The organism is Pseudoalteromonas luteoviolacea, from assembly GCF_021654285.1.
Classification (GTDB): Bacteria; Pseudomonadota; Gammaproteobacteria; order Enterobacterales; family Alteromonadaceae; genus Pseudoalteromonas; species Pseudoalteromonas luteoviolacea_J.
The window spans coordinates 114,785-172,455 of the sequence record NZ_JAKFZS010000003.1 but is presented as its reverse complement, the minus strand read 5'-3'; the positions used below and the strand labels follow the sequence as shown (position 1 = coordinate 172,455).

The 57,671-nt window shown below is 44.9% G+C and carries 39 protein-coding genes, 6 tRNA genes and 1 riboswitch (2 of these 46 running past the window's edge); of the genes, 38 read left to right on the top strand and 7 right to left on the bottom strand.

Annotated elements, in window-relative coordinates:
• The 6 genes from L1077_RS03595 to speD all read left to right on the top strand — a co-directional run.
• Window positions 1-425, top strand: the final stretch of a protein-coding gene (locus L1077_RS03595) for an aspartate aminotransferase family protein (protein ID WP_237135619.1). The gene continues 787 nt to the left of window position 1, outside the view; the window shows 425 of its 1,212 coding nt (coding positions 788-1,212); its start codon lies off the left edge, out of view; its stop codon occupies window positions 423-425.
• Between the two features lie 85 nt (window positions 426-510).
• Window positions 511-1,539, top strand: coding sequence for an arginine N-succinyltransferase (gene astA / locus L1077_RS03590; RefSeq protein ID WP_237135618.1), 1,029 nt, complete (start codon window positions 511-513; stop codon window positions 1,537-1,539).
• 13 nt (window positions 1,540-1,552) lie between these two features.
• The gene (gene astD / locus L1077_RS03585; protein ID WP_237135617.1) at window positions 1,553-3,025 is read left to right on the top strand and encodes a succinylglutamate-semialdehyde dehydrogenase; all 1,473 of its coding nucleotides are present in this window, start codon (window positions 1,553-1,555) and stop codon (window positions 3,023-3,025) included.
• Between the two features lie 195 nt (window positions 3,026-3,220).
• Complete coding sequence (locus L1077_RS03580; RefSeq protein ID WP_187301397.1) at window positions 3,221-3,559, top strand: DUF3802 family protein; 339 nt, start codon at window positions 3,221-3,223, stop codon at window positions 3,557-3,559.
• Between the two features lie 68 nt (window positions 3,560-3,627).
• The gene (locus L1077_RS03575; RefSeq protein WP_063362859.1) at window positions 3,628-4,041 is read left to right on the top strand and encodes an OsmC family protein; all 414 of its coding nucleotides are present in this window, start codon (window positions 3,628-3,630) and stop codon (window positions 4,039-4,041) included.
• Between the two features lie 86 nt (window positions 4,042-4,127).
• A complete protein-coding gene (gene speD / locus L1077_RS03570; protein WP_039607607.1) occupies window positions 4,128-4,937 on the top strand; it encodes an adenosylmethionine decarboxylase in 810 nt (269 codons plus the stop codon).
• A gap of 45 nt (window positions 4,938-4,982) precedes the next feature.
• Here the strand turns inward: speD and L1077_RS03565 are convergent, their stop codons facing one another.
• Window positions 4,983-7,097 carry a TonB-dependent receptor gene (locus L1077_RS03565; protein WP_237135616.1) on the bottom strand — a complete coding sequence of 705 codons (2,115 nt, stop codon included), beginning with the start codon at window positions 7,095-7,097 and terminating at the stop codon, window positions 4,983-4,985.
• Window positions 7,098-7,204: 107 nt separating this feature from the next.
• Between L1077_RS03565 and L1077_RS03560 the strand changes: the two genes are divergently transcribed.
• The 8 genes from L1077_RS03560 to L1077_RS03525 all read left to right on the top strand — a co-directional run bounded on the left by L1077_RS03560 (window position 7,205) and on the right by L1077_RS03525 (window position 14,709).
• A complete protein-coding gene (locus tag L1077_RS03560; RefSeq protein ID WP_063362876.1) occupies window positions 7,205-7,594 on the top strand; it encodes an acyl-CoA thioesterase in 390 nt (129 codons plus the stop codon).
• Window positions 7,595-7,691: 97 nt separating this feature from the next.
• On the top strand, window positions 7,692-8,099 hold the full coding sequence (locus tag L1077_RS03555; protein WP_237135615.1) for an META domain-containing protein: 408 nt from the start codon (window positions 7,692-7,694) through the stop codon (window positions 8,097-8,099).
• Window positions 8,100-8,131: 32 nt separating this feature from the next.
• Window positions 8,132-8,233: riboswitch (TPP riboswitch) on the top strand.
• Window positions 8,234-8,404: 171 nt separating this feature from the next.
• The gene (thiC, locus tag L1077_RS03550) at window positions 8,405-10,357 is read left to right on the top strand and encodes a phosphomethylpyrimidine synthase ThiC (protein WP_063368104.1); all 1,953 of its coding nucleotides are present in this window, start codon (window positions 8,405-8,407) and stop codon (window positions 10,355-10,357) included.
• 50 nt (window positions 10,358-10,407) lie between these two features.
• Window positions 10,408-11,430: an FAD-dependent oxidoreductase gene (locus tag L1077_RS03545; RefSeq protein WP_237135614.1), complete on the top strand. Its 1,023-nt coding sequence runs from the start codon at window positions 10,408-10,410 to the stop codon at window positions 11,428-11,430.
• On the top strand, window positions 11,427-11,624 hold the full coding sequence (thiS, locus tag L1077_RS03540) for a sulfur carrier protein ThiS (RefSeq protein ID WP_237135613.1): 198 nt from the start codon (window positions 11,427-11,429) through the stop codon (window positions 11,622-11,624). The genes L1077_RS03545 and thiS overlap by 4 nt, the downstream gene beginning before the upstream one ends.
• Entirely contained in the window at window positions 11,625-12,422 is a 798-nt protein-coding gene (locus tag L1077_RS03535) for a thiazole synthase (RefSeq protein ID WP_237135612.1), read from the top strand. It begins immediately after the preceding gene.
• A gap of 17 nt (window positions 12,423-12,439) precedes the next feature.
• Window positions 12,440-13,960: a thiamine phosphate synthase gene (thiE, locus tag L1077_RS03530; protein WP_237135611.1), complete on the top strand. Its 1,521-nt coding sequence runs from the start codon at window positions 12,440-12,442 to the stop codon at window positions 13,958-13,960.
• Window positions 13,957-14,709: a HesA/MoeB/ThiF family protein gene (locus L1077_RS03525; protein WP_237135610.1), complete on the top strand. Its 753-nt coding sequence runs from the start codon at window positions 13,957-13,959 to the stop codon at window positions 14,707-14,709. The genes thiE and L1077_RS03525 overlap by 4 nt, the downstream gene beginning before the upstream one ends.
• A 62-nt stretch (window positions 14,710-14,771) precedes the next feature.
• On the opposite strand, the gene asd is transcribed toward L1077_RS03525, so the two are convergent.
• Together asd and rsgA are read right to left on the bottom strand one after the other, a co-directional pair.
• On the bottom strand, window positions 14,772-15,638 hold the full coding sequence (gene asd, locus L1077_RS03520; protein WP_063368098.1) for an archaetidylserine decarboxylase: 867 nt from the start codon (window positions 15,636-15,638) through the stop codon (window positions 14,772-14,774).
• An 87-nt stretch (window positions 15,639-15,725) separates the two neighbouring features.
• Window positions 15,726-16,778, bottom strand: a complete 1,053-nt coding sequence (gene rsgA, locus L1077_RS03515) for a small ribosomal subunit biogenesis GTPase RsgA (protein WP_237135708.1) — start codon at window positions 16,776-16,778, stop codon at window positions 15,726-15,728.
• Window positions 16,779-16,952: 174 nt separating this feature from the next.
• On the opposite strand from rsgA, the gene orn reads away from it, so the two are divergent.
• The 21 genes from orn (at window position 16,953) to alr (ending at window position 29,037) form a co-directional block, all read left to right on the top strand.
• Complete coding sequence (gene orn / locus L1077_RS03510; RefSeq protein WP_023397748.1) at window positions 16,953-17,498, top strand: oligoribonuclease; 546 nt, start codon at window positions 16,953-16,955, stop codon at window positions 17,496-17,498.
• A 191-nt stretch (window positions 17,499-17,689) separates the two neighbouring features.
• Window positions 17,690-17,765, top strand: a tRNA-Gly gene (locus tag L1077_RS03505).
• A 35-nt stretch (window positions 17,766-17,800) separates the two neighbouring features.
• Window positions 17,801-17,876, top strand: a tRNA-Gly gene (locus L1077_RS03500).
• A 36-nt stretch (window positions 17,877-17,912) separates the two neighbouring features.
• Window positions 17,913-17,988, top strand: a tRNA-Gly gene (locus L1077_RS03495).
• A gap of 112 nt (window positions 17,989-18,100) precedes the next feature.
• Window positions 18,101-18,176, top strand: a tRNA-Gly gene (locus L1077_RS03490).
• 36 nt (window positions 18,177-18,212) lie between these two features.
• Window positions 18,213-18,288 (top strand) — tRNA-Gly (locus L1077_RS03485).
• A 112-nt stretch (window positions 18,289-18,400) separates the two neighbouring features.
• Window positions 18,401-18,476 (top strand) — tRNA-Gly (locus tag L1077_RS03480).
• Between the two features lie 196 nt (window positions 18,477-18,672).
• Window positions 18,673-19,014 carry a 30S ribosomal protein S6 gene (gene rpsF / locus L1077_RS03475; RefSeq protein ID WP_023400735.1) on the top strand — a complete coding sequence of 114 codons (342 nt, stop codon included), beginning with the start codon at window positions 18,673-18,675 and terminating at the stop codon, window positions 19,012-19,014.
• A 38-nt stretch (window positions 19,015-19,052) separates the two neighbouring features.
• Window positions 19,053-19,382 carry a primosomal replication protein N gene (gene priB, locus L1077_RS03470; RefSeq protein ID WP_039607617.1) on the top strand — a complete coding sequence of 110 codons (330 nt, stop codon included), beginning with the start codon at window positions 19,053-19,055 and terminating at the stop codon, window positions 19,380-19,382.
• Between the two features lie 11 nt (window positions 19,383-19,393).
• On the top strand, window positions 19,394-19,621 hold the full coding sequence (gene rpsR, locus L1077_RS03465; protein ID WP_005493466.1) for a 30S ribosomal protein S18: 228 nt from the start codon (window positions 19,394-19,396) through the stop codon (window positions 19,619-19,621).
• A gap of 36 nt (window positions 19,622-19,657) precedes the next feature.
• Complete coding sequence (gene rplI, locus L1077_RS03460) at window positions 19,658-20,110, top strand: 50S ribosomal protein L9 (protein WP_039607618.1); 453 nt, start codon at window positions 19,658-19,660, stop codon at window positions 20,108-20,110.
• 355 nt (window positions 20,111-20,465) lie between these two features.
• The gene (locus L1077_RS03450; protein WP_275424197.1) at window positions 20,466-20,891 is read left to right on the top strand and encodes a type IV pilin protein; all 426 of its coding nucleotides are present in this window, start codon (window positions 20,466-20,468) and stop codon (window positions 20,889-20,891) included.
• Complete coding sequence (locus L1077_RS03445; protein WP_237135609.1) at window positions 20,854-21,339, top strand: GspH/FimT family pseudopilin; 486 nt, start codon at window positions 20,854-20,856, stop codon at window positions 21,337-21,339. Before L1077_RS03450 ends, L1077_RS03445 begins: the two co-directional genes overlap by 38 nt.
• Entirely contained in the window at window positions 21,330-21,797 is a 468-nt protein-coding gene (locus L1077_RS03440; RefSeq protein ID WP_237135608.1) for a type IV pilus modification PilV family protein, read from the top strand. The genes L1077_RS03445 and L1077_RS03440 overlap by 10 nt, the downstream gene beginning before the upstream one ends.
• Complete coding sequence (locus L1077_RS03435) at window positions 21,754-22,329, top strand: PilW family protein (protein ID WP_237135607.1); 576 nt, start codon at window positions 21,754-21,756, stop codon at window positions 22,327-22,329. The genes L1077_RS03440 and L1077_RS03435 overlap by 44 nt, the downstream gene beginning before the upstream one ends.
• A gap of 11 nt (window positions 22,330-22,340) precedes the next feature.
• Complete coding sequence (locus tag L1077_RS03430) at window positions 22,341-24,167, top strand: type II secretion system GspH family protein (protein WP_237135606.1); 1,827 nt, start codon at window positions 22,341-22,343, stop codon at window positions 24,165-24,167.
• A gap of 254 nt (window positions 24,168-24,421) precedes the next feature.
• The gene (locus L1077_RS03425) at window positions 24,422-24,967 is read left to right on the top strand and encodes an RNA polymerase sigma factor (RefSeq protein ID WP_237135605.1); all 546 of its coding nucleotides are present in this window, start codon (window positions 24,422-24,424) and stop codon (window positions 24,965-24,967) included.
• Window positions 24,960-25,463: a hypothetical protein gene (locus L1077_RS03420; protein ID WP_440589534.1), complete on the top strand. Its 504-nt coding sequence runs from the start codon at window positions 24,960-24,962 to the stop codon at window positions 25,461-25,463. Before L1077_RS03425 ends, L1077_RS03420 begins: the two co-directional genes overlap by 8 nt.
• A gap of 10 nt (window positions 25,464-25,473) precedes the next feature.
• Window positions 25,474-26,418 carry a DUF4097 family beta strand repeat-containing protein gene (locus tag L1077_RS03415; RefSeq protein WP_237135603.1) on the top strand — a complete coding sequence of 315 codons (945 nt, stop codon included), beginning with the start codon at window positions 25,474-25,476 and terminating at the stop codon, window positions 26,416-26,418.
• 128 nt (window positions 26,419-26,546) lie between these two features.
• Window positions 26,547-27,926: a replicative DNA helicase gene (dnaB, locus tag L1077_RS03410; protein WP_237135602.1), complete on the top strand. Its 1,380-nt coding sequence runs from the start codon at window positions 26,547-26,549 to the stop codon at window positions 27,924-27,926.
• A 28-nt stretch (window positions 27,927-27,954) separates the two neighbouring features.
• The gene (gene alr, locus L1077_RS03405; protein WP_237135601.1) at window positions 27,955-29,037 is read left to right on the top strand and encodes an alanine racemase; all 1,083 of its coding nucleotides are present in this window, start codon (window positions 27,955-27,957) and stop codon (window positions 29,035-29,037) included.
• A gap of 7 nt (window positions 29,038-29,044) precedes the next feature.
• On the opposite strand, the gene L1077_RS03400 is transcribed toward alr, so the two are convergent.
• From L1077_RS03400 to L1077_RS03385, 4 genes are all read right to left on the bottom strand, one after another.
• Window positions 29,045-29,476 (bottom strand): secondary thiamine-phosphate synthase enzyme YjbQ, encoded by a 432-nt coding sequence (locus L1077_RS03400; protein WP_237135600.1) that lies wholly within the window; start codon window positions 29,474-29,476, stop codon window positions 29,045-29,047.
• Window positions 29,473-29,940 carry a chemotaxis protein CheX gene (locus L1077_RS03395; protein WP_023400721.1) on the bottom strand — a complete coding sequence of 156 codons (468 nt, stop codon included), beginning with the start codon at window positions 29,938-29,940 and terminating at the stop codon, window positions 29,473-29,475. Before L1077_RS03395 ends, L1077_RS03400 begins: the two co-directional genes overlap by 4 nt.
• Window positions 29,941-30,012: 72 nt before the next feature.
• Window positions 30,013-30,447: a zinc uptake transcriptional repressor Zur gene (gene zur / locus L1077_RS03390; RefSeq protein ID WP_046355917.1), complete on the bottom strand. Its 435-nt coding sequence runs from the start codon at window positions 30,445-30,447 to the stop codon at window positions 30,013-30,015.
• 43 nt (window positions 30,448-30,490) lie between these two features.
• Entirely contained in the window at window positions 30,491-32,971 is a 2,481-nt protein-coding gene (locus tag L1077_RS03385) for an EAL domain-containing protein (protein WP_237135599.1), read from the bottom strand.
• Between the two features lie 917 nt (window positions 32,972-33,888).
• Here L1077_RS03385 and L1077_RS03380 point away from each other — a divergent pair.
• The 3 genes in view from L1077_RS03380 to L1077_RS03370 are tightly spaced (at most 2 nt apart) and all read left to right on the top strand, a layout consistent with a single transcriptional unit that may run on beyond the window.
• On the top strand, window positions 33,889-43,908 hold the full coding sequence (locus tag L1077_RS03380) for a non-ribosomal peptide synthetase/type I polyketide synthase (RefSeq protein WP_237135598.1): 10,020 nt from the start codon (window positions 33,889-33,891) through the stop codon (window positions 43,906-43,908).
• Window positions 43,909-43,910: 2 nt separating this feature from the next.
• Complete coding sequence (locus L1077_RS03375; protein ID WP_237135597.1) at window positions 43,911-53,783, top strand: non-ribosomal peptide synthetase; 9,873 nt, start codon at window positions 43,911-43,913, stop codon at window positions 53,781-53,783.
• Window positions 53,780-57,671, top strand: the 5' end (the start) of a protein-coding gene (locus L1077_RS03370; protein ID WP_237135596.1) for a non-ribosomal peptide synthetase. Its footprint extends 8,153 nt past the window's final position; the window shows 3,892 of its 12,045 coding nt (coding positions 1-3,892); it begins with the start codon at window positions 53,780-53,782; its stop codon lies beyond the right edge, outside the window. Before L1077_RS03375 ends, L1077_RS03370 begins: the two co-directional genes overlap by 4 nt.

The following is a 57,671-nucleotide window of genomic DNA, read 5'->3' as shown; positions in this document are numbered from 1 at the left end:
CGACAACTGAAATTGCACAGCACCTTAAAATTGGTACTCATGGTTCAACATACGGTGGTAACCCACTGGCTTGTGCGGTTGCTGAAGCGGCATTCGATACAGTTAATACACCTGAAGTATTAAATGGCGTAAAAGAAAAAGAAGCACTTTTCCGTGAGTTACTGACTGCAATCAATGACAAGTACAACGTATTCTCTGAAATTCGTGGTAAAGGCTTATTGATTGGTGGCGTTGTCACTGAGCAATATGCTGGTAAAGCAAAAGAGTTCTTAACTGAAGGTGTTAAAGAAGGCGTTATGTCACTGGTTGCTGGTGCTAACGTAGTGCGCTTTACACCATCGCTTGTTATTTCTGATGCGGACATCCGCGAAGGTATGGCACGCTTTGAAAAAGCAGTTGCTCGCGTTGTAGAAAATAACGCATAAGTTGTCGCACAAACCAAGCGATAACCAACGTGGCGCTCGATAGAGCGTCACCTGTCTAAAGGTTTACTGAGGAGTAAGCGGGCTCATGATGATCCTTCGCCCAATCCAAAAAAGCGATTATCCAGCGCTTTTGAACATTGCCCAAGAGTCGGGGCATGGTTTTACTTCATTACCTCTAAATGAAGAGTTGCTACAAAACAAAATTGAACGTTCAATGACGTCTTTTGCTAAAGAAACTGATGTGCCTTTTGATGAAGGCTACCTGTTTGTGCTTGAAGACTCAGAGACGGGCGAAGTTGTCGGAACCAGTGCGATTGAAGCAGCAGTGGGATTAGATGACGCGTTTTATCACTATCATTTAAGTAAAGTTATCCATTCTTCTCGCACTTTAAATGTTTACAAAGCAGTGGATATTCTGACGCTGTGTAATGACTATACCGGTGCGACTGAACTATGTACGTTATTCTTAAAAGATAAGTACCGTAAAGGCTTCAATGGCAAGCTTTTATCTAAATCTCGTTTTATGTTTATTAATCAACATAAATCTCGCTTTGCAGAAACGGTCATTGCTGAAATGCGTGGTGTATCTGATGAAAATGGCAGTAGCCCATTTTGGAAGTGGTTGGAAGAGCACTTCTTCTCAATGGATTTCCCAACAGCAGATTACTTAACGGGTATTGGCCAGAAAGTATTCATTGCAGAGCTAATGCCAAAATATCCAATTTACGTTAACTTGCTAAGTGAAGACGCACAGGCCGTGGTTGGTGAAGTACACGACAATACACGCCCAGCTATCGAATTGCTGAAAAGCGAAGGCTTCACGTTTAACGGGTATGTCGATATTTTTGATGCGGGTCCAACGGTAGAAGCGAAAGTCGATAATATTCGTACTATTCGCGCAACGCAGTTCTTTAAGGTGCGTATTGCTGAAAATGTACCAGCACAGACAAATGGTTCCCCAGTGCTTATTGCTAATGATAAACTAGCAGGCTATCGTGCTACGGCAGTTGAGCTTGATGTGCCGCAAAGTGGTGAAGAAGTCACCATTTCGGCTGAATTGGCAAATGCGCTTCAGGTGACTGAAGGCGACACTGTAAGCATCGCAAATCTTTAATTGGGAAAGAATTATGACAACACATGCAGCACAATTTATCAATGGTAAATGGTCAGCGGGTGAAGGTGCAGAGTTTGTATCTGTAAACCCAGCAAACAATGAACAGATCTGGTCAGCAAATGCAGCAACCGCTGAACAGGTTGATAGCGCAGTAAAATCAGCACGCGAAGCTTATTATCTGTGGAGCGATTTGAGCTTTGAAGCACGTTTAGACGTAGTAAAACGTTTTGCTGAGGTTTTGAAAGAGCATAGCGAAGAGCTTGCAATCGCAATTGCCAAAGAAACAGGTAAGCCACTTTGGGAAACGCGCACTGAAGCAGGCGCAATGGTAGGTAAGATTGCCATTTCAGAAAAAGCATATAATGAGCGTACCGGTGTAGTAGAAAATGCAATGCCTGTAGGTCGTGCTGTTATTCGCCATAAAGCACATGGTGTTGTTGCGGTATTTGGCCCTTATAACTTCCCTGGCCACTTGCCTAATGGTCACATTGTACCTGCGCTTATTGCTGGTAACACTGTGGTATTTAAGCCGTCTGAATTAACGCCATATGTCGCTGAGCTGACATTAAAGCTTTGGGAAAAAGCGGGTCTACCAGCTGGTGTTATTAACCTAGTACAAGGTGAAGTAGACACAGGTAAAGCACTTGCATCGCACAAAGGCATCGATGGTTTATTCTTTACGGGTTCATCTCGCACAGGTCACTTCCTGCATGAGCAATTTGCCGGTCAACCTGGCAAAATCTTAGCGCTTGAGATGGGTGGTAATAACCCGTTAATCGTTAAAGATGTGACAGATACTAAAGCGGTTGTACACGACATTATCCAGTCTGCATTTATTTCAAGCGGTCAGCGTTGTACGTGCGCGCGTAAACTATTTTTACCTCACGGTGAGCAGGGCGATGCAATCCTAGCGCAATTATTGCGTGCAACAAAAGCGATTAAGATTGGTAACTTTGACGATGCTGATCAGCCTTTCATGGGCTCTATGATTTCTGAAACGGCGGCGGCAGGTATGGTTGCAGCACAGCAGCAACTTATCGACCTTGGCGCAGAGAGCTTACTTGAGCTGACGCACACTGCGGGTACTGGCTTTGTTACCCCTGGCATCATTGAATGTACAAAGGTTGCTGATTTCCCTGATGATGAGCACTTCGGTCCGCTACTGAAAGTATTCCGTTACACGGACTTTGACGCGGCTATTGAGCTTGCGAATGATACCAGCTTTGGTTTATCAGCAGGTCTATTAAGTGACAATGAAGCAGATTATGACCATTTCTTACGTCGTATTCGTGCGGGTATTGTTAACTGGAACCGTCCAATCACGGGTGCATCAAGTGCCGCACCATTTGGTGGTATTGGCGCATCTGGTAACCACAGAGCAAGTGCATATTATGCAGCAGATTACTGTGCATACCCAGTTGCTTCTGTTGAACTTGAAAAAGTTACATTACCAGGAAGCTTGAGTCCAGGCCTATCATTAGATTAAAATTACCTGCATTAGGTAATTCACAACATGGCTAAATGCTATGTTGTGATGCGGAGACGAAGTCTCACGCTTTATTCTTAAAAAGCAGCATTTGCTGCTTTTTTTATTTTTCAGGGTCGCTCAAAAGTAGCAATCAGATCGAGTTTCTGCTTAAATCAATAGGAGATGTCATTGGTAAACTCAGGTGGGCAATATATGGTTTTAGATAAACAAGGATATGATGAGTTAGTCATGTATCTGACACAAAATTTAGCCTTGTTTGAAAAGCCGGGTGTGGTAAAGCCGAATGCACCTAAGGTCGTTGAATTAATTGAAGACGTTATCGCTGAACATGTGATCCGTTTGTGTGAACAGCACACTGGCTTATCAACCGAGCAGCGCGGCTTGATCGTACGTGAAGTTGATGGCATTGTGTACGACCTACAGGAAGTGTTATCAAGTGTTGTTGATCAACGTGTAACAGAAGAACAACAAGAGTTTATCGAAGAGTTTGCTGGTTTGGTTAAAAACTTATTTGATTCTGCCATTCAGTAAGCTGGAATAGATTTATATTTTTAATAACACCGCCTGATGGCGGTGTTATTGGTTTTAGAAGGTGTACTATGCAAGCAAGTGTAAAATGGGTTGGTGGCGATACATTTTTAGGCCGCTCTCACTCTGGTCATAATGTGGTATTTGATGCAGGTGCTGACAGTGCAGCGCCTAGTCCGATGGAAATGGTATTAATGTCGGCGGGCAGTTGTGCATCTGTGGATGTTGTCAGCATTCTTAAGAAAGCAAAACAATCTGTTGAGAGTGTGGAAGTCGAACTTTCTGCAGAGCGTGCAGAGTCTGCGCCTAGAGTATTCACCAAAATCAATCTACACTTTGTAGTTACGGGTGACAATGTGTCTGAAAAGCACCTTGCTCGCGCCGTTAATTTGTCTGCCGAAAAGTACTGCTCAGTTGCCTTAATGCTTGAAAAAGCAGTGGAAATTACGCATACCCACGAGGTTGTACAAAGCGAAGAAAAATAACGCTTTTTAAGCTGTTACTTTTCGTATAAAATCCGCGAACTTTTAGTTCTGCAGCGCAGATTTTCTTGTTTTAAGGTGGGTCTATCGTGAACAAGCCCTTTAATAAAATTAAACTCCACGGCTTTAACAACTTAACAAAGAGTTTAAGCTTTAGTATCTACGATATTTGCTACGCCAAAACTGAGCAACAGCGAAAAGAATATATCGAATATATTGACGAACAGTATAGTGCTGAGCGTTTAACGGATATTCTTAAGGAAGTTGTCGATATTATTGGTGCGAATGTCTTGAACATCGCTCGTCAAGATTATGACCCACAGGGCGCCAGTGTGACTATCTTGGTATCTGAGGAGCCGGTAGAGGGGACGATGCCGCATTCTCAGGAAACACCTGGACCTTTACCTGATTCAGTTGTGGCCCATTTGGATAAAAGCCATATTTGTGTTCATACTTATCCAGAAGCGCATCCGCACGATGGGATCTGTACGTTTAGAGCGGACATTGAAGTGTCTACCTGTGGCATTATTTCTCCGCTTAAAGCGCTGAATTTCTTAATTCACTCGCTTGAGTCAGACGTGGTGACAATCGATTACCGAGTACGTGGCTTTACCCGTGATGTGAACGGTGTAAAACACTATATTGATCACCCAATTCACTCAATTCAGAACTTTATGACTGAAGATACAAAAGACGCTTACCAAATGGTCGATGTGAACGTGTATCAAGAGAACTTGTTCCATACTAAGATGATGCTTAAAGAAACCGATTTGAATACCTATCTATTCGGTATTACAACGGATGAGCTCACTGATGAGGAAGAAGAAGAGATCCGTAATAAATTAAATCGTGAAATTCAAGAAGTCTTTTACGGTAGAAATTTACCAGATCCAGAGTAGAGTCAAAGATAACAGTAAAAACGGCGCTTAAAGCGCCGTTTTTTATTACAGTGTATAGTTAAACGTTAAGCCATATACACGAGGCTCTGCATATTGTACATACGTATCCGTTGCCCAGCCATTTCTTGGATCATTACCAAATTGGAAGCCACGTACAGGCACGTCTCTATCTGCTAAGTTACGCCCCCATGCTGTTAAGCTCCAGCTTTCACTGAAGTATGAAACACTGGCATTGATCAGGTTCTGGTTTGGTGCTTGAGCATCATGACTATCAGAGAAGAAGTAGTCATCTTTACCTTCAAATCCTAATTGCGCACTGATGTTGTTGGTAACGTCATAGACAAAGCTAAAGGCATATTGATACTTTGGTGACTGAGCTTGTTCGCGGCCATCAAAGTCGTCGCCATTCACAGTAATGAAGTCCTCAATCTTGGTATCTAAATAACCCACACTATATTGCAGTGACAGTGCGTCAAGCAGTTGGCTACTCCCCTCGATTTCAAGGCCATAATTTGTGCCTTTGCCAGCATTGCTAATAAATCCGGCAAATTGCACGCCTTCTAATTGCCATTGCTTTAACTGCATGTCTTCTCTGTGCATATAAAATGCGCTGAGGTTTAAAGTATGGCGCTTGTCTTCAGATTGGCCTTTAACACCAAACTCAAGATTCCAGAGGTACTCAGGGTCGAATGTGAAGCCTGATTGTGGAATTGTAATGCCATCATCTTTGGCTTTAGCAAGTGCTTCACCGTTCACACCACCCACTTTGTAACCGCGATTTAAGCTGGTATAGATCATTGTTTGTGGCACAACTTGGTACTCAAGCGCAACCTTGCCACCGACCATAGTATCATCTGTGTCTAAGTCGAATGCATTGCTGTCCATGTAATCACTTGAATATGACTCAACGCGGATACCTGTAATGAGTCTGACATCATCTTGTAGCTGTGTGACCTTGTGTGCAAATAAGGCATGGTTTTGTGTTTCGAAGTTAGATTTAAACTGTGCTGGGAAGTCACCATGTTTGCCTCTATTACGGTCCAAATCGACATCATGTCTGCGACTCACTATTCCAACGACCCAAGACTTATCTTTGCTTTTAACTCTTACTTCGGCCGAGCCTCTCTCATGGTCTCTCGCATACTTGTCAAAGTATTGGCCATAGTAAGCGATATGATCTGGGTGAAGGCCAGCTTCACACAGTGACGGTTGCGCTAAATCTGCACAAACCCAGTCTTCATCATAGCTGTATACGGTATCAGCTTGCAGACCACTGGTAAGTATTTCAATGTCGACAGAAGATAAACCTGTGTAGTCAGCGGTTAAAGAGAATGCATCACTTTGTTGTGTATCCTGACCAGGCTGGCTTGCAACACTTTGGCGTGTATTGTCTAAAGTAAAGCCATCATAGCCATTCTCAATATCAATGTGGTGATAGGCAAAGTCTAGGTTTAAATCGTCGCTCGCAGCATAGTTGAGTTTAAATCTTGCGATACTTTCATCTAAATCCTGAGTGTCCTCATTTAAATACACATTTTCAACAAAGCCATCAGATTGCTTTTGATAAATACTGGCACGTGCGGCAATCGTGTCAGTCAGACCTGCACCGACCGCAACGCCTGCTTCGTGTGTGCCATAATTTGCAGCGCCTAATTTAAGGTTGAGGCTGGGCGCTTGGGTGGGTGAATTTGAGTGAATATCAATGATCCCGCCCATGGCGTCTGCACCAAATTTAGTGCCTTGAGGACCTCGATAAATGGCGACTTGATCCGCATCGAATAGCAATGCGCTGCCACCAAGGCCAGAATAATTAATATTGTCGATTAAAACGCCCACACTGGGTGTGATTGGATCAACAAATTGTGATCGCAGGCCAACCCCACGGATTTGCACAAAGCGGCCACGAGAAGCGCCAGCAGTAAAGTTGACATTGGCTGCGCTGTTGAGGATTTCATCTAAGTAGCTAGCGCCACGTGTAGTAATTTGCGTTTCACCAAAGACAGAAGCACTTGCACTTAATGTTTGTAGTGATTCTTGCTGAAAGTCTCCACTAACTTCAATGGTTTCAATACTATTTGTTGCTGTAGAGTTTGTCTCATTCGCTGAGCTAGAAAATGCCACCATCAGACCCATGGTGAGTAAAGAGAGTTTTAATTTCATTCGTTTATATATGTCCCGTGTTAGTTGCGCACTAGTTTAGCAAAAGCCCGACCAGATGACTGAAAAATTGTGTTATAAACTTTTGCAATCTAATTTGAGGACGAATGATGACGTTTAAAGTTGACTTTAAAGTAAGAGATTATGAATGTGACCTGCAGGGGATCGTGAACAACAGTGTGTATTTTAACTATTTAGAGCATGCGCGACATGAATTTTTAGCGCATAAAAATATCGATTTCGCAGCGTTAGCTGAACAAAAAGTAAACTTGGTTGTGATCCGCTCTGAGATGAATTACAAAGACTCCCTTCGCCCAGGTGATGCGTTTTATGTTGAAGTTGAAGTGGAGAAAGTCAGTAAACTGAAGTTTGCATTTCATCAAAAAGTACTAAGAAGCCGAGATGATAAACTGATGTTGGATGCGATCGTAACAGGTACATCGGTCAATGAGCGCGGCCGTCCGTTCCTACCTCAGGAAATTGAGCAACTATTTTCGTAATTTTTAACAGGATAGGCAATTTATTACATATTTTTACTGCCTATTCTGTGCTGCCAAGCGTTATAATTAGCACTGATTATCAAACGATTGGTTTACCATGAAATATTCCTTTTTATTATGCTTGTTGAGTGTGGTTTTGATGGGATGCTCAAGTACAGGGACGGTAAACGCAGACACACTCAAATATTCAAGCTGGCAGTTTATATCTGATGATATGAACGTTAAAAATGACCCCATCCGTATCGAATTTTTAGATGCTTTTCGTGTTAATGGTTTTGCTGGTTGCAATCGCTTTTTTGGCCAAGCTGAAATCAAAGACGGACAATTATTTGTATCTAATATTGGTATGACCAGAAAGCTATGTGATGCAGCGACCAACGAGCGAGAGGATGCATTTTTAAATATGCTCCAAATTGGGGCGCCTATGCAATATAAACAAAGTGAGTTGGTTTTAAGTTCGGACCTTGAATGGCGTTTTAAATTGGTTGAAGGTCGCTTTGACTAATGGGGTGACATTCAGTAGACTTTGTCTCAATTCGTTACTTGTCGGAGTGCCCTTTTGGGCTGAGATCGCTGTATTGCGGGATCCGTGGACCTGATCAGGTTAATGCCTGCGTAGGGAACAAGCTGCCTTGATGGTGTACCAAAGTGTATGGATGTTAAGGCTGCCAAGTTTGCTAGTGTCGTGCTAATAAACTTTTCCACCAACATCACTGTCTAGCTATGCTTTTTATATGGTATAGATAAGTGAACCCTATCTCTTCCTTTCGGAATTCTGACAAGACACCTTAACTAACAATGAGGCATGTCATGTCAAATAACAGTAGCAAGTTGTCACGTCGCGAGTCACGCGAAGCGGCTTCAGAATTTATCTATAACCTTAAAGGCCAACCCTTTCCTAATTCAAAGAAAATCTATGTAGATGGAGAGCAAGATGGTGTTCGTGTTGGAATGAGAGAGATCTCATTGAATGACTCTTTTGTTGGGGGCACAGAAGAAGAACCTGTCTACGAAAAAAATGAGCCAGTTCGAGTGTACGATACATCAGGCCCTTATACAGATCCTGAGTTTACGTTAAACGTCCGTGAAGGTTTGCCAAAGTATAGAGAGAATTGGATCGTTAACCGTGACGACACAGAGCTGTTAGACTCAGTAACTTCAAAGTTTTCTCAGCAACGTATGGCGGATGAAGGCTTAGATCATATTCGTTTTGAAAACCTACCTAAGATACGTCGGGCAAAGCCGGGCAAAAATGTAACACAAATGCACTATGCACGTCAGGGGATTATTACACCTGAAATGGAATTTGTTGCTATCCGTGAAAACATGGGCCGTGCAAAAATTCGTGAAGAGCTATTGGCAGAGCAGCATGAAGGTCAGTCTTTTGGAGCAGAGATCCCAGATTTTATTACACCTGAATTTGTTCGTTCAGAAGTAGCGCGTGGTCGAGCGATTATTCCAAATAATATCAACCACCCAGAATCTGAGCCTATGATTGTGGGTCGTAACTTTTTGGTTAAGGTGAATGCCAATATTGGTAATTCGTCGGTCACCTCATCAATTGAAGAAGAAGTAGAAAAGCTAGTATGGTCAACGCGTTGGGGCGCTGACACTGTGATGGACCTTTCTACAGGTCGTTATATCCATGAAACCCGTGAGTGGGTAGTGCGTAACTCGCCAGTCCCAATTGGTACCGTGCCTATCTACCAAGCGCTTGAAAAGGTAAATGGGGTTGCAGAAGATCTTACATGGGAAATTTTCCGCGACACCTTAATTGAGCAAGCGGAGCAGGGTGTTGATTATTTCACCATCCATGCTGGCGTGCTTCTACGTTATGTGCCTATGACGGCAAAACGTGTCACCGGTATTGTGTCGCGTGGTGGTTCAATTATGGCGAAGTGGTGTCTTGCACATCATAAAGAGAACTTCCTCTACACGCACTTCGAAGACATCTGTGAAATCATGAAGCAGTATGACGTCTGTTTCTCATTAGGTGATGGTCTGCGTCCTGGTTCTATTGCAGATGCCAATGATGACGCGCAGTTATCTGAATTACGCACATTGGGTGAGCTGACAAAAATCGCATGGGAGCATGACGTACAGGTCTTTATTGAAGGCCCAGGTCACGTGCCAATGCACATGATCAAAGAGAATATGGATGAGCAATTAAAGCACTGTCATGAAGCGCCTTTCTATACGCTTGGCCCACTGACAACGGATATTGCCCCGGGCTATGATCATTTCACCTCGGGTATCGGCGCGGCGCAGATCGCTTGGTACGGTACAGCGATGCTGTGTTACGTAACACCAAAAGAGCACTTGGGCTTACCGAATAAAGAGGATGTGAAAGAAGGCTTAATTACTTATAAGATTGCTGCACATGCTGCTGATTTAGCAAAAGGCCACCGTGGTGCACAGATCCGTGATAATGCGTTATCTAAAGCGCGCTTTGAATTCCGCTGGCACGATCAATTCAACTTGAGTCTTGACCCGGAAAGAGCCTTGTCTTACCACGATGAAACACTGCCACAAGAGTCAGGCAAGGTCGCACATTTCTGTTCAATGTGTGGACCTAAGTTCTGTTCAATGAAAATTACCCAAGATGTCCGTGACTATGCAAAAGAGCTAGAAGCGCGTGGTATTGACCCGAATAATGTGGGTGATGCGATTGAAATCAAAATGGTTGATGTTGAAGCTGAAATGAAGGCAAAGTCTGAAGAGTTCAAGAGCACTGGCTCTGAGATCTATCACAAAGCTATTTAACTTTATAGCGCTGCAGTCTAGTGCTGTAGCGCACAACAACTGGAATTCTCATGACAGAGTACGGAGCAAAACCATCCGTTGCTATCGTTGGGTTTGGCTTAGTTGGCAGGGTCGCAGCATTGGAGTTGATGGATCGTTATCAACTCACTATTTTTGAAAAAGATCCGCAAGATGCGCAAACGGGTGCCGGCACTCTAGCCGCCGCTATGTTAGCGCCTTTGGCGGAATCGGTGATTTGTGACCGAACACTTGCTGAGCAAGGCTTGAAAAGCATTGCTTTGTGGCCCAGTTTACTTAAAAAGCTAGACACACCGGTATTTTTTCAGCAGCAAGGTAGTTTAATCGTCGCGCACCAACAAGATAGAGGCGATCTACAGAGCTTCGAACAGCGTTTAAAACCTTTGGGTGAACATCAATCAACACGGGTGAGCCAACGTGATATTGCTACCTTAGAGCCTGAACTTGGCAGCAAATTTAACCAAGGGCTGTATTTACCCTGTGAAGGGCAATTAGATAACCTCGCTTTCTTTACAAGCAGCTATAAGACGTTGTGCCGTCGCGGCGTCGATTTTCAATTTACTCAAGCTGCCGTTATTAAAGAGGGTAAAGTTAATGGTCAAGTATTCGATTGGATCATTGATTGCCGAGGGGTGGGGGCTAAGCAAGATAAGCCAGGGCTTCGCGGTGTGCGTGGCGAGGTGGCGCGTATATTTGCACCAGAGGTCAATTTACAGCGTCCAGTGCGCTTAATGCATCCACGTTACCCGATTTACATTGCGCCTAAGCCAAACCATCAATATGTGATTGGTGCAACTGAGATAGAGTCTCAAGATGCCAATGACATTACCGTGCGCTCTACATTGGAGTTGTTATCAGCGGCCTATACGGTACACAGTGGTTTTGCTGAGGGGAGAGTCATGTCCTTAAATGCGGGCTTACGGCCTGCGTTTGTCGATAATCACCCGCATATCGAAGTTCAGAATAATGTCATCTCAATTAATGGTTTATATCGGCATGGGTATTTACTTGCGCCAGTTGTTGTACAACAAGCACTTTCAAAGGGGCTACTATGAATCTAACTTATAATGGCGAGGCTATCCGTATTGAAAGCGCACAGTCTTTGCAGCAAATCATCGTCAGCAAAGGGGCAAAGCCGCCCTTTGCAGTGGCGCTCAATGGGCAGTTTGTACCCTCAGCGAAGCTTGGCGAGACCATGCCTAATCAAGGTGACAGCATTGAAGTGCTCTCACCTATCCAAGGGGGTTAGATGATTAACCCTCATTCTGAACAGCTTAATATTTATGGTGAGTATTTTAATAGTCGATTATTGATTGGCTCTGCGCTTTACCCTTCGCCGCAAATTATGCAGCAAGCGATACAAAGCTCGGGGGCAGAAATCGTGACTGTATCATTGCGCAGACAAAACTCGGTTTCAGCAGGTGAAGACTTTTGGCAGCTGATAAAAGAGACTGGGCTTAAAGTGCTACCAAATACCGCAGGTTGCCACAGTGTGCAAGAAGTCGTGACTCTGGCGCAGATGTGCCGAGAAGTCTTTGATACCGATTGGATAAAGCTGGAGCTGATTGGTGATGAATATAATTTACAACCAGACCCTTTTGGTTTGTTAGAAGCGACGGATATCTTGTTGAAAGACGGCTTTAAAGTATTACCCTATTGCACTGATGATTTAGTGTTATGTCAGCGATTAGCGGATCTTGGCTGTGAAGTGCTTATGCCATGGGGTGCGCCGATAGGGACAGGTAAAGGGCTCATTAATACCTATAACTTAAAGACCATTCGTGAACGCCTACCAGAGCAAACCTTGATGGTGGACGCCGGTCTTGGGTTACCCTCCCATGCTTGCCAAGCACTCGAATTAGGTTACGATGCCGTGCTATTAAACAGTGCTGTTGCAGGTGCCGGCGATCCGGTCAAGATGGCGGCGGCATTTTCTCATGCTGTGGAAGCGGGTCGTATGGGCTATGTTGCACAAGCAATGCCAGAAAAAGAGGTCGCAGCGCCTTCAACGCCTACTATGGGCATGCCTTTTTGGCATCAAAATTAAGAAAATTAGGAGTCCAAGTGTCAAAAGTTGTATGGAGTATTGCAGGTTCTGATTCCGGTGGTGGTGCAGGTGTGCAAGCAGATTTAAAAGCGATGCACAGCTTTGGCGTACATGGTTGCACAGCTATTACGGCATTGACCGCACAAAATAGCCTTGGTGTAGAGTCTTTAAATGCGGTATCAACCGAGGTTATAGAAGCGCAATTATTGGCGCTTGAGTCGGATATGCCGGCTGCGGTTATAAAAATTGGTATGTTGGCCAATGTGCAGCAAATTCAATTGATTGCTGAGCATTTGACACGCTACAAGGCGCGTTGGGAAACGCCGCCTGTGATTGTATACGACCCTGTGGCAATTGCGACCAGTGGTGATTCATTGACAGAAGAAGACACTGTTGATGCTCTCAAAACTCACTTACTGCCTTTAGTGGATGTGATCACACCAAATACCCATGAAACGCAGTTATTGACGGGCGTCTATTTAATTGGACCTGATGCGGTGCGAGAGGCGGCACAAAAGCTGCTGTCATTTGGGGTAAAGTCTGTGGTGATTAAAGGTGGCCATTGGGATTACCCGAAAGGGTATTGCATTGATTACTGCTGGCATCAAGAGGAAGAATACTGGCTGGGCAATGAGTCTGTTAATACACCGCATACACATGGTACGGGGTGCAGCTTGTCCTCGGTTATTGCGGCTTGTTTGGCAACAGGTTATCCACTCAAAGATGCCTTTATTTTGGGTAAAGCCTATATCAATGCAGGGCTGAAAGCGGCTAAACGCTATGGTGAGGGGATTGGGCCTGTTGCACATACTCACTTCCCAGAGTCTATTGCGGATTACCCTCAAGTGATTGAGCCTGGCAGCTGGTTGGGTGATGAGCTTGAATTTTTAGTACCTGATGAGTACAACTACGCCGCTGGGTTTGCACCCATTGAAGGCGAGCTAGGCTTATATGCTGTGGTGGATACCGTTGATTGGATTGAACTGTGCTTAAAGAATGATGTTAAAACAGTTCAGTTACGCATAAAAGATGCTGACTCTCCAACCCTTGAGCAGGATATTGCCAAAGCAATTGAGCTTGGCAACACCTATGGCGGCCGTGTGTTTATTAATGATCACTGGGAACTGGCGATAAAACATGGTGCATACGGTGTGCATTTGGGTCAAGAAGACTTAAATGTTGCGGATTTAAATGCTATCAAACAAGCTGGGCTACGATTAGGCCTATCGACGCATGGTTTTTATGAAATGCTACGTGCGCATAATTATCGACCTAGCTACCTAGCCTTTGGCGCAATTTATCCAACAACCACAAAAGATATGACAGGGCAGATCCAAGGCTTAGAAAAACTGCGTCACTTTGTGCCTCTCATGCGCTCCGAATATCCGACAGTTGCCATTGGTGGTATTGATTTGGCCCGCTCCAGTGAAGTTGCCGCGACGGGCGTTGGTAGTGTCGCTGTGGTTCGCGCGATTACCGAGGCGCAGTCACCTGAGCAAGCGATTATCGACCTTAAGCAGACCATAGGCGAGCAATGAGCGGAGAATTAACCGATAGGGAGCGGCTGAGATACAGTCGCCATATCTTGTTAGACAAAGTGTCAGAAACGGGTCAAAAACAGCTCAAATCGGCGCATGTAGCAGTCATTGGCTGCGGAGGGCTCGGTAGCCCAGTGTTATTTTATTTGGCGGCCAGTGGCGTTGGCACCTTGTCATTCTATGATGATGATAAGGTTGAGCTGTCGAATCTTCAGCGTCAGATACTATATAAGGTTAATCACTTGGGGCAGGATAAAAGCCTTGCTGCTAAAAAAGTGTTGGCCAGTTTGAACAATGATATTCAACTTAACCCGCATAATCTTCGCCTCTCTAAAGACAACATTGAAGCGCAATTAAAAGGTGTTGATTTGGTGGTGGATTGTAGTGATAACTTCACCACACGCTATTTACTTAATCAATATTGCTTTGATAATGGAAAAGTGTTGATCTCGGGCGCAGCGCAAGCCACCAGTGGGCAATTTGGCTTTTTTGATTACCGCGAGTACAGTGCCTGTTATGCATGTTTATTTCCTGAAGCTGAGCAGGGTAGCGAAGGACTTAACTGTCAAAACGCAGGGGTAATGAGCCCGTTACTGGGCATGGTTGGCTCAATGCAAGCGCAAGCCGTGTGTAATGCGATATTGGGCTTGCAACAAGGAGAGAGCTTTTTTGTGAGTATTGATGCGTTAACGCTGATGCAAAGACGGTTTGCGTTAGCGAAAGACCCTGCATGTAAGGTATGTAATTAAACTCATTTGTGCAAAGTGCAGGTGAAGATAATAAAAAGGCCCTGAGCGGGCCTTTTTAGTTGTTATTGATTGATGGTCGCAAATGGCGTGCCCATTCTTGTTACTGTTTCTGGCTGTTGATCCGCCAGGAATTCAGCAGTGTCTGCACCCCACGATAGAATCACAGTTGAACCCAGCTTAAAGCGGCCCATTTCATCGCCTTTTTTCAATTTAATGGCTTGCGGCCCTGTCGTTGGGTAATCCCAACTAAATACATCTTTGCCTGCTGGTGGCGTGACAGTGCCTGCCCATACAGTTTCAATGCTTGCTACGATGGTTGCACCCACTAACACCATTGACAATGGACCAATGTCGGTATCAAAAATGGCGACTACTCGCTCGTTGCGAGCAAATAAGTTGGGGACATTTTGTGCCGTTAGAGGATTAACAGAAAATAGGTCACCGGGCACATAGATCATCTTTTTTAATACGCCATCTACTGGCATATGAATGCGGTGATAATCTTTTGGTGCCAAATAAATAGTCGCGAACTTACCACCTAGGAAAGGCGCAACATCTTGCTCGTTACCACCTAATAGCGTTTGTAGGCTGTAATCATGGCCTTTTGCTTGAATGATCTGACCATCGACGACATCGCCAAGTTGACTGATTGCACCGTCAACAGGGTGGGCAATGATATGCTCTTCAGTGGCTAACGGACGAATACCGGGCTTCAGCGGGCGAGTAAAAAATTCATTAAACGTCTTATAATGCGCAGGATCTTCGTGCAATGCCTCGGTCATATCAATTTTATATTGCTTAATGAATAGCTTGATCAACTGAGTTGTCAGCGCGCCAGCTTGGGCTGCAGCGAGTTTACCCACTAAACGTGATACTGCATGTTTAGGAAGCGCATATTGCAGAGCAATTTTAATTTTATCCAAATTCACATTATTTTCCTGAAGTCTCTGCCAAGTGCACCGTCGCTGCCATTGGCGTTATTTACATAAATTATCTAAAACCGGTAACGGATAGTATCAAACTCTTGGCGCGCGCGCACCTGCACGGCCATCGGCCATTGACTCTAAAATACGGTGATAGCTATCAAAGCGCAGTTCACTGATTTTACCTTGTTCAACAGCTTCGGTGATCAAACAACCAGGGTCGTTAAGGTGCTTGCAGTCTCTAAATCGACAACCACCGATGAACTCTCTGAACTCTTTAAAGCACCAAGTAACGCGCTCTACTTCCAAGTGCCATAGGCCAAACTCACGGATCCCCGGGCTATCTATGAGGTTGCCCCCGCTTGGTAAGTGATGAAGTTTCGATACCGTGGTTGTATGCTGCCCTAAGCCACTGTTTTCTGATACTTCTTGAGTTAAGATATCTGCATCAGGCAAAACCGTGTTGACCAGCGTAGATTTGCCGACACCTGATTGACCAACAAATATGTTGTTCTTATCTTTTAATAACTCTTTAAGCTCGTCGATACCTTCTCCTGATTTATTACTGACCAGCAAGACGCGGTAACCCAATTCACGGTAGATATCGAGCACCTCATCGACATATTCGAGACCTTCAGGGTCAAGTAGGTCAATTTTATTAAGCAGTAAAATAGGCTCAATACCCATATCTTCACAGGCCACTAAATATCTGTCTATGATCTGTGGCGTGAACTCTGGGACTACCGCAGAGACCATTAATATTTGGTCAATATTGGCGGCCACGACTTTGACACCGTCATAAAAATCTGGACGCGTGAGCTGTGTGCGCCGTTCTTCAACGGCTTCAATTACACCAGCTAAATCGCCCTCACTGACTTTCGCGCGGCGGAAAATGACGTTGTCACCGCAGACTAAACTGTTCACGGTGCGGCGGATATTACAGCGCAGCACTTCGCCATCTTCGACTTCAATATCTGCATGCTGACCAAAACGGCTTACAACGATAGCCGGCTCGGTGGGGCCGAGGTTGTCTGATTGCCACTGTAATTCAGCGGTTTCATTATGTTTGGCTTTAGCCAAACGCTTCTGTTGGTTGGCCTTAATCCGTCTGGATTGGCCATGACTGAGTTTTTTTCGTTTTGCCATATCTGTAAACTCACGAGACGAATTATTGCGAATGATTGGTGTATAAGCCATTCATAGGCTATAACTCAATAAAAATGCCCCGCTTTGTAAAAAAAAGCTTTTGGTCGAGTGATGAAGCTAATATGATATATCTAATTGCATTGGATCTAAAGGAAAGTACCGTTAAGGTAGTGTATGTCTTTTCATGAATCAAACTTGGTCTGGCTCGACCTAGAGATGACAGGGCTAGAACCTAAAACAGATAAAATTCTCGAAATTGCAACTGTGATAACAGATTGCGATTTAAATGTGCTTGCTGAAGGTCCAGTGATAGCTATTCATCAAAGTGATGAGTTGCTTGATAATATGGATGAGTGGTGTACGAACCAACATGGCCGCTCAGGGCTAACTGCGCGCTGTAAAGCAAGTACGTTTAGCGAAGCAGACGCGATAGCGCAAACACTCGACTTTTTGAAGCAGTGGGTGCCACCAGGTAAATCACCTATGTGTGGTAATTCCATCGGGCAGGATCGTCGTTTTCTTCACAAGTATATGCCAGAACTTGAAGCATACTTCCATTATCGCAACCTTGACGTGAGCACGATTAAAGAGCTTGCAAGGCGTTGGCGACCTGAACTTTTAAATGATATCAAGAAGAAAAGCTCGCATTTAGCATTGGACGATATCAAAGACTCCATTATGGAGTTGAAGGTTTATCAAGAAAAATTCTTCAATTTATAAAAAAAGCTTGCAAAGCATTTTGTATCTTGTAGAATCCTGCCCCGCTTGAAACGACAAGCTCTTAAGGCTAAGAGTCAGTTTTTTTGAGCGGGTTTTGTTAAGACAAAATTATGAAGCAGCATTAGCTCAGCTGCTAAAACGTTAGACGCGACCTGTCGTGCTCCAGCGGACAATTTAGAGCAACCTATGAAGCGGCACTAGCTCAGCTGGTAGAGCGCGACCTTGCCAAGGTCGAGGTCACGAGTTCGAACCTCGTGTGCCGCTCCAAAAAAAAGTCTTATTAAATAATAAGCAAATGTGATGCGGCACTAGCTCAGCTGGTAGAGCGCGACCTTGCCAAGGTCGAGGTCACGAGTTCGAACCTCGTGTGCCGCTCCAACAAAAAAGCCTTATTGAATAATAAGCAAATGTGATGCGGCACTAGCTCAGCTGGTAGAGCGCGACCTTGCCAAGGTCGAGGTCACGAGTTCGAACCTCGTGTGCCGCTCCAACAAAAAAGTCTTATTAGATAATAAGCAAATGTGATGCGGCACTAGCTCAGCTGCTAAAACGTTAGACGCGACCCGTCGCGCTCCAGCGGGCAATTTAGAGCAAACTATGAAGCGGCACTAGCTCAGCTGGTAGAGCGCGACCTTGCCAAGGTCGAGGTCACGAGTTCGAACCTCGTGTGCCGCTCCAACAAAAAAGTCTTATTGAATAATAAGCAAATGTGATGCGGCACTAGCTCAGCTGGTAGAGCGCGACCTTGCCAAGGTCGAGGTCACGAGTTCGAACCTCGTGTGCCGCTCCAACAAAAAAGTCTTATTAAATAATAAGCAAATGTGATGCGGCACTAGCTCAGCTGCTAAAACGTTAGACGCGACCCGTCGCGCTCCAGCGGACAATTTAGAGCAAACTATGAAGCGGCACTAGCTCAGCTGGTAGAGCGCGACCTTGCCAAGGTCGAGGTCACGAGTTCGAACCTCGTGTGCCGCTCCAACTCTCTCCCTACTATTTTCTATTTTTCAAATTCTTATAACTTTTTTCTCTATTAATCCTGATTTCTTGCATAAAAAGATTGCTTATTTTTAGCACTATGCGTAAAATACGCGCTCTTTCGGCCATATTAGTCGTTCCTTGCCTTAACCCGGCCGGCCGAAACGGGACGAGGCTATACTAACCGTAAGGAATATCCATGCGTCATTACGAAATCGTATTCATGGTTCACCCAGACCAAAGTGAGCAAGTTCCAGGTATGATCGAGCGTTATACTGGTTCTATCACTGAAGCTGGCGGTACTATCCACCGTTTAGAAGACTGGGGTCGTCGTCAACTGGCTTACCCAATCGAAAAGCTTCACAAAGCACACTATGTTCTTTTGAACGTTGAAGCGCCAACTGAAGTAATCAACGAACTTGAAACTTCTTTCCGCTACAACGATGCAGTGCTACGTAACCTAGTTATGCGTACTAAGAACGCTGTAACAGAAGCTTCTCCTCTTGCTAAAGAAGAGAAAAAAGAAGCAGCATCTGCTTAATCGTTATTGATTCGGATTTGACTCACCACTAGAGGTAATTGGTGCAAACTCAAGCAGACCCTTATACAAACCAGTTCGTTTTATCTGGGATTGTTTGCAAAACACCAAAATATAGTCAAAGTCCTGCTGGCATTGCGCATTGTATTTTTGTTTTAGAACATAAGTCGATGCAAATTGAAGCCGACCTTAACCGTAATAGTTATGTGCGAATTCAAGTTGTTGCTAGCGGTGATAAATTCCGAAATCAACTAGAGCATTTATACGTTGGGCAAGGGTTGCAAGTGAGGGGGTTTTTAAACCGCCACGAGAGCCGAAACGGCTTGAGTCAGCTTGTACTTCATGCACAACATATTGAAAGAATTAATTGAGGAAATTACTCATGGCACGTTATTTCAGACGTCGTAAGTTCTGCCGTTTCAAAGCAGAAGGCGTACAACAAATCGATTACAAAGATCTAGCTACTCTTAAAAACTATGTAACTGAAAGTGGCAAAATCGTACCTAGCCGTATCACAGGTACAAGCGCTAAGTACCAGCGTCAGCTAGCAGCAGCTATCAAGCGTGCTCGCTACCTAGCCCTTCTTCCGTACACTGACTTACACAAGTAAGCCGGCTGATTAATAGTTTTTAAAAGGTGTAGAGACATGCAAGTTATTCTACTAGACAAGATCGCTAACCTAGGTAACCTAGGTGACCAGGTTTCTGTTAAATCTGGCTTCGCACGTAACTTCTTATTCCCTAAGGGTAAAGCAGTTCCTGCAAACAAAGCTAACATCGAAACTTTCGAAGCTCGCCGCGCTGAGCTAGAAGCAAAAATCGCAGAAGAACTAACAGCTTCTCAAGCTCGTGCTGAAAAACTTGAAGCACTAGCTGAAGTTACTCTAGTTTCTAAAGCGGGTGACGAAGGTAAGCTATTTGGCTCTATCGGTACTCGTGACATCGCTGACGCGATTTCTGCAGTTGGTGTTGAAGTAGCTAAAGCTGAAGTTCGCCTACCTCTAGGTACTATCCGTGAGACTGGTGAATTCGACGTAGCTATCCAAGTACACTCTGACGTAACGGCAACTATCAAAGTTATCGTTATCGCAGAAGCTTAATTTATTAAGCGTAAACCGCACACCCAGTGTGCGGTTTTATCCCTCCCCTGAAAAAATTACAACGACATAAATTTTCAGTATAAAAAAGCGATGAATATCGCGATTGATTACGGAAGATTCATACATACAAGTTGAAAAATTAATCTAAATCACAAATACGGCAAAATGGCGCCTATATATTAAAATGATAGGTACACATTAGTAATGTCATGTAATATCGTACCCATTTTATATAAAGTTGATTTGTGATAATTTAGTTAACTCTTTTTTATTAGATACTTTTTTTTGCTGTCCAAATATCATACAGTGGTATTTTGAAAAATATGACAGCGTTATCATTTGAATTTGGAGAATAATGTTTAATCGTCGTAGTGTACGTGGCTTTACGTTAATTGAATTACTGATGGTGGTTGCGCTGGTTGCTGTCCTTGCGAGTATTGCGTTACCCAGCTATTTAGATTACTTACGAAAGGGCAACCGAGCTGATGTACAGCAGTTAATGTATCAAGAAGCTGTAAAGTTGGAGCGTATTTATTCGAGAAATGGTGGCTATCCTGATAGGAGTGAATACACCATCACTAAAGTGCATCCACACTACGATTTACGTTATACACCGTTAGGTAAACCCACTGGTGCAGTAGGCACATATAGAAACCTACGATTTAGTATCAGTGCAACGCCTAAGGCAAACACTACTCAGGTCTCTGATATATGTGGTACGTTAAGGTTGGATGAGCAAGGCGATGGGGTCTCAGATGGGCCAGCTGATGAGTGTTGGTAAGTCAAAACATCGAGGCGTTACTTTAATTGAGTTACTTGTTTGTGTTGCGCTGGTTGCTGTGCTTGCAAGTTTGGCGATGCCCTCTGTTGTCACCTACATTAAGCAAGACCGTGTTGATTCAAATATTCATCAATTAAACAGCGTATATCAATATGCGCGCAGTGAAGCGGTAAAAAGAGAGCAGTCAGTAAGGTTGGTCAAACAAAATTCGCAGTGGTTGGTGAATACTTTGGTGGATGGGGAAGAAAAAACATTACGCACGTTTACAATTGGACACGAATCTATTCAGGTAGAGTTAGTCGATCGTGAGATAAGATCGACGGGTGAGATAAACCAAATGAGTAATATTTTAGTGAGTGATAATGACAATAGCACGCTTGATTACCGTTTATGTATATTAAGAAGCGGTCAGAGTTGGATTGGTGAGGCTGCTGAAAATTGCGTTTAGAAAAAGGTTTTTCATTAATTGAAGTGATGGTATCCATTGTGATCGCTGGTGTGGCTCTATTGGGCTTGGCTGGGGCGCAGTTGAAGTCACTACAATTTGCGAATAATAGTTTTAACTATACACTGGCACTGGTGCATGGCCAAAATGCAATTGAACGAATGTGGACAGATCTCTGTCATTTTCAGCATGTTGACCAAGATTTAGTGACGATGAGTAAAGCAGAGGTTTCCAGATTACACCCAATAGATACTCGCTTTAAACTCAATATATCCCCAGATAGATATAATGATCCGGCTTTAATTCGTAACTCACCAGATCAACGAGACGTTACATTTACGGTGAGTTGGGATGATAGTCGAGTACAAAATGACAACCAAAATAACCTTTTGAATCAAATTACATTAGTAGCCAGTTATGTATATGTACCAGCGCCAACGCCAGCAAGCCCATGTAACTAAATTCAACGGGCGTGGTTATACGTTAATTGAACTCCTTGTTGCGATGGCCGCAGGGTTATTTTTGCTCTCGGGGGTGGCTATGTCATACACGGCGATTAAAAGTACCGTAGTGGCGAGTAAAGAGTTATCACATGCGCAAGAGGTGATCCGTTATACCAGCCAAGTGATGACGCGAAGCATTAAGCAGACGCACCAAAAGCCCGAGCTAGAGAATAACAAAGCTGCTTTACGAGTATATCAAAAAGCATTGCAACTTGCGTGTGATGGCAGCGTGCCAATAGCAGATTATTCAGAGTTATACACATTGTCTAATGGTTATTTAACTTGTGATATAGGGTCTGGTCCGATACAGCTTTTACGAGGCTTAGAAGCACTGAGTTTTGACGAAGATGGGATATTAATCAGTATTATAGTGAAGCCAACAAATATGCCAAAGCAATTAGAGAATGGCGCTCTTAATGATAATGGCATTCAAATTGATATTGCGGCAAATCGCCTCGTGCTTGATAAAGCCGTATTTACAAACCCATAAGGCTAGGGCTAATGAAACGTTTTTCGCGACAATCGGGATTTACACTCATTAAGGTCATGTTATTGAGCACCATGGCCAGTGTGGTGGTATTTACGTCTATGAAAGACACCATAGTACAAGAACGATTGAGCGGTAACTTTCAAAAAGATTTAAATGCGCGCTTGCAAGCTGAAAAAGGCGTGTTTGCCACTGCTGATGATTTGAACGATTATGCAACCACGATTAACTCCTCAGCGACATTGGCTGATGTATTAGAGAATGTTTCAGGTATTAATAATCAAGCTACTGGAGATGGTCAATTTTCAACAACAATCACCTCACCGGAAGCTGGCATCATTGAAGTAGGTAGTCTGGGTAATAAATATGGGGACGACGCCGCTAATAATATGGTGGCGGTTTTTGAATTCACAGATGCCGTTGTTGAACCGGTTTTTAATAATCCAGTAACAGGGTGTAAAGGGGTTAACTTATCGGGCAGTGGCTTGGTGGATAGTTACAATTCTAAAATTGGCGACTACGAAAACTCTCGCGGTGACAATGGCGATGTGAATACCGTGATTGGTGACTCGGATGTGGTGCTCTCTGGGCACTCGCCTATTCGAGGTGATGTTAAAGCTTCAGGCGTCTTGTACCTCAAGGGCTCATCGCCTGTCATTGGTAATGTGCAATCCAATACGGGCATTGATATCTCACATGGTAGCGGTGTTCGAGTCCAAGGGGATGCATTGACGCAAGGTTTTATCATTCACCGAGGCGGTGATATTACGGGTGTTGTGCGTGCTAATGGGAATGTAGAAATGCTCTGGGGGGCGGATATTCTCAACGAGTTCAATGATCCTTTAGATATTCAATATGGTGGCACAGGTAAGTTTGAGTTAGCCACAGAGCACTCTCAAGATGGCGTATATTACACCGCAGAAAAATTTAATGTTAATCCCAATGTAGAAGCCGTGCGCGTTTATGATCCGGACTCACCGAATCATGACCAGACAACGGTTGATGAATGCGACCCGCTTGCGCTACCTAGCAATATGCCAGATATCATGACATACAATAACAGTGAAGAAAATTTGGTTGTGAAATCCAATCAAATTTTCACATTTCGTCCGCAGCGCGCCAGCCTAGAAGAGAAAGTCCAAGGGCAATGGCAAGAGACGAGATCTTGGATATCCAGCGAGGCTGATATTTATTTATTTGGTGTGAATAAGCAGGTTCACGGCAGACTGAATGAAGACAGTGAATACGTATACAACATGAAAAGTTTTACCTTAGGTGGTGATGGCTTGGTCAATGTTAAAACGGTTTCTTCTAATGGCACAGGCGGTGGCGACGTAATTTGGTTAATAGACGGTGATTTTATTATGACTGGTAATAGTCAACTAAAGATTGCCAAAGGTACCAGCTTAACCGTGTTTGTGACAGGTAAAGTGAGGTTAGGAGGGAGTGCTCAAGTTATCACCGAAGACCCAGGTATAACAGAAAGCGGACTTGGCACATTCAATATTTTTTCATCTTATAAGCCTGAACCGAATGACAATAGTGCAGATAACAAAAATGGTATTATCGTCAGTGGCACATCATCGTTATATGCGGTGATCTATGCCCCACTGACCTCAATTTCTATGAATGGCAGTGGACAGTTTTTTGGTACTGTGCGCGGCGCGACGATTGAGGCGAATGGCGGTAGCGGTATTCATTTTGATGAAGCGTTGAAAGATCTTAAGCTTGGCAATGGCGGTACGGTGAAAGAGCCTGCCACATTAAAATTTGTAGGTTGGCGCTATAAGCACCCTGAAGAGTTTAGCGATGACACCGAACAGACCACTAAGAGTGAATAAATCATTAGTTAGAGGTTTATTCACGTCCAAATAGTATGCGCAGTGCCAGCTGTGCTTATCTTATTAAAAACATTTCAATTTAATTTAAACCTTTTCTCATTGCGCTGCGTCTTACAAATTATGAAAGGCACTGCGGGGGCCTGATGTGACATTAGACGATAGGCCAGATAAGTGCATGTTAAAATAGGCTTTAAGCACTTCTTTTTTTGCTTTGATATGTCATTATCATTGCCTCGTGGTAAAGGAATTAAAATATGTTAGTTGACGCTATACACCCTTGTGATGAGCTTGAACAGTTGGTTAAGCGCACTCAGCAGGGCGACCAAGCGGCATTTGCGGCTTTATATGAGCAATGTCACCGGCGCGTTTATGCCTTGTGCTTAAGATTACTTGCTGATCAGGCTCACGCTGAAGATGCCAGCCAAGAAGTGTTCGTTCAGCTATGGCATAAGATTTCGCAGTTTGATGGCAAGTCTAAATTTACGACGTGGTTGCACAGTGTCACATCAAACATCGCGATTAGCTATTTGCGTAAGCATAAAAACTGGTTACAAAAAGTCGTTAGCTTTGAAAACAGCGGTATGGATGAAGCAGGGATTGATTTGTGCGGTGATTTAAATGGCTTGGATAAGCTAGTGCTTAGGCTTCCAGAAAGGGCAAGACTGGTATTCGTACTACATGGCGTGGAAGGTTATCGACATGAAGAAATCGCCGAGATGCTAGGTATGGCTGTGGGGTCGAGTAAATCTCAGTACCACAGGGCAAAAAAGTTGTTACAGGAGTGGTATGAAAATGACTAAGCCAACATTTGATGAGTTTTTGTCTCAAGAAGTGAGCAAAGCACAGCAGCAACAAGATTTGCCTGAACCTCAGCGACCACTTTGGCAAGGTATTGATAAAGCGATCAATGCGCAATCAGATACAGTACTTACTAGCGAAGCGGCTAAGGGTAATAGCGTTTGGCGTCAAATGTCAGCGCTTGCTGCTGCAACCTGTATTGGTATGTGTGTGATGTACTTTAGTTTAAGTACGCCTGAACAGAACAATATGGTGCAGATGAGCCAGTATTTTGAGCAACAAAAACAAATCTTACTGGTTCAATATGGCAACCAACCTGCACTGACCAATGATTGGCAAGTGCAGTTACAAGAATTAGAAGAAGCTGAGCAAGCGATTAAGCTTGCGCTTGAGAATGATACGCAAAATGCCGCTTTACTGCAGATGTTAGCTCAGGTTTATCAGCAACAATTAGATTTAATAGAGCGAGTTCATCAACCTCGTTGGCAAAAAATTTAGGAGAAGTAGGATGAAAGCATTGATGTTGAGTTTAGCCATGTTCCCTTTGGCGACGTTGGCGGGTGACAAGATTGATAAAGAGATTGAAATCCCATTAGATGGCAAGGTTTACATTGAAAATCAACGTGGCCATGTAGAAATAAAGACATGGGATAAGCCCGCATTTAAAGTGGTGGGTGAGCTAGATGAAGATGCCAAAGGCTATAAACTTGAGAGTAAAGGCAGCAAGACAAAGTTTATTGTGAAGATGCCCTCGAGCTCAAGAAATTGGGGACGTCAACATGATGGCTCTGACCTTAAAGTTTTCATGCCAAAGCAAAGTGAATTGGTGTTTGAAGGTGTACAAGTGGATGTTGAAGCCGCTCAGTTATCGGCGGGTGCTTACATAAAAACGGTTAATGGTGACATTAAAGCTGCCCAGATCAGTGGTAAAGTGCGTCTTGAAACAGTTAATGGTGATATCGAGAGCAAAGATTTAGACGGCCGTATTCGTTATGAAACGGTCAATGGCGACATCGAAGACATCGGCTCAAAGGGTAAGGTGCGCTTCAATGCGGTAAATGGCTCCGTTGAAAGCAAAACGCAGGCAACAGAAATTAGACTGGAAAATGTCAATGGAGAGGTTGATTTTGAGATTGCGCAATTACAAGAGCTAAGACTGAATACTGTTAACGGCGAAATTGAAGTTAAAGTTGCTAAATTACTACCTAATGCCAGAGTGAACCTCGAGTCAGTCAGTGGAGATGCTGAATTGTATTTCCCCGCAGATATTTCAGCCAAGTTTGATATTGATGCGCATGCGGGTGGTAAAATCTCAAATGAGCTGAGTAATGATACAGTACACAAAGCAAAGTATGGCCCATCCAGAGAGCTCGAATTCACAATCGGCTCGGGTGATGCTGATATTGAAATAGACACAGTCAGTGGTCGCATTGAACTGAAAAAACACCGCTAATGACTTCGGCCCAACTCTGTTGGGCCAGTACTTTTTGACGATAAGCCCCATCACATAGCTCATCAGCATTCAGTTTTATCAGATTTAAGGTTACAATAACAAATCCACTCATTTGTTTTTGTCGTACTATGGCCAAACCTGATCAACAAGTCGATACACTAAAAGTTCCACCGCACTCCATCGAAGCAGAGCAGTCTGTTTTAGGGGGCTTAATGCTTGATAACCAAGCATTTGACCGCGTTGCGGAACTGGTTGTTGCACAAGACTTTTACACACGCACGCATAAACTGATCTTCGAAGCCATGACTAAACTCGTTGAGCTTGGTCAGCCGATAGATCTGATTACCATTTCTGAGAACTTGGAAAAGAACAACCAATTAGACTCGATTGGTGGATTCGCTTATTTGGCTGAAATTGCCAAAAACACGCCAAGTGCCGCCAATATTGATGCTTATGCCAGTATTGTGCGTGAACGTGCCGTTGTTCGAGAGATGATCTCAGTTGCCAATGAAATTGCAGAAGCGGGCTTTAATCCTGAAGGGCGAACCAGTCATGATTTACTGGATTTAGCTGAAAGTAAAGTCTTTAAAATTGCAGAGCAGCGCACTAAGAGTACTGAAGGTCCGCAAAATATTCACAGTATTTTGGAAAAGACCATAGACAAAATCGAAGAGCTTTATCAGTCTCCACAAGATGGTGTAACTGGGGTGAGCTCTGGCTACTCAGACTTAGATCAGATGACCGCGGGTTTACAGCCGTCAGATCTGATTATTGTTGCAGCGCGTCCATCTATGGGTAAAACCACATTTGCGATGAACTTAGCTGAGCACGCCGCAATGACGCAGGATAAACCTGTACTTATCTATTCACTAGAGATGCCCTCGGAACAGATCATGATGAGGATGTTGGCATCACTTGGCCGTATTAACCAAACTAAGGTGAGAACAGGTCAATTAGATGATGATGATTGGGCGCGTTTATCGTCTACCATGGGCCTTTTAATGGAAAAAGGGCAGATGTATATTGATGACGCATCGGGTTTGACGCCTACTGATGTGCGTTCTAGAGCTCGTCGTATCGCACGAGATCACGGTGGGATCAGTATGATCATGGTGGACTATTTACAGCTTATGCGCGTACCTAGCTTGTCTGATAACCGTACTTTGGAAATCGCAGAGATATCTCGTTCATTAAAAGCATTAGCAAAAGAGCTTGAGTGTCCTGTTATTGCTCTTTCTCAGCTTAACCGTACCCTAGAGCAACGTGCAGACAAACGCCCAGTTAACTCAGATTTGAGGGAATCAGGGTCTATCGAGCAGGATGCCGACTTAATCATGTTTATTTATCGTGATGAAGTATATAACGATGACAGTCCAGACAAAGGCACTGCTGAAATTATCATAGGTAAACAGCGTAACGGTCCAATTGGTAAGGTTAGGTTAACCTTCCAAGGTCAATACTCTCGTTTTGACAATTATGCTGGGCCAGCCATGGATGATGAGTATTAAGCCCAGAAGTAAATAAGGGTTACTGGCAATGCGTTTAGCCACAGCTGAAATAAATATACCTGCACTGCGTTATAATTTGGCGCGCGTAAAAGAAATCGCGCCCCATTCAAAAGTGATGGCGGTGCTAAAGGCCAATGCCTATGGACATGGTTTAGTTAAAATTGCTCAGTGCTTGTCTGATGCTGACGCTTTCGCCGTGGCGCGGATCGATGAAGCATTGGCACTGCGTGCTGGGGGCTTAACCAAGCCGATTATTTTACTTGAAGGTTTTTTCGATCCGAGTGACTTACCCATTCTCCTTGCCAATAACTTTGAGACAGTTGTGCACGATGAGAGCCAGCTAGCAGCGATTGAGCAAAGTGATCTGGATATGCCATTGTCAGTTTGGTTGAAAATTGATACTGGCATGCACCGCTTGGGTGTGGAGCCTGAGCAATTTGACAATTTTTATCGACGTTTAAAGCAGTGCGATAATGTCAAACCAGCGGTTAATTTAATGACGCATTTTCCGTGTGCGGATGATGTGGGCAATGACTTTACTCAAACGCAGATAAATTTGTTTTCCTCAATTGTATCTGGGACGAACGAAGCGCTATGTTTAGCAAATTCTGCTGGGGTGATTGGTTGGCCTGATGCGCATTTTGATTGGGTGAGATCTGGACTCATGCTATATGGCGTTTCACCCATGCTAGATAAAACAGGTACAGATCATGAGTTAAAACCCGTCATGCGTCTGAAAACCCGTGTCATTGCGATAAAGCAGGTTGTTCAGGGTGATCGTGTTGGTTATGGTGGACGCTGGCAGTGTGCGCAATCGACAACGCTTGCGGTTGTTGCTATGGGTTATGGTGATGGTTATCCTCGTCACGCAAAGCAAGGAACACCAGTGGTGATAAAAGGTCAACGTTATGGCATCGTTGGCAGCGTATCTATGGACATGATAAGTGTCGATATCGGCAGTAATGAAGCGCAGATAGCAGTGGGTGACGAAGTAGAAATGTGGGGGCCAACACTCCCCGTTGAAGAGGTTGCCGTATGTGCGGATACAATCCCATACGAGCTGCTTTGTAACGTTACACCCCGTGTGAGCTATGAATACTGTGATGAGTGAGCAGAGCTCACTCTAGCAATTGACCTTGTAGCGTTGCAACAACGCGTCTCGGCCCGCCATGATCTCTGTGCTCACCTAAATACACCCCTTGCCAAGTGCCTAAATTAAGCTGCCCTTGATAAATAGGGATAGTCACTTCACACCCGAGTGTGCTGGACTTTATATGGGCTGGCATATCATCATCACCTTCATAGTCATGACGGTAATAGTGTTGGTTTTGTGGGACAAAATGATTGAAATGACTTTCCATATCCATGCGTACAGTTGGGTCCGCATTTTCATTCACGGTAAGACTAGCTGATGTATGCTGAATAAATAAGTGAAGTAACCCAACTTTGTAATAACTCAGTTGGGGAATTTGGGTAAGTAATTCATCATCAATAAGATGAAAGCCTCGTGCTCGAGGCTTCAGTGTGATCACAGATTGGTGCCAACTCATAGCTTGTCGAAGCTGACCTCTATATTTGCGTTACCATCTTCTGAGGTGAATGGCATGATAATTTTTGCCCCTTCACATTTATGCGTAATCGTATGTCCAGGTCCAGATACGACAAGCGGTGTTGCCATATCAAAGTCATAACCTTTTTCGCCGAGTAAATTTTTAGCGCCACCGGTAACCATGTTGGTTATTTCACCAACCATATCTGTGACTTCTTCATTGATTTTTTCCGGTCGTTCACCAAGCATTCTTTCCATGATGGCAAGCGCAAGACTTTCATCAAATGTAATTGAAAAAGAGCCTTTGGTTTGTGGGCCAACCATACCAATTAATCCAGATACGTCCCCACGGGCGACTTCATCTTTTTTTATCTTTGGCTTACCAGGCGTCAACTCTGTTTGCGCCATGGTCGCTAATACATTTATTAGTGAAGATAAAAAAGGGTTGATGAACTCAACATTCATATTTTAGGTCCCTTGTTTTATTCGTTATAACAGACATTAGTTTTAAGTGTAGTGGCTTTTTTGTTAGCTGCACTACTCTTGGCACTTTTCACATAGCCCATGGGCTTCGATTGTCTGTGCTTTTACTTTAAAGCCTTTTTCAGCTGATAAATTATTTAACTCATGAGAGATGGCACCAGAATGTAACTCTTGAACATGCCCACAACTATCACAAATCAGGAGTTGGACAGGGTGGATATGGTCAAAATGGTGGCACAACATAAATGAGTTTGTGCTCTCGATTTTATGGATGAAACCTAGCTCAGACAAAAAGTCTAATGCGCGATACACTGTAGCAGGTTTGGCGCTGCTTTCTGTTATTTTTAACTCTTCGAGCAAATCATATGCACCAACACCACCTTGTTTTGTCGCGAGCAAGCGAAATACTTTCTCTCTGATAGGTGTGAAGCGTGCACCGCGATTGTCGCAAACTTGCTTAGCTTTTGTAACGAGTAGTTCTATATTCATATTCTAAATCCTTACACTACTTCTCAATACTAACATATTCAATTTAATAGTCTTGTATCGACAAGGATTTATTCTCAATATTCAAAGGTTGTTGTGCATATTGCGCTAACCACGCTTCAAAATCAATTTTTGACATAGGTTTACCTAAAAAGTAACCTTGGCCTAAGTCACAACCAAGTGCGGCTAAAGTATCTAATTGTAGCTGGGTTTCTATGCCTTCGGCGATTACTTTTATACCTAAATTATGGGCCATGGTGATGATGGTTTTGACGAGTTGCTCCACCTGCTCGCTGGTGTGCATGTCAAAGATAAAGCTCTGATCTATTTTCACTACGTCAAATGGGTATAAACGCAAATAGTTTAAAGACGAGTACCCTGTGCCAAAGTCATCCATAGAGACAATAACGCCTAACTGATGAAACTCAAATAGGGCATCTTTAACCAGTGCATCACCGGTAAGCAGCACGCCTTCAGTGATCTCTAACTCAAGATACTGGGTGTCAATTTTATGCCTGTGGATCAGGGTACTAATGGTATTGACTAGGTTAGGATCTTTGAATTGTCGTGGAGATAAATTGACGGCAATACGATATGGATGAGGGTATACTGTTTGTAAATGCGCAATTTGCAGAATTGCTTGCTCTAGCACAAATTCACCAAGCTCGATGATGTAACCGGTTTGCTCTGCAAGCGGAATAAACTCTGCTGGAGAGATCCAGCCTAGTTCTTCATTATGCCAGCGTAGTAGCGCTTCGGCGCCAACGACAAAGCCATTAGATAAATCATATTGTGGTTGAAAATAGACTGAAAACTCTCCTTTCTCTAGCGCGCCACGCATTTGATCTTCTAATTTTAATCGACGATTGAGATCTTGGCTCATACTTTCTGTGAAAAATGAAAAGGTATTTCTGCCCATTTGTTTTGCACTATACATGGCTGAATCAGCCTTTCTTAATAGCTCATTCGGAGAATCGGCATCGTCAGGAAATACTGCAATACCAAGACTTAAAGAGATAGTGAATGCGCGCTCATCTATTTCGAAAGGGGAACGAAATAGTTGTACCAGCTTCGTTGCGATTGCGGTGATATCATGGTGAGTGTGAATATCCCCAAGTAATAATATAAATTCGTCGCCGCCAAGGCGCGCAACGGTATCGTGTTTTCGCAACGCACTTTTTAACACGCTCGCTGAATGGATAAGCACCTTGTCCCCCACCTCATGGCCCATCGAGTCGTTTACTTTTTTAAAATCATCTAAATCAATAAACCCGACCGCTATGAGTTGGTGGTTACGTTTAGCTTCGTGGATCATTTGTTGAAGGCGGTCGAGTGCTAAAAAGCGATTGGGTAGGTTGGTGAGCGTATCGTAAAAAGCATGCTTGAGAATGACTTCTTCTTGGCGCTTCTGATCTGTGATATCTCTGACTGCAATAACTAATTTATGTGAATTGGGGATCGCATTTAAGCGCGCTTCAAAATGTTTACTGTTTTTTGTGCTTTCTAGTTTGTAATCAATTTGCGTTAGCTGACCGCTTTGCTCAATGGTTGATATGGCTTTGATAAAGTGTTTGGCCGCATGCGAAGGGAATATATCTACCAGTTTTTGACCGACAAATTGCACTTCGGGCATGGGTAGATTTTCATTATTACTGTAATGGCACTCCAAAATTTTGCCCTGTTTATCAATGATAAAAAAGATATCTGGCAGTGCAGAAAAAATGCCCTCTAGCATGCTATGTTGTTCAATGGCTGCTTGCTCTGCGTATTTTTGCTGCTTAAAGCCGAGTTCAAGCGCATATGAAGCGCGTGCAATATTGTTTGCTAATAGTTTTAGTTCTCCTTGTCCATCAATACTGTGCTCTCGGATAAATTTAAAATCCCCCAATTGATTACTGTATTTTACTAAGGCTGAAATAGGGCGGTGAATAAAGCAATAGGTCACCAGTAATGCTAACAGTGAGACAAATACAATCGCCGAAATGATAAACCAAGCATTGTGATTGTAGTGTTGTAATAGCTGTGCAAACGTATCTGAGAGATCATATTGGCTATAGACTAATAGGGATGAATTGGCATCATGATTTTGGGTGTTCGTGAGAGAGACTATTTGCGAGGTCGCTAAAATGTTGGTGCCTTCATCAAAATGAGATGACAGCGGTGTGTTTTCTTGAGCGACTTTCACCTTGTCGATAAGTGGAAATAGGGCCTGAGCGTTTAAACCAACATGCTTTTTCTCTGAGCTATATAAAATATTAAGCGCTTTATCTGTTACCAGCGTAACAGGCGCTGGGATGATAAAAGTAGGTGCGCTTATTTTTGCACGAACAGCATCAGGGCTACCATCTTGCACAGCTGATACCATATTCATTGAAAATTGCGTCGCAGTGAAAATTGTCTGCTCAACAATAAAGTCTTTTTTAACGCCAAAACTAAAAATGATAAGCACCAACGCAAATATAGCTGCTGAGAGCGTGGAAAGGAGCGTTAACCAAACCTTGAGGTTGATTGAATATACTTTATCCATTTTCATTCCTTTACTGCCGTTTGCCTATCTCGGCAGCAAAAACGTCGCTATACATTGTTTAATCCGTTAATGACGATGAGTTGCAATCTGTTAAGGTCATTAAAGTACTCACTGTTAAATTAAGCAGTTACCCTTTCAGACTGCGGCTATCCTAGCTTCAGTATAGTTTAATTAAACAGATAGCAATGGCTGATTTAAGTAATAAATATTTGACAGCGCTGGTATCTGTTCATTACGAAGATGAACTTTTGTGTTGTGTCTCTTTATGTCAAATAGCCTTCATGTAGCATTGCTAGGCTAATCATTGATGAGATTTAAAATTAAAAATGACTGCTGTTTGATATAACGTAATGTGTTTAATAATAATCTCTGGAACAACATGCAAAAAGTGCTAGCTTGGGCAGCACTGTTCCACAAAGTTTAAACTTTACCAAAGGTTGCATTCTATCCATTTGTTAATTTTTGGTAATTTTGATTTATTTTTTCATTTTGTGTGATAGCATCTTAATGGCAGTAATGAATTAATAAAGAATATTCTGATTTTTAGGTAATGGGTATTGTTGTCTAGTTGTCTTGCCTGCATGAGTAGCATTTTCTTTTATTTATAATCCTTTTTAATCAATAATTTATTGGTTTTTGGGTGGTGGTAAAAGGTGTAGTCTATTAACTTAACTTGCAGTGTTTAGAAGTTAATTAACCTTCTTTTTTTGCGCGTCTACAAGCGTATGCATAGCAGTGATAAGCTATATGTCACGCGGTTGTTGGTTCGTTGTAAATTTTAAATTGATTAATTTTTTTCAATTTTGTGGTTAGAGCTAGGATTGCGGTAACAGCCTTCATTGCATAGAACACAAAGCCTGTCGAGCGGCCAGATCCTAGCACAGAGATCACTTAATCACTCTTTTTGTGGGCATGGCATGAAAACAGACTTAGTGACTGCGTTAGTTACATTAGCGAATACTCGTGGTGGTGACACTGCGTATCAATACTTTTTCTCCGACGACCTTCCCAGTCAATTATTGACTTATCAGCAGCTAGATCAACGGGCAAGACAAATAGCACAGCACCTAAGTGCGCATTTTGAACAAGGTGATCGCGCGCTTTTGCTATATAACTCAGGCTTTGCGTTTATCGAAGCGTTTTTTGCGTGTCTATATGCAGGGATTATTGCTGTCCCTGTGTACCCGCCAAAAAAGAATCAAAATATTACACGGTTACGAAGCATTATTGAGGACGCTGGCGCAAAAGGTGTGTTGACCTCGGAGAAAGTGAATGAAATCGCACGCCCATTGTTTGAGTCAGAAGCCAGTCTCAATGACTTGGCATTGTTTACAACGGATACCATAACGTGTGACGTTAAGCGTGATTGGCAAGCCATCTCAGTAAATGGCCAAGATTTAGCATTTTTACAATATACATCTGGCTCTACTGGGGTGCCCAAGGGGGTTATGGTCACCCACGATAATATTATCGATAACGAAGAAATGATGAAGGTGGCCTTTGGTCACAGTAGCCAAACGGCCATTGTTAGCTGGTTGCCTCACTTTCATGATATGGGATTAATTTTTGGCATATTGCAGCCAATTTATATTGGTGCGCCAGCGTGCCTAATGAATCCTACCTACTTTTTACAAAAACCACTACGTTGGCTCAAATTACTGACTGAGTTTAAAGGGGTGACATCCAGTGCGCCTAATTTTGCCTACGACTTGTGTGTTGATACTATCAAAGAAGAAGAATTGGCAGAGCTTGATTTGTCCCATTGGCAATCAGCTCTAAATGGTGCTGAGCCTGTTCGCGCCAGCACTCTTAAGCGTTTTTACGAAAAATTTAAGCAGTGTGGATTACGTAAAGAGAGTTTGTCTCCATGCTACGGCATGGCTGAAACAACACTGTTTGCAACGGGTGGCTCCTTGCTGAGCGAGCCGATAATTTTGACTCTGGATAATGACAAAATGCTAAATGGTGTGGCTAAAATACAGGAACACATCATCAAAAATGGGAACAATGCTGAATCGTCAGCTTATCAAGCTGTGTCTAGTGGCCATACATGGTGTGAGCATGAAGTTGCTATCGTCTCGCCAAGCACACTAAAGCGCTGTAAAGAAGGGGAAGTTGGCGAGATCTGGGTGAAAGGGGCGAGTGTCGCTAAAGGTTACTGGAATAAACCAGAGCAAACAAAAGCCATTTTCCAAGCGACTATCGCAGGTGAAGAAAGCGGGCCTTACTTACGTACGGGGGATTTGGGCTTTTTACAGCAGCATGAACTCTTTGTTACTGGGCGTTCTAAAGATGTGTTGATTTTCCGTGGTAAAAATTATTATCCGCAAGATATTGAGCTCACGGTCAGTGAAAGTGATAGTGCACTTGAGAGCAATGGCGGCGCAGCTTTTTATGTTCATGCAGATAATGAAGACAAATTGGTTGTTGTACAGCAAGTTAAACGCACCGCGATTCGCAAGTTAGATCACAAGCAAGTGATAGAAAAAATAATCAGTGCCATTGTCGAGCAACATGGCATAGCGCCTTATGATGTGGTTTTGATCAAGCCGGGCCGTTTGTGCAAAACCTCCAGCGGCAAGGTGCAACGGCAAGAAAATAAAGCGCATTATGAACAAGGGCGTTTTGAGGTTTTAGCAGCGTATAAATCAGGACAACCAGATAAGCAAGCTGCACCCTTAGCTGCTAAAAATACACAGCCTAAATCAGAACAAGCCTTATATCGCAGTGCATGTCAGCTACTGCAAACTATCATCGCCATAGAAGTCGGTGTTGAACACACAGAGCTAGATGTGGATGCCTCCTTTTTATCCTTGGGTGTGGACTCAATGAAGGCTGTGCGCATTTCTGGGGAGTTGATTGAACTACATGGCATCGAGCTTGAGTCGACCATTTTGTATGAGTATCCAAGCATCAGTGAGCTTGCTCAATATCTTTGTCAATTTGATGAAGTGAAGGCCGCGCTGACTCAATCTAGTAAAGACAATCCACATATAGAATCAAAAAGTAAGCAAGAACAATTGCGTGACGAGTCACAAAATAAAGCTACCTCCAGTGCTGAGGATCAAGAAACAGATATTGCTGTCATTGGCATGGCTTGCCGATATCCAGGAGCCAATAACCTAGATGAACTATGGCAGTTATTAAGCACTGAACAGGAGGCTATTAGCACCCCAAGTGAGCACCGCCAACAATTGTGTGCTGAGGTGAATGCTCAGCGTTTAGGCGGGTATCTAGATGACATTGCTGAATTTGACCACACGGTTTTTGGTATTTCACCAAGTGAGGCAAAACACATTGATCCTCAGCAGCGCATACTGTTGGAAAATACGTTTCATGCAATTCAATCCGCAGGGTATATGCCAGCGCAATTGGCTGGCTTAAAGATAGGTGTGTATGTTGGTATTTCACAAAGTGACTACTTTTCCCTGTCACAACAAGTGCAAAAGAGTACCGCCTATCTCGGTACGGGTAACGCGCTGAGTATCGCAGCAAATCGACTATCGTATTTTTACAACTTTACCGGCCCTAGCCTTGCGATTGATACGGCATGTTCCTCGTCGCTGGTGGCACTCCATCATGCTGTACAGGCAATGAGAAGCGGCGATATACCTCAGGCATTGGTGGCGGGTGTTAACCTGATTTTGAGTGATGATGTATCGCAAGCATGTGATAACGCGCAGATGCTGGCTGCAGATGGGCGATGCAAGACGTTTTCTGACAGTGCCAATGGGTATGTGCGCAGCGAAGGCGTTGGCTCTATTTTACTAAAGCCTTTATCGCAAGCCATCGAAGACAATGACCCGATTTATGGCGTGATCAAAGGGAGTGCAGTTAATCAAGACGGGCGCAGTAATGGGATCACCGCGCCCAATGGCCGTGCACAGCAGCAAGTGATCCAATCTGCACTTGAGCATGCTGGTGTTACTGCACAAGATATTGATTATGTAGAAGCGCATGGTACTGGGACAAAACTAGGCGACCCAATTGAGGTGTCAGCTCTACAACAGGTATATGCTCAGCAGCGCAGCAACACATTGTTGGTGGGGTCAATCAAGGCCAATATTGGTCATTTAGAGTCGGCAGCAGGTTTGGCAGGGCTTATCAAAACCTTGCTGTGCTTTAAACATCAGCAGATCCCTGCGCAGCGCTATAGCGAGACGCTTAATAGCCATATCCCGTGGGAAAAATATGCCATAGCGATCCCAACCGCAGATACGTCTTGGCCAAGCAATGAGGGCACACAGGGCTTAGCAGCGGTGAGCTCATTTGGTTTTGGCGGGACCAATGCGCATGTCATTATGGCGCCGCCTCCAAAGGAAAAAATAGCGCAGAATCAAGCAGTGAAACAACCTAGTTGCTGCGTATTACCGCTGGCTGCAAAATCGTCACTGGCACTATCAAGTTGGGCCAAACAGTTTGCATGCCAGTTGGAAAACCTTGGTGATAAAGCAAGTGCTGATTTAATTGCGCAAGTATCGGTTTCACCTGCCTTAAAAGGGGTTAAAAAAGCGTTTTATGGCATAGACAAGCAAGCGCTCGTGCAGCAACTGAATGATGCTGATATGTCTATGATGCCAGCGGATCAAAGCGTCAGCCCACCAAAAGTAGTGTTTTTATTCACAGGGCAGGGCGCGCAATATCCAGATATGGGCAAAGCACTGTATCAATCTGATGCAGTGTTTAAAGCGGCAATAGATGAATGTGAGTCTCTGTTGCTTGCGCATTATGATGAGCGTTTAACTAACGTGCTCTATGCAGAGGCACATCATGAAAAATTAAATCACATTCGCTGGACCCAAGTCGCCATTTTTGCCGTTGAATATGCGATGGCAAAACGGCTTAATTCATTGGGTATTTTCCCCGATTTATTGATCAGTCATAGTGTTGGTGAATATGCAGCAGCCTGCATTGCCGGTGTGATGTCTTTGGCTGATGCACTTAAGTTGGTGAGTGCGCGGGCGACCTTAATGCATGAGTTAGATGCCGGGGGCCAAATGATTGCCGCTAGGTGCACCCTTGAGCAAGCGCAGTCTGTTATTGCTGAGTATACACATACTGCTGCTATTTCTGCCTATCATGGGGAAGCGGGCGTGGTATTTTCTGGCAGCATGGATGCGATCACACACATTAGTCAACAGTTAACGACTATGGAAGTTCGTTACAAAGCCCTGAATACCGGAGCAGCATTCCACTCGCCACTTATGGCGCCCATGTTAGAGGCATTTGCCAAGGTCGTCGGCTCGGTCACTTTGCATAAGCCGACACTGGAGTTTGTTTCTTCGGTGACAGGCAAAGTAGAGCAAGACAGAGTCACTGACGCCAATTATTGGTGCGAGCAAATTACGCAACCAGTGCGATTTGATGCCTGCTTGCACTCGTTGCATGAGCTGACATCGATGTGTTTGATTGAGCTTGGCCCCAAACCGGTTTTAAGTGGCTTGATCCAAGAGAATTTGCCACGTATCGAGGCGACTTATCTATCCGTGTTGCGTGATAAGGGTGATGATCGCGAGCGCTTAGGGGAGTGTATTGCCAACCTATATGAGCTCGGTTTTGACATCAAATGGCAGGATTTTTACACATCTTTATCTGAGTCTAATCCCCAGCGCTTGCCGTTACCTCAGTATCCATTTGATAAGCATACGCACTGGATGAGTGCAATAGAGCCATCATCAACAATTGCCTCTAGCACCATACAGCCTCAACCTGTGACAGATGAGCTTCACAGGGCGCAAGCCATAGAAGAATTTATTTTATCTACTTTGGCAAAAGAGCTGGGGATGGATGCTGTGCAAATCGATCCGCACTTAGCGCTACTAGAAATGGGCGTGGATTCTTTGATGATAATGCGGGCTGTACGCATTTTTGAAAAACAGTTCGATTTAGAGTTCAGTGTGCGGCAGTTTTATGAAGAGTTGAGCACAGTAGCCAACTTAGTCGCCTATGTAGCGCAACATAGTGATTATTTGACGCCAGAAATTAATGCTGTTGAGGAAAATACGCCGCCACAGGCTACAAGTCCACGATTAAAAAGCTTCCCTATTAATGAATCAGATAATAACCACCTGATTGAGCGTATTTGTAGCGCACAGCTGCAAGCTGCCGCCAGCGTCAACAGTGAAGCTGCACAGCTCAGTGTATCCGATGTCACCGCACAGCAGTTGGCTTGGCTTGGACAGCAACCAATGGGAGAAGTTGGAGATAAATCAACGCTTTCAACGGCCGCTCAAGCACGTTTTGCAGACTCAAAAGTCACGCCTTCAACAAGTGAGTCGACTCATCAATCGGTGGCATCTGTACTGCCTGGTTTTCAAGCCAAGCAGCTGCAGCGGCAAGCAGGTACTGAGGAAATGCGTCAGCACAGTGAGGCGCTCAGCACGCAGTACTGCCAAAAGACAGCAGCCTCTAAGCGGCTGGTCTCTCAGCACAGATCGCATCTTGCCGATTGCCGCGCATCAGCTGGGTTTAGGTTATCGAGCAAAGAAATGCTTTACCCCATTTTTGCCAAGCGCTGCGCGGGTGCTCGAATTTGGGATATTGATGACAATGAATACATCGATATTACCATGGACTTTGGGGTGAATTTGTTTGGTCATAAGCCCTCATTTATCAACGCGGCAATTGCTCAGCAATTAGAATGTGGCATTCAGTTAGGGCTTGCAAGCCCGCAGGCCTGTGAGGCGGCTTCACTTATCAGTGAGTTGACAGGGTTGGCGCGAGTCTCATTTTGTAATTCGGGCACTGAAGCGGTGATGACGGCACTGAGGCTTGCCAGAAATAAAACCAAACGACCGCGCATTGTTCAATTTGAAGGCGCTTATCATGGCCACTTTGATGGCACATTGGCGGCTGTCGCTCCGGGTGGTGAGCGTGTGGAGCCAATGTGTTCGGGGGTACGCCACGAAACTGTTGCCGATAACTTAGTGCTTAAATACGGTGACTTTTCTGCGCTTGAACAGATAAAACAACATGGCCATGAGATAGCAGCCGTGTTAGTTGAACCTGTGCAAAGTCGTCACCCTGAGCTTCAACCATTCGAGTTTTTAAAGCAGCTTAGAGCGTTAACGAAGCGCTTGGGCATCGCTTTAATTTTTGATGAAATGATCACAGGGTTTCGCGCTCACTCAGGTGGCGTACAAGGGTTACTCGACATTCAAGCAGATATGGCCACTTACGGGAAAGTTGTCGGTGGAGGCTTGCCCATTGGTGTGGTTGCAGGTAGTAAAGAATATCTTGATGGCATTGATGGCGGTGTGTGGCAATACGGCGATCAGTCGTTTCCGCAAGCTGACACCACCTTTTTTGCAGGCACCTTTTGTAAGCACCCTTTGAGCATGGCAAGTGCGGTTGCGGTACTCAAGGAGATCAAACGTCAAGGCCCTGAGTTGCAAATTGAACTTGCGCGCAAAACCACTTACTTAAAAGAGCAGCTGAATGCGTTTTTTCAAGCGCATGCTATCCCGATTGCAATTAATACATTCTCATCACTGTTTCGCTTTCAATTTAGCCAAAACCTAGACGTATTCTTTTATGAGTTATTGAATCGCGGGGTATTCATTTGGGAAGGGCGCAACTGCTTTATCAGTGCCGCACACAGTAATGAGGATATTGAGTTTGTCATTCGCGCTGTCAAAGACAGTGCACTCACGTTGCAGCAAGCGGGTTATTTTGGTGATGTTGCAAAGCAAGTTCATTCTGTACACACCGACAGTCGTGTGGGTCAGCTTACTCAAGGACAAAGTCAATTGCTGGCACTGGCGCTACGCAGTTCAAGTGGAGCACTTGCATATCATTTGCAGGCCAGTATTGGTTTAGCGGGTGCACTAGATGTGGACAAGCTCAAGCGCGCTGTAGCGCATGTGGTGAGCAGCTTTCCTTTACTAAGTTGTGGCGTCGATGTGGCTGAACTTAAACATATCACTCGTGCAGCCCCCGAACTCATGTGTCTCTCTATTGCGCCTGAGGAGTCCCTTTGTGAAGTTGAGCAGCGTTTGTCTGAGCTGCGTTATCAGTCATTTGATTTTGAGCAAGCGGGTCTGTGCCGCTTCTATTTACTGACTGACAATATGCATAACCATTACTTGAGTGTGGTCGCCCATCACATTGTATGTGATGGTATTTCTCTACAGTTGGTATTGGCAAAAATAGCTCAAAACTACAGTTCAGATGAGCAAGCGGTTTGCCCAAGTGCGCCAAGCTTTGGTGAATATGCCCAAGCGTTGTCAAATTACACCCAGACAAATATTTATGGGGAAGATATGCAATATTGGCAAGCTCAGCTAGCAGGTAGTGAGCAGTTAGCTTTGCCACTAAAGCGAGATGCGAAAGCTCAGCCTAACTATCAAGTGCAACAACTGAGGTATCGAGTGAGCACGCAAGCGGTGCAAAATCTACAATCTGTTGCAAAAGCGCAAGGTTGCGGATTGTTTGCAACACTATTGGCCTGTTATGTGGCTTGGTTACATAAATTGTCTGAGCAAACGCGCATTGCTGTCAATGTACCAGTCTCAGATCGCCAATTGCTCTCACCTGATGTAGACGCCGACGTATTAGACGCGCATTTACTTGGCTATTGCACCAATATGTTACCGTTGCAACTGGATGTCTCAGCGACGATGAAGTTTGGTGAATTGGTCGCACAGGTGCAAGACAGATTGCTCACTGGGTTTGAACATCAGCATCTTCCCTATGCCCATTTGTGTGAGCAAGATTGGATCATGCCAAGTACGGTATTTAATTTTGACCGTGTACAAAGGTTACCAGAATTCAGTGGTTTGCAATCGAACTCGGTCGCAAATAACAACTGTTTTGGTCAGTTTGAAGTGTCTTGCAATATTTTGAATATTGGTGAGCAGTGGTGGTTTGAACTCGATTATCAACGTGATAGATATGATGATGACATGTTCGCGCGTTTTGCACAGTCTTGGCTAGTCATGGCGGCTAATATCTGTGCTGATCAGGCTATGCACAGCGATTTGTTTGAGTTGCAAAAAGATGATGACTATAACCAGATGTTATCTGCACAACTGGCCAATCCTTCTCTGGGGTTTGAGTGTGATTCATTGATTGACATGGTGTCGCAACAGGCATTCAACACACCGCAAAAAATAGCGGTGAAAGATGATATTACTGAGCTCAGTTACCAAGCGTTGGAAGCGCAATCGAATCAGTTAGCGCACCACCTCATGGCGCAAGGTGTAGGGGCGGGTAGTTTAGTGGCGGTTGCTTTATCACGCACCAGTAAACTGTTGGTCGCTTTGCTCGCCGTGTTAAAAGCGGGATCGGCTTATTTGCCCATTGATGTTACTTACCCGCAAGCGCGGATACGGGAAGTGCTGTCAGATGCGCAAGCTGATTTACTGCTGTGCGATGCGCCATGCGCTGAAATTAAAACCATGGTCGATACGGGCATGGTGTGTGTCGATATTGACCTCGAAGCCAGTGAAATTGCAGCGTATCAAACTGCATTACCAAAAAGCGCAGTTGCCAGTGAGCAGTGCGCTTATGTGATTTATACCTCGGGCTCAAGTGGTCGCCCTAAAGGGGTTGAAATTAACCATGGTGCTTTGGCCAACTTTTTACTTTCTATGCAAGAGAAGCCAGGTATTTCCCAGCAAGACCATGTGTTAGCCATTACAACGATGGCATTTGATATTGCGGCATTGGAGTTATTCTTACCCATTATTTCTGGGGCGACCTTAGTGATTGCCAGTGAAGCAGCGTGTAGCGATCCGCTGGCGGTTTCAGAATTGATTGAGCGACAGCAGATCTCCTTTATGCAAGCGACTCCGACGCTTTGGCAACTTATTATTCAGGCTGCTCCCAATAGTATTTCAGGATTAACAGTACTGTGTGGCGGTGAGCCATTGACTGCTAATCTGGCAGAAAAGCTGTTGAACCAAAATGTTCAGCTTTGGAATATGTATGGGCCCACAGAAACCACCATTTGGTCAAGCGTTGCGCACATTACCGATGCACATGACATTACCATAGGTCATGGCATTGCGAATACGGGGTTGTTTGTCATGTCTGAGCAAGCCAACGAGCAAAGCGAGCCGTTGCCCATTGGTGTTTGGGGTGAGCTTTGGATAAGTGGTGCGGGCTTGGCAAACGGTTATCTTAATCGCGCAGAGTTGACTGCTCAGTGTTTCGTGACGCACACCGTTAATCATCAGCCTTTACGGCTATATAAAACAGGTGATAAAGCAAGGTGTTTACCCGATGGCCGATTTGAGTTGCAAGGGCGCTTAGACAACCAAGTGAAGTTGCATGGGCATCGCATCGAGTTGGCCGAAGTTGAATATCAATTGCGCAAGTTACTCGGTCATGATGATGTGCGTGTCTTAGTCAAAACAGCTCAGTCAGGCACAGCCCATTTATGCGCGTTTTGCCTCTCTTGTCCACAGCAAGGTGTGCAGTGGGAGTACAGTGCCATTCGTCAGCATTTAATGATGAAGCTACCCAGCTATATGGTACCAGAATTTGTCAGTTGGCTTGAACAATGGCCCCGCACACCGAATGGCAAAATTGATACCAAGTCGCTTGCATTGCCAGTGCTTGAAACTGGCCATGTAGCGCGTCATCGCGCTCCAGATGACCAGATAGAGCAGACTTTACTTGGATATTTTATCGACTTATTACCCATAGAGCAGATGAGCACAGACAGTAGCTTTTTTGACTGTGGTGGTAACTCGGTAATGGCAATGCAGTTGATATCCCGGATTAACCGACATTTTGCAGTGCGTTGCACCGTGGCTGACGTGTTTGATTTTAGCAGTGTCGTTTTACTTGCTCAGCGCATTGGTGTGCTGATGGCAGAACCTGATCAGGCAATGCACGGCGCGACCCAAGTAGAAGTTATCAGTGACATAGTTAGCGGGCGCGATATCAGCGCAGCTTTTGATGATAAATCCATGACAGAGATGGACTTGTAAGAATGGAAAATTCAGCGATTGAAACTTTATTGGCCGAGTTAGATGGCCAAGGGATCTATATCTATGTTCAAGATGGGCGTTTAAAGCTCAGAAGCCGGCAAAGTGAAATACCGCCGCAAAAGTTAGCGCTGATAAGGGAGCATAAGCAAGCACTCATTGCATATATGCAGCGACATCATCAAAAGGTGGGTAAGCTGTCGCGCGCGCAGCAGCGTATTTGGTTTATCGAGCAATACGAAACACAGCTCAATGCGTACAACATGGCGGGATTGTTACGCCTATCTAAAGCATATAACGCGGCACAAATAGAAAGCGCATTAAATGCGGTGTTACAGCGTTATGATGTACTGCGCAGTCAATTCAAGCAGCAAGATGGCGAGGTTGTCCAGAGTGTTAATCGTGATGTAAAACTGACCTTACAAGTGCAATCTGTGGCAGGCGATATTGACAGTGAAGCTGCCGCGAAGAAGGTACAGGATGAGTTATCTTATCAATTTGATTTAGAGTCAGAGCTATTAGTAAGAGCGCGCTTGTTGGTGGCGCAGGAGCAAGGTCAATGGCTATATGTGTGTATGCACCATATTGTCGCCGACGGCTGGTCAATTCGACTGTTTACGCAGTCACTGATTGATGAACTAGCGGGACAAGCTGAAGCACAAAAAACGCTTCAATATTTGGACTTTGTGCACTGGGAAAACAAATACCAGCAAAGCAGTGCGTATCAACAGCAGTTGAGTTACTGGCAGCAACAACTGGCAGACCTATCAGTTTTTGAGTTGCCGACCAGTGTGCCACGTGAAGCACACAAGCAATATCAAGGTGCCAAACTAGAGGCGTCTATTTCACAGTCTCTGGCGCAGCGCTTTTCTGCATTGTGCCAACAGTTAGGTGTTACCCCATTTGCAGGCTATTTAGGGGTATTTTATGCCCTTTTACATCGCTATGGGCAAGCTGAAGATATTACCCTAGGTGTGCCGGTTTTAAATCGCACTCAAGCTGAATTTGAACAGGTAGTCGGCTGCTTTATTAATACGCTGCCGATGCGAGCACGATTGCATGGTCAGCAGTCGTTAGAGCAAATTTTGACCCAAACTCACCAATTAGTAAAAGCCGGTCTTGAACACCAAAGTGTTGCAGTGGAAGAGATCATAGATGCATTAGATTTGGCAAAATCCACCGCGCATTCGGCGCTGTTCCAAATATTGTTTAACTACAATGGCATAGCACAGAGAGTCGTGTGTAATGATGAGCTCAGTGCTGAGCTTTTTGATTTGGACAATCACACTGCCAAGTACGATCTGACCTTGAGTATCACAGATGATCATGATGGCATACAGCTGAGCCTAGATTATGCAAAGCAGCTGTTTGATGCCCGATTTGTGCAGCAATTTACAGACGATTATACAGCCTTGATTGATATGGCCTGTCGCTCTACAGAGCAAGTTATCGGTCAAATTTCACTGCCTTCTTCGCTACCGATATTGGGAGCTGCACAGCCGAGTGCTGCACCAGTGAGTGTCATTGAGGGGCTTTATCACAGCGCTCAGCGCCATCCAGAGCGTACAGCGTTGATCCAGGAAAACGCAGAGAGTGGGCAAGCCGCTTCGGTGATGAGCTATGATGCGTTAATCACGCAATTAGAAGGCGTGGCTCTGCGCCTATATGCACTGCATCAGCCTGCATCATCACCGATCACGTTATTAGTTCGGCGTGATATTCAAAGCTTAATTTGGATGCTTGGCGCGATGCGCGCGGGCATCGCGTATTTGCCTATCGATGCAGCGACGCCAGTGGAGCGTATCTCGGAAATCATGTCACAAGCAGGTAGTCAGCGTGTGTTATGTGCGAGTGAGCACTTGGCACAGATAGAAAAGCTGCAAGAGGGTGGTATAGATGTGCTCGATATAAGCCGTCTATATGCGCAAAGTGTACAGCAAAGCTTGCCCAATATGCCATTAGGTGAAGACATTGCTTATGTAATGTTTACCTCTGGCAGTACAGGTAAACCAAAAGGTGCGGTGGTATCGCACCATGCCCTGGCAAGGTATGTCGCGGGCGTATCTGAGCGTGTGACATTCACTCCAGAGACATGTTCAGCGGTCGTCACAGGGCTTGCGACTGATTTAGGGCTTACAGGGATATTTCCAGTGCTAATGGGGGCTGGCTCTGTACTGCTATGCGATAGCACGGAACCTGAATTGCTTGTGAAAGCATGTCATCAGCACGACGTAAACCTGATAAAGCTCACCCCTTCTTTTGCACACGTGTTATTGCCTTGGTTGCAGCAATCCACTTTACATGTGGAGCAGTGGATACTCGGTGGTGAGGCGCTTAGTTTGACCTTAGTGCAGCAGCTTCGAGACTTAAACTCTGATGCACGATTGTTTAATCACTATGGGCCAACTGAGGCGTGTATCGGAGTGTGTACCTTTGAGATCCCAACTGAGCATGATTTGGAGTCAATCCCTATCGGTGCGCCATTTAATCATATTAGATTCGCGATATTAGATGCGCAGCAACAACCCGTGTGTGCGGGTGTACCCGGAGAGCTTTACATTGGCGGTGAGAGTCTTGCAAATGGCTATATTAATGCCGCAAAAGTGACTGAAGACGCTTTTGTATCGCTTAAAGTCGGTGATGGCGATTCAGCCCGTTATTATCGTACTGGCGACCAAGTTAAATGTAATTTTGACGGCCAAGTCGAGTTTTTAGGCAGGCTGGATAAGCAACTTAAAATCAATGGCTTTAGAGTTGATATTGCTGAAGTTGAAAGCAAGCTACAAACGCTGGAGAAAGTGCAAGAAGTCGCGGTGATCTGCCGCCAAGTTGCACAACAAAACATGCTGGTGGGCTACTTTGTGCCAGATGATAAACGCATTGAACTGACGCAGTGTGAATCTGCAATTCGACAGCAGTTAAAACAGCAATTACCTGCGCATATGATCCCCGCATATTTGATCAAACAAGCCTCCCTGCCCAAGCTGAATAATGGAAAAATAGACCGCAGGGTCCTTGCATCGCTGAGCATAGAAATATCAGATGCAACGCGTGCACCGCAAACGGCACTTCATCATCAGCTCTTGGATATGTTTGCGACTTTAACAGGCTGTTCGGGCATTGGCATTGATCACAGCTTTTTTGCTATTGGCGGACACTCATTATTAGCCATGCGTCTACTCAATGAGGTTAAGGTGCAATGTGGCGTTTCTCTGAGTTTAAAGCATATTTTTGCGAACCCCAGCATAGCGGAATTGGCATTGTGTATAGAGTCTCAGGATGCGCAGATTGAACAGCTTCCTGTGAGGTCAATTGCAAAGCAGGATAGCTACCCGCTGTCTTTTGCTCAGCAGCGAATTTGGTTTATAGACCAGATGCAAGGGCACAGTGAGCAATATCATTTGCAAGGTGCGTATCACATAACGGGCGAGTTGAATTGCGAGCGCTTAGAGCGAGCATTTTGTTCTGTGCTCCAAGCTCACCCCATGCTGCGTTTTACCTTCCATCAAGATACGCAGGGCACGGCTTATCAAAAAGACAATGCGGACAAGGTTTTTGCATTGAATTACGATGATTTATCAGCGTATGAAGGCAGTCATCAACAGCGTCTTATTGATGATATTGTGACGGCGGATACCAAGCGTGGTTTTGATTTAAGTACAGATCTGATGCTCAGAGCCACACTTGTAAAATGCACTCAAACCAGTCATATGCTGCTTATCACCATGCATCACATTATTTCAGATGGGTGGTCAATTGCAGTCTTAGCCGATGCATTAAGTCGTGCGTATCAAGCGAGTGAGCAGCAAAATTATGCCATTGAAACACCGCAGTTTACCTATTTAGACTTCATCGATTGGCAGCGCAGAGTATCTGACACTGAAAATTGGCAAGCAAGCCTAGACTACTGGCGTGAAGCGCTGGCAGAGATACCACAAGTGCATGCGTTGCCCACAGACAGAGCTAGATCCAATGAAGCGGTTCAAGGCGGGGAGCTTGCTTGCTTTGAGCTGCCGAACTCGCTTAGAGATGCGATGCATGTATTTTGCCAGCACCATGGATGCACGCGCTTTCAACTGCTAAAAACGGCGTTTAGTATGTGGATGAGCCGTGCACAGCAGCAACGAGATATCGTGATTGCCACGCCGGTATCAGGGCGCGAAATGCAGGCTTTTGAGTCCGTAATTGGCAATTTTATTAATACCTTGGTCTTGAGAGATAAATTTGCCACAGGTACACAGTTTAACGAGGCGCTACAGGACAGTCAGGCGCAGTTTTTGGCAGCACAAGCCCATCAAGTGGTGCCATTTGATGTGTTGGTAGAGGCACTTGACGTGCCACGTAACTTGGCGATACACCCGTTGGCACAGGTCGTATTTAGGGTGAACACCGAAGTCAACGAAACCCTACAGCTTCAAGATTTAGAGGTGCAACTGATACCGCAAACGGCACGCAGTGCCAAGCTTGATCTGGAAGTATGTGTCATCGATGATGCCAAGACATGTTGCATTGAATGGCTCTTTGATACTGCACTTTGGGATCTGCAGAGTATGGCAGACTTTCATGCGCAATATCTGTGGGTATTGGAGCAATGCCTCGATAACCCAGGTATAGCTTTGTCTCAGTTAACCCTGTGGCGTCCTGCTGTTTCGCAGGCTTTTATTCGTGCAAGTCAGTCAATCGAAGTGGTTAATTCGGAGGTGACTTCATGGGCGACGCAATTTAGCCAAGTTGCACACAAGTCCCCCCAGCGAACGGCGTTGAGTTTTGCAGCGCAAAGCTGGTGCTATGAAGAGGTTGACCGCATTACGAATCAGCTGGCGCATTGCTTGCTGGAAATGGCCTTCGAACCTCAAGCACGTATTGCGCTATTGTTGCCAGAAGGGCCATTGACCGTGATTGCTATGTTAGGGGTGCTAAAAGCAGAGCATGTTTATGTGCCTTTGCACCATGACACACCAGTTAAAACACTCGAGCATGTCATCTTGGATGCGGAGGTGATGTTGACACTGGCATTCAGTGAGAGCGCGGACAAACTGATAGAAGCAGGCAGTGACTTTTTGCTGCTCGATGATGCGCTTAGCGAAGACTCAATACTGTCTTCATACCCAGATACAGCACCAGACATTAATGACTTGCCTACTTGTGAGTTACCACTGTCCGCAAGAGATTGCTATATCATTTATACCTCAGGTTCAACGGGCCAACCTAAAGGGGTGCCCATTAATCACAGTAATTTGCAAGGCTATCTTCACCATGCCATGAGCAGTTATATGATGCCAGAGCCGCAGCACAGTGTGATGAGTACGCCTGCGGCATTTGATGCCACAGTAACGGCGATTGTGCCGACATTAATGAGCGGGGGCTCACTGACTATTTTGCCGCAGGGTGTGTCGCTCATCCCTGAATTAATCGATAAGCTGTGGGCAAAACAAGCCTCGTTATTTAAATTAACCCCCGCCCATTTACGTGCGGTTTTATCTCTGACGGACGACAAGCCAATTTGTGAAACCCTGCACCGATTAATTGTTGGTGGAGAAGCGCTTCAGTCTGATCTGGTGATTAAATTCAGAGAGAAGCTGCCTAATTGTCATATCGTGAATGAGTATGGCCCGACTGAAAGTACTGTGGGTGTCAGTGTTTTTGATATTCCGACAAGCATGTCACAGGCGGAACTGGCAAGTGCGCCAGATGTACCCATTGGCTCTGCGATTGAGGGAGCCACCTTACTCGTTGTCGATGAATTTGACCAACCAGTAGCACGGAATATGGCCGGTGAGCTCTTGATAGCGGGAAGTATGGTGAGTCAAGGGTATGTTAATCAAGCAGAGTTAACAGCGAAAAAATTCACATTGCGAAACATCACTTCAAACCATATGCAGTCTGTTTATCGCTCCGGTGATGTGGTGAAATGGCAGCTCGACGCGCACGGTGCACCCAAGTACCTTCGTTACTTGGGGCGCACAGATGAGCAAGTCAAACTGCGTGGTTACCGTGTTGATTTAGACGCTGTATCGCAATTTATTTTGGCGATACAGGGCATTGTTGATTGCGCGCTGACAGTAGATGACAATGCGCAAACTCTGATAGCACATGTGCTATGGCAAACTGAATCTAAATTGTCTGCGCGTCAATTGCGCCAGCAACTCTCTGAGGTGTTGCCAAGCTATATGATCCCTGCGGCGTTTCATACTGTGGCTGTAATGCCTTTAACTGCCAACGGCAAAGTGGATAAAGTGGCCTTAGTTGCAGGCTATGAAGCGACAAAAGAAGATACAGTTCAAAGCAATGTGGTCGCTCAGCATACCCAGTTAACAGCGCAGCAAAAAACGCTGATGGCGTTGTATCAAGCGATATTGCCAACAGCAAATATTGGTCTAGAGGACAGCTTTTTCGAGCTAGGTGGCCACTCTTTATTGGCGATCAAGCTTATCAGCCAAATTCGTCAACAAATGCAAGTTGATATTACTCTACCGCAATTATTTAAAACCCCGAGTGTACAGGCCTTGGCTGATGCACTACCGAGCTTTGAGCGGTTAGCGGCAGGCGATGAAATCCCAGTGGTTGCGCGCACTCATTCGTTACCGTTGTCGTTCTCGCAGCAGCGTTTGTGGCTTATAGACCAGCTACAAAATGGCAGCAGCCAATATCACATGCCTGCCAGCTTTGTCCTTACTGGAGAGCTTGACCTTTTTGCATTTAATGCTGCACTCGAGAGCATTATTACACGACACGAAGTGCTGCGAAGCGTCATATTGCCTGGGGCAAGTAATGAGTCACCTGAGCAGCTGATCAAAGATCAGGTAGAAGTGCCGCTGATCTATGAAGACATTTCGATGTTAGATGAAAGCGACAAGTGTCATAGAGAAGCTCAGCTAAAGGCGCAGTTTTGTCAAAAAGCCTTCGATTTGAGTCAAGATGTGATGCTGCGCGTTACTGTGATAAAACGCGAATTGCAGTGCTATTGGGTGCATTTCAATATGCATCACATTGCCAGTGATGGTTGGTCAATGGCCATTTTAGTCAAAGAAATTATCGCATTTTATCGCCATCATAAAGGGGAAGTAGATTACCAACTCCCTCATGCGCTGAGTCAGCCATTGGCGGTGCAATATGCGGACTTTGCGCATTGGCAAAGGGCACATTTCACACCAGACAAGCAGCAAGTTGCAATTGATTACTGGCGCCAGCAACTTGCTGGCAGCCCGCCAATTCATCAATTACCACTGGATTTTGCACGGCCCAAAGTGCAAGCGTTGGCAGCGAAGCAATTCAAAATGAAACTCAATGAGGCGACCACCGCAGCGATAAAAAACCAGTGTCAGACTGAGTCTGTGACCTTATTTATGTGGTTACACAGTGCGTTTTCGCTGTTGATGATGCGCATGAGTGGCGTAAATGATGTCGCGATTGGCTCGCCAGTTGCGGGGCGAACTCAAAAACAACTTAATGAGTTAATTGGCTTTTTTGTAAATACGGTGGTGATCCGAGCTCAGGCTGAGAAGCACCTCACGTTTAATCAGTATCTTGCTCAGCAAAAAGCCGTGATTTTAGATGCGTTTAAACACCAAACGCTGCCATTTGAGCAGGTGGTTGAAGTCTTGAGCCCTGAACGCAGCTTAAGCCACCAGCCATTATTTCAGATTTTATTTGCGCTACAAAACAATGAAGTTGTTGATATTGCCTTACCTGATCTGCACATTGAAGAGACGCCTTTAGAGTCACTTAACCTCAAGTTTGATTTAGAGGTCAATGCCATAGAGCAAGGGTCGGAAATTGAATTAGAGTGGCGCTTTAGCAGCGCGCTGTTTAAACAAAGCACCATAGCGGCCATGGCAGAAGCGTTCAATGTTTTGATTAATGCCGCTTTAAACGGTCCTGATTGGCCGATTAGTCGCTTGGCAATGCTATCCCCTGAGCAGCAACGAGTACTAGCTAAAGCTGCAGGCCATATCTGTGAGCATGATACGCCCGTGTGTTTACATGAGCGTTTTGAAAACGTGGTGTATATGCACAGGGATAAGGTGGCTGTCACTGATGCAGAGGGGCGCTCGTTGAGTTATGAAGCGCTGTGGCAACGAGCGGGATCTCTGGCAAGTCACTTATTGGCAAATGGCGTAAATGCTGATGATAAGTTGGCGGTGTGCTTATCGCCGAGTGCGGATATGGTGGTTGCATTGCTTGCCGTATTACGTGCTGGGTGTGCCTATGTACCAATTGACCCTAAATTGCCCGCCGCACGCATTCAATATATTTTGCAAGACAGTGGGGCTGCGGGTGTGATCAGCAGTGATGATTTGATACGCGGACTGGCAAATTTATCAGACTCGATTGCGCAGTCGCCGCTGACTTTGTTTTCAATCAAAGACTCGGCGAACTGGCCAGAATCGTTTGATCAAAGCTTGCTGCCTAAACCTCATGTTGATGCCTTGGCCTATGTCATTTATACCTCTGGGACCACGGGGCAACCCAAGGGTGTGCAAATCAGCCACCAAAATTTGCACCATTATGTGTCATTTGCCATTAGAGAGTATACCAACAGTACCCTTTCACGCGCGATAGTAAGCACCCCCGTTGCGTTCGATGCCACAGTCACCACCTTGTGGGGCGGCTTGCTGGCAGGGTTAGGTATCGAACTCATCGATGACAATGACACCTTGTTAGCTGAACTAGCGAAGCGCTTGTTTAGTCATGATTCCTACTTGTTAAAAGTAACCCCGGCACACCTTAAAGGCGCATTGGAAGTGGCTAACCAGTTGTCTTTGACCCGCCAATTTAGCGGGCGGCATTGTGTGGTTATCGGCGGAGAAGCGTTGTCATGCCAGTTGCTAAAAGCGCTGGATGTGTTTTTACCGAATACTCAGTGGGTCAATGAATATGGACCAACTGAGGCGACAGTCGGCACCAGTATTTACCGCTGTGACAGTCAAACGATTGAGCAGCTTATTGCAAGCGGTCAGAATGATGTGCCAATTGGTCAAGCGATGCCATACAGTCATTGTGTGGTGCTAGATGAGCTACAGCAATTTGTGCCAAATGGCGTATTGGGCGAGCTGTATGTGTCTGGCGACGCCATCAGTGCTGGCTATTTAGGCAAGTCTGAACTGACCGATGAGAAATTTATCACCCTGTCATTACAGTCAACAGCGCAAGCGGTAAGTTTTTATCGCACCGGTGATAAAGCAAAGTGGCAATTCGATGAAGCGTCAAATGCCATGCAATTAAGGTTTGCTGGGCGCATTGACCAACAAGTGAAATTGCGCGGGTATCGTATCGAACTGGACGAAATTGCGCACTATTTAGTGCAACAAGCAGAGATTAAAGAAGCTCAGGTGTTGTTGAACGAGAAGGGAGACAATATCGAGGCATTTGTTGTGCTCGAAAATGACGGCCAAACAGTGTCATTGCCCCAGTTAGTCGATGAGATACGTGGCATCCAATATTGTGAGCAGCTTGCATTACAGTTACCAACTTATATGTTGCCGCATCGCTTTATTCAAGTGACGCATTTGCCTTTGACTAATAATGGCAAGCTAGATACTCATTCCTTGAAAAGCTGGGCACAGCAGTGTCAAAGCAAGACTGAGGTGGTTGTGCCAAGCTCTGAGCTTGAAAAAGCGCTGCATCAAATTTTTGCTACTGTGCTGGCAGTAGATGAGTTTGGGATCACAGATAATTTCTTTACTCTGGGCGGGCACTCTTTGCTGGCAATTCAATGTGCTGGATTAATTCAAGAGCAGTTGAATATCGCTGTGCCGATGCGCGTGTTGTTTGAACGACCCACTATAACCGCATTGGTGAAGTGGATCCGGATCCACACTGCTTATGAACAAGCGCAACTTAGTGATAGTGATTCATCAGAGGAGATGTTCCTGTGATAACGAGTCAGACACTAGAACTTGAATCGCTGATCGCTGAGGCGCTAGATGCAGGGGTCACGTTATACGAAAAAGACGGCCGCTTGGCATTTCGTCAAAAAGGTGCTTTTCCTGAAGCACTTAAAAGCAAGGTCATCGCCAATAAAGCAGACTTAGTAAGCTATTTTCAACAACAGCGAACCCACACAGTGTTAGCGCACGATGGGACTATTCGTCCAATAGCGCGTACCGAACAGCTCCCGCTGAGTTTTGCACAAGAGAGTTTGTGGTTTATTGAGCAGCTGCATGGTGGCCAGCAGTATTACATGCCAGCCTCGTTTCGTTTAACTGGAGAGCTTGATGTTGATGCCTTGAAATATGCCATTGGACAAGTGATTGAGCGTCATGAAAGTTTGCGCTGCCAGTTTCTTGCTGGGGATGAGTCAAATGGTAAGCCCTATGCACGCATCATGCGAGACTTTGAAACACCGTTTGAGTGGCTTGATGTCAGCCAGTTATCAATTGATGAGAAAGCCGAGCAAATCGACAGCCATATTAAGCATTTTTGCACACGAGAATTTAACCTTGAAAGCGGCTGTTTAATCCGTGTTTTAGTGCTGTCTGATACGCATCAGCACCGGTTATTTTTTAATATGCACCATATCGTCTCAGATGGTGCATCTATGGCGAATTTAGTGGATGAAGTAGCGACCATTTACAACGCCGATCTGAGCAAGACACAGGCACAATTGCCGACTTTAGCACTACAGTATGTTGACTATGCGGCGTGGCAGCGAGCACAACTGTGTGATGAGAACCTCGCGGCCCACCTGGCGTATTTTAAATCGCAATTAGCGGGCCTGGATCCACTGCAATCATTGCCGAGTGATTGGCCAAGAATGGCCGTGCAAACAGAGCAGGGGGCGCGCTATGTGCAATCCCTGTCTCGTGATCTCACTAAGCGCATAGCTTCTTTATCTTCTGCGCAGCAAAGCTCACTTTTTATGTGGCTAAGTAGCAGTGTCATGCTGTTCATTGCACGTTTGAACCAGCAATCTCGGGTGGTAATTGGCACACCAGTACTTGGGCGTGATAACCCGCAATTGGAACACTTGATAGGTTTGTTCGTGAACACCTTAGTGATGCATGCTGAAGTCGATGAACAGCTTTCTTGTGAGCAATGGTTTGCAGCGCAAAAAGCGCGTAATTTAGCGGCGCTGGAATATCGTGCATTGCCTTTTGATAAATTGGTTGAACACTTAGGCCAGACGCGAGATTTAAGCCATCATCCTGTAGTACAAATCTTATTTTCCTTAACCCAACCGGATGAACAAACGTTGACGCTAAATGGGCTTGAGGTGGAAGAGTGTAAAGCATTAGATAATCAGAGCGTTGCGGTTAAGTGTGACCTAGAACTACATGCCCAGTTTGATGGTGAGGCTTTGGTGGTTCACTGGAAGTATGACAGTGATCTTTACCACAGGGAAACGATTAAAAATTGGGCAGGCAGTTTTGCAGTGATGCTCGAAGGCATAGTCAATCACCCGACTATGGCAGTGGGGGATGTGCCCTTATTGGATAAGTCACATGCCAATCAACTGCTATCTCAGCCGCAGTGCCAAGCGAGTTGGCCAGAGCAACACAGCATTGTCTCGTTATTTGAACAGCAGGTCATCAATGTTGGCTCGCGCACTGCGGTGACTAATGGCACATCTTCGCTTACGTATACCCAGCTTGGAGTGCGCATTGATGCCCTTGCCTGTGCGTTAATTGCTGAAGGTGTCAAACCTCAGCAGTTGGTACCTGTGAGCATGACGCGCAGTACCGACATGGTGGTCGCATTACTGGCGATTCTAAAAGCAGGCGGTGCTTATGTCCCTATCGACCCAAGTTACCCACAAGAGCGAATTGAATACATTGTAGCGGATATCAACAGTGATTTGTTGGTGTGTGATGAGCAAAGTGTAGCCTTGTTTTCTCAGCTTGCAGTGCGGTGCATTGTCGCAGATAGAGCAATTGACGCGCACAGTGGCCGACAATTTGTTGTGCCAAAGATACAGCCGGATCACCTTGCCTATATGATCTATACCTCAGGTACCACAGGCAAGCCCAAAGGGGTGCAAATAGAGCATCGCCATGTCGTACGTTTGCTGTTTACTGAGCCGAACCTATTTGATTTTAATGAACAAGATGTGTGGAGCCTATTTCACTCGTTCTGCTTTGATTTTTCGGTCTGGGAAATGTACGGCGCACTCTTGTTTGGCGGCAAGCTCGTAGTGGTTGATAGCCATACGGCAAAAGATACCGAGTCGTTTGCTAAGCTACTACTTCGCGAAGGCGTGACAGTATTAAACCAAACGCCCAGTGCGTTTTATGTGCTGCAAAGCTGTATGCAGCGGCTGGTGGAAGAAACCCATCAACAGCCAGCCATTCGATATGTTATTTTTGGTGGCGAAGCGCTGCAACCGAGCAAAATCAAACCATGGCGAAAACTGGTACCGACATGTCAGTTGATCAATATGTATGGGATCACAGAAACCACGGTGCATGTCACCTTTAAGCGCCTTAGCGATGACGACCTCGCCCTTGGTCAAAGCAACATAGGTAAACCCATCCATACCACGTCCAGCTATGTGCTAGACAGTCATCAGCGCCTGCTGCCGCAAGGTGCCATTGGCGAGTTATATGTCGGCGGTGAAGGTGTCGCACGGGGCTATTGGCAACGCCCTAAGCTAAATCAGCAGCGTTTTGTTGAACTGCATCTAGCAAAAACGCACAGTGAACGACTATATCGTTCAGGAGATTTAGTGCGACTGCTGCCGGATGGAGAAATGACATACATCGGTCGTATTGACGACCAAGTTAAAGTGCGCGGATACCGTATTGAGTTGGGTGAAATAGAAAATCAGCTCAGGATGCACCCTTGGGTTGATGAAGCGGTAGTGATACTCAACCAGCATCCAGTTAAAGGCGCTTACGTTGCAGCATTTATTACCGAAGGTGATGATGCGGCTTTTACTGATTTAAGTGCCCAGCTAAACACCTTTTTAAAAGCCACTCTACCTGATTTTATGCTGCCGAGCTTTGCACGCTCTGTGTCTAAGATGCCACTGACAGTGAATGGCAAGGTAGATAAAAAAGCATTGTTATCTTTAATTGAAATAGATAACGATAAAGCACCTTTTGAAGCGCCTACCACACCTGTTGAAATACACGTTGCAGAAGCGTTCAAGTCTGTATTGCAATGCCCCCATGAAGTTGGCTTGCAGGATGACTTTTTTACTCTGGGCGGGCATTCATTGCTTGCAGTAGAGCTATGTTATTACTTAAAAGCACACTTTGGCTTAGATGCCGTGCTTTTTGAACTGTTCCAATATAGCAGTGTTAAAGCGCTGGCGCAGCGGCTGGCTGATAAAGCCTCTGTCAGTGAGGCATCGGTAGTTCCAGCGTTGCAGTGTACACAGCAAACTCAGGGGCCTGTGTCGTTTGCTCAGCAGCGGTTGTGGGCGTTAGATAACATTCAAAGCGCTGAGCAAGCTGTCGCTGTTTATCACGTTCCCATGTCATTTTTACTTAAAGGGGAATTGAATTTAAGTGCTTTTAAAGCTTCTTGGCAGCAGGTAATTCAGCGCCACGCTATTTTAAGAACTGTGATATATATAGAACAATCTGGCGCACCGCAACAGCGCGTTCTCCCCGATTTTTCTGTGCCTTTGCAGGTGGTGGATGTCTCTGATAAGTCTGCTCAGCAGAGTGACCTTACTTGGCGTAAACTACAGCGCGATGATGACCAGCAGGCATTCGACCTTGAGCGAGACTTGATGATCAGAGTGCACTTACTGAAGTTATCACAAAGAGAGTTTAAGTTACGCATCAATGTGCACCATATTGCCTGTGATGCGCACTCTT

Excerpts from the sequence above, each read along its gene's own strand:
- astA (WP_237135618.1), top strand. The coding sequence starts at position 511 with ATGATGATCCTTCGCCCAATCCAAAAAAGCGATTATCCAGCGCTTTTG.
- astD (WP_237135617.1), top strand. The coding sequence starts at position 1,553 with ATGACAACACATGCAGCACAATTTATCAATGGTAAATGGTCAGCGGGT.
- L1077_RS03580 (WP_187301397.1), top strand. The coding sequence starts at position 3,221 with ATGGTTTTAGATAAACAAGGATATGATGAGTTAGTCATGTATCTGACA.
- L1077_RS03575 (WP_063362859.1), top strand. The coding sequence starts at position 3,628 with ATGCAAGCAAGTGTAAAATGGGTTGGTGGCGATACATTTTTAGGCCGC.
- L1077_RS03565 (WP_237135616.1), bottom strand. The coding sequence starts at position 7,097 with ATGAAATTAAAACTCTCTTTACTCACCATGGGTCTGATGGTGGCATTT.
- L1077_RS03560 (WP_063362876.1), top strand. The coding sequence starts at position 7,205 with ATGACGTTTAAAGTTGACTTTAAAGTAAGAGATTATGAATGTGACCTG.
- L1077_RS03555 (WP_237135615.1), top strand. The coding sequence starts at position 7,692 with ATGAAATATTCCTTTTTATTATGCTTGTTGAGTGTGGTTTTGATGGGA.
- thiC (WP_063368104.1), top strand. The coding sequence starts at position 8,405 with ATGTCAAATAACAGTAGCAAGTTGTCACGTCGCGAGTCACGCGAAGCG.
- L1077_RS03545 (WP_237135614.1), top strand. The coding sequence starts at position 10,408 with ATGACAGAGTACGGAGCAAAACCATCCGTTGCTATCGTTGGGTTTGGC.
- thiS (WP_237135613.1), top strand. The coding sequence starts at position 11,427 with ATGAATCTAACTTATAATGGCGAGGCTATCCGTATTGAAAGCGCACAG.
- L1077_RS03535 (WP_237135612.1), top strand. The coding sequence starts at position 11,625 with ATGATTAACCCTCATTCTGAACAGCTTAATATTTATGGTGAGTATTTT.
- L1077_RS03525 (WP_237135610.1), top strand. The coding sequence starts at position 13,957 with ATGAGCGGAGAATTAACCGATAGGGAGCGGCTGAGATACAGTCGCCAT.
- rsgA (WP_237135708.1), bottom strand. The coding sequence starts at position 16,778 with ATGGCAAAACGAAAAAAACTCAGTCATGGCCAATCCAGACGGATTAAG.
- orn (WP_023397748.1), top strand. The coding sequence starts at position 16,953 with ATGTCTTTTCATGAATCAAACTTGGTCTGGCTCGACCTAGAGATGACA.
- rpsF (WP_023400735.1), top strand. The coding sequence starts at position 18,673 with ATGCGTCATTACGAAATCGTATTCATGGTTCACCCAGACCAAAGTGAG.
- rpsR (WP_005493466.1), top strand. The coding sequence starts at position 19,394 with ATGGCACGTTATTTCAGACGTCGTAAGTTCTGCCGTTTCAAAGCAGAA.
- rplI (WP_039607618.1), top strand. The coding sequence starts at position 19,658 with ATGCAAGTTATTCTACTAGACAAGATCGCTAACCTAGGTAACCTAGGT.
- L1077_RS03450 (WP_275424197.1), top strand. The coding sequence starts at position 20,466 with ATGTTTAATCGTCGTAGTGTACGTGGCTTTACGTTAATTGAATTACTG.
- L1077_RS03445 (WP_237135609.1), top strand. The coding sequence starts at position 20,854 with ATGGGGTCTCAGATGGGCCAGCTGATGAGTGTTGGTAAGTCAAAACAT.
- L1077_RS03435 (WP_237135607.1), top strand. The coding sequence starts at position 21,754 with ATGTATATGTACCAGCGCCAACGCCAGCAAGCCCATGTAACTAAATTC.
- L1077_RS03430 (WP_237135606.1), top strand. The coding sequence starts at position 22,341 with ATGAAACGTTTTTCGCGACAATCGGGATTTACACTCATTAAGGTCATG.
- L1077_RS03425 (WP_237135605.1), top strand. The coding sequence starts at position 24,422 with ATGTTAGTTGACGCTATACACCCTTGTGATGAGCTTGAACAGTTGGTT.
- L1077_RS03420 (WP_440589534.1), top strand. The coding sequence starts at position 24,960 with ATGACTAAGCCAACATTTGATGAGTTTTTGTCTCAAGAAGTGAGCAAA.
- L1077_RS03415 (WP_237135603.1), top strand. The coding sequence starts at position 25,474 with ATGAAAGCATTGATGTTGAGTTTAGCCATGTTCCCTTTGGCGACGTTG.
- dnaB (WP_237135602.1), top strand. The coding sequence starts at position 26,547 with ATGGCCAAACCTGATCAACAAGTCGATACACTAAAAGTTCCACCGCAC.
- alr (WP_237135601.1), top strand. The coding sequence starts at position 27,955 with ATGCGTTTAGCCACAGCTGAAATAAATATACCTGCACTGCGTTATAAT.
- L1077_RS03400 (WP_237135600.1), bottom strand. The coding sequence starts at position 29,476 with ATGAGTTGGCACCAATCTGTGATCACACTGAAGCCTCGAGCACGAGGC.
- L1077_RS03395 (WP_023400721.1), bottom strand. The coding sequence starts at position 29,940 with ATGAATGTTGAGTTCATCAACCCTTTTTTATCTTCACTAATAAATGTA.
- zur (WP_046355917.1), bottom strand. The coding sequence starts at position 30,447 with ATGAATATAGAACTACTCGTTACAAAAGCTAAGCAAGTTTGCGACAAT.
- L1077_RS03385 (WP_237135599.1), bottom strand. The coding sequence starts at position 32,971 with ATGGATAAAGTATATTCAATCAACCTCAAGGTTTGGTTAACGCTCCTT.
- L1077_RS03380 (WP_237135598.1), top strand. The coding sequence starts at position 33,889 with ATGAAAACAGACTTAGTGACTGCGTTAGTTACATTAGCGAATACTCGT.
- L1077_RS03375 (WP_237135597.1), top strand. The coding sequence starts at position 43,911 with ATGGAAAATTCAGCGATTGAAACTTTATTGGCCGAGTTAGATGGCCAA.